Genomic DNA, 50,921 nt, shown 5'->3' with positions numbered 1-50,921 from the left:
ACGCTGTGGCGCGACCACATCGACTACCACATGCGGGTCCTAACCGACCCCCAAGGACCGTTCGAGCGGTGCAGCCAGACCCACCACGAAGCGTTGCCGATGTGGGCCAGCGCCACGCCGCCGGAGGAGATGTTCCGTTACGACGCTGCGTGCGAGTTCGAGGACGTCGTGCGGCAGCGCCGCGAAATCGAGCAAGAGGCCGCAGCCGCGCGGGTGGCCGGCGCAGTCGACCAGGCAGATCAGGGTGAGGGAGTCATGGCATGAGCGAGCACATCGAGTTGGAAGCTGGCCACGAGCTGGACCGGGCGTTGCGGACGGCTCTCATGGCGTTGGGCCAGGTGATGGAGCGCCTGGGGCGGTCCGCGCAAGACGCTCAGCGCGGCCAGGCCGCCAGTGAGCAGGCACGGGCCCGGGAGCTGGAGCAGGTGCGCCGGCAGCTGCAGCAGTCCGCGCGCGAACCCGGCAGCGGGCAGCGCGAGTCGCACAGCGATGCCCAGCACGCGGCGCGGCAGGAGTGGTTGGACGAGCGGTCCGCGGCGCGTGCCGCCTACGGGGGATGGACACGGGAGGGCGCTGTCGAGGGCGGCGACCGTGTCGCAGCCAGCAAAGCGTGGTCCCGGGCGCAGGAATGGTCCGGGCAGGACCCGGTTGCCCGGGATGCCGCCGCGCAGCTTGAGGAACGAATCACCGACCGTTTCGGTGCAGACCCTGCCGCGATCCTTCAATCGGTAGAGCCGGGCATGGAGCTGGGCGCCGGGGCGCCAGCAGCCGGGATGAGCGTCAGCGAGGCCGCGGACCTGGCCGCCGCGCACGCGCCGTTCTACTACGACCGGGGCGAAGGGTTGGGTCACGTCGCGGCCGACGGCATGCCTAGCAGCGACCAGCAACGGGCGCTGGTCGATGACATGCAGGGGTGGTTCGCGCAGGGACAGATTCCGCTGGACTCTCGGATGCAGGCATGGGCTCGGCACGTCGGGGAAGGCGACATGCCACGTGAGCAGCTCGTGCAGCTGTGGTCCGAGACCGCCGGGCAACGCTCTTATGAGGAGCTGGGCGCGCACGTTCGGTCGATGAACGAGCAGAACATGTCGACCGAACAGGTCGCCCAGGTAATCGCCGGGGTGCTGCCCCGAGCAGGTGAGTACGGTCCCCTGCTGGAGCGCGCGGCGATGAGCGCCGCCTCCGACGAGCAGGTCACGCAGGCCTACCGCGCAGCGCGATTGGATGTGGCCGATCAGAAGCCCGGGACGGCCGTGGGTCACACAACGGCTGCTGATGCCGTCGGTCAGCTCGACGGCGAGCTGCGCCGGCGGTGGGGCAACTCACCAGACGCGTACTTGCTCGATGTGGTGAGCGATCTACGGGTCGCGCACACCGACGCCCGCCGGCGCGGCGAGAACCAGGCAAACGCCGAACGAGAACGACCCAACCTCCGGCAGGGCAACGTGCCGCACGCCGATTCACCGGCGCCCGTCGCATCCAACGAGATCCAGCCCGAGCGGGGGGTGGCCCCCTCCAAGGCGACGACGGAGGGGGAACGCGCGCACCGGGAACGTTCGTGGGCGATGGCTCGACGTGAATTCGCGTCGAGCATGCCCGAGGGCACCACTGCCGCCCAGACCGACCAGGCATGGCGTGGGTTGAACCAACGTGAGCAGTTCGGGCGGTACTGGGCCGCGTACGACACGCAGGAGGCGCGCGGCGACGGGGTCGACGTCGCTGCACTACGCGAGGCGTCGCCGGCAGAAGTTCCTGCACTGGGCCAGACGCCTGCACCAATAGTGCAGGCGTCTCCCGAGCGCAGCGGTGCGACGCAGAGCGCCACGGCAGCTGAGATCACCCGTGGGCGAACGCTGGAGCTGAACGAGCAAGCAGCATCGTGGTTCCAGGCGCGGATGACCCCCGGGAGCGCTGGCCACGAGTACGTGACCGGCAGAGTTGGACAAGAGGTCGTCGATGCAGGCACCTACCAGTTCGGGTACGCCCCGCCCGGATGGCGACACCTGACACAGCACCTGCGCGCGAACGGTGCCAGCGACCAGGAGATCGTGGCCGCCGGACTGGGGCGCGTCTCCAGCCGCGGATCGGTGATCGACGTATTTCGTGACCGCGCAACGGTGGCCATCCGAGACGTGCAGGGCGATGTCGTCGGATTCGTAGGCCGCGACCTGTCGCACGATCCCGGTGCGCCCAAGTACCTCAACACCGGTGCCACACCGGCCTACCGCAAAGGCGACCACGTCTTCGGCCTGCACGAAGCCGTCACGAACACCACCGCGGACAAGGCCCGCATGGTTCGGGTGGAGGGCCCCTTCGACGCGATCGCCGTCACCGCGGCCGGACAGGGCCGCATCCACGGGGTCGCACCACTGGGTACGTCGCTGACGGACAGTCAGGTGGAGCAGCTCGCCGAGCACGCCCGGGGCGGTGCGATTTGGTTGGGCAACGACGCGGACGCCGCCGGAACCGCGGCCACCGTGCAGGATTACTGGAGGCTGGCCGAGCACGACCTTGACGCACGGCTCGTGTCGTGGCCGGCGGGTACCGATCCGGCGGATCTGTGGTCGGCCGACCCGGAGTTCATGCGTACGACCCTGGCCAGCCCCGACGCCGCCCCGTCGGCGGGGATGGTCGTGGTCGACGCGGCGATCGACGCCGACCGGGACGGTCTGCTCGATGGCGACGTCGACGCATTCGAGCGGGTGGAGTACGCCCGTATGGATGTGGCCCAGGCGATGGGTAACGACCTGGACCGCGATTTCCTGACGATGCACATCGACACCCGGCTGGCCGCGCTACGGGAGGACGAAGGCGAGGCCGCAGCACAGGCCACGGAGGCCCAGGACACCCTGGGGGCTCCCGGCCTCGCGCCGGGCAGCGCACAGGACGAGCTGCGGTCCGGGGGCGTGGAGCAGCCGACCGAACAAGAGCAGACAGCGCGAGCACGCCAGCAGCAGGATGAGGGGGAGGAGCACGAGCTGACCCTGAACGAGCAGCAGCTCCGCGTCCCTGTCTACGACCGTGCGAGCGAAGCGGGGCTGCACACCTTGTCTGAGGAGGACTGGGAAGCTCGCACCGCATCAGCGCCCGGGTTCAGCCGCTCCACCGACGCCATGCTCAACGACCCCAACCGCAGTCAGGGCCGAGCCGCCAAGCCGGCCAGCCCCGGCGACAACGTCGGCCGCGACCGGGCCAAGAACTTCCGTAAATAGGGATGCCGTCAGCGGGGCTGTCCGTAGCCAGAACCGACCGTGGTGGGGACGAGCGTGCGGGCATAAATCGGGCCAAATGATCGGTCCTACGGTGGCCGCTCCTGGCATCATCTGAAGAGTGTCAACCTCGGAGGAAGCAGCAGCCGAGGTCCTGTCCAAGACTGCACTGCGCGACTTCGGGCCGCCGATCCCTCACGATGAGCGCGACTACAGCCTGCCGTCCTATCGTGCGACCCTGCCCCCGCAGGAGGCACCCATCCCGGTATTGCTTTGCCACGCGCTGACCCTCATCGGCATAACTCATAGCGGTCCTGGCGAGAAGGTGGCGTGGTGGACGGACTTCACTTACAAGGGGTACCCCTGCGAGCTTGCTCACGAGAAATTTGGTCTACGGCTGCGCGTGGGTGGCGACCTCACCGAGGAGCAAGCGGATCGCCTCCTCGCAGAGATGCGGAAGAAGCTGATCTCGGCGGTCAACACCGTTGAAGGGTTACTGGCTGAACGCGCCAACGGCATCCTGAACGCCGGCAACGTGACGGTGGTGAATCAGCATCGCCAGCTTCGCGGCACGTACACCTACTTCCGGGAGCGGGCAACCCACCCTGACGTCGTTGAAGACGTGGTCGAGAGCGTTGAGCACGAGGGCTTGACTGGGCAGCTATTCACTTCTGGTCGCAACGTGATGGCGATGAATTCGTTCCGCGACCTCGTGGCCGCCATATCTGCTTACGTGAGCTGGGTCGAACACGTGCTGGTCCTGGCGCTGCCCTTCGCCGGCTTCGACCCGGCGACAGACAATCTGGTCAAGATCATCGGAGACCGATGGGGCGACAAGTGGCGCCGCGTCGTTGGGCACAGTGATGCAGAGGCGGTTCGCCTGCGGGAGCGGCTCGCCGAGGTTGTAGAGCGGTGGCGGAACACCTACTCGCACGGCGGGTTTGAGAAAGGCAATGGGGCCACTATCTACCTACACACACCCGGTCTTGGTGCGCTCCCGGTAGGCCTCTCCAACATCCGCGAGAGCCCGCTGATGGCCTTTCACGCTGCTTCAGAGCGTGATATCGAAGGCGTCTTCGCTCTGCTCGATGAGATCGACGCCTGGCTCACAAACAACGCCCCCAACGCGATGGAGTGGATCGAGTCCGGACTAGCAGTGCGGTTCGATGCGAAGTTCATGGCGCAGGTGGCGGAGTGCACCAAGTCAGAAGATGGCTTGGCGTCCATGATCAACGCGTTCGCGTACGAGCAGGACATGATTACGAATATGGACTACTAGGCCGGCTGGGCTTGACGCCCGACCGGGACCAGCATCATTGGCCGTGCCCGCGTCGTTGGCCCCGCTCCGGGGGCTCAGTGCCCCGGGGCGACCAATCCTGAGTGGTGTCTCGCGCGGGACCGGTGAATGCGCCGGGAGTGTGCCCTGGCGCGGACGCCTGCAGCGCTTCGCGGTCCTCCGCTGAGAGGTGGGTGAGGTCTCGTTCGGCTGTGACCGTCTGTGTCGCGCCGCCGGCCTGGGTGATCGTTTCCTGGAGCTGGGCGGTGACGTGTGCGGTGCACGCACGAGCTGCGACCAGCTCCGAGCGGGCGGTCTGCGCATCACGGATGGCGCGCGTGGCGCGGTTCATCTGCTCCAGTACGGCGTACCACCCTCGAGCGGAGCTGCCGTCGGTTGCGCGGACGGCGAGCATGATCTGCCGGGCCGCGAGTTCGCCTGGACCGACGGTGAGCACCGGCGCCGCAGGAGGTGGAGTCGCTGCGTCCATAGGCGCAGCGGGTTCGGGCTGGGGGCCGCCGGTTTTGGTGGGAAGGCCCCAGCGGGTCAGCTGATCGGCGGCGGGACCGAGCTGAGTGGTGAATGGTGCGTCGGGTATCGACAGTGCCGACATCACCACCCCGGCGTGCGCAGTGTGCCGTTTCCATGCGGCTTTGTCTGTGGGGTCCAGTTGCGCCAGGTCCCGGTTCCACGCTGCGAGGTGTTCGTGTGCCCGCGTCAGTTCTGCCTCGGCCGATGCCGACGCGCCGGGCGTGGGAACGGGGGTGTCTCCTCGCCATACCGCCGCCGCGTCTTCGCGCTCACCAGGTCCGTCGCTCCAGCCCGCTCGAAGCTTCTGCAAGGTCAGGTCAGGAGCGAGTTGGGTCGCGGTGAACCAGCGACCTTGGTCGTCCAGACGCACCCGATATCCGGTGACCACCGCGCGGTCACCGGTGGACCACCGCGCCGGGTCCAGGTCAGCATGCTGGACCACGTTCGCAATGAACTCGACCTCACTGGAGGCCGTGGCGGCAGCGGCACGCACGATGCGCTGCAGCGATACCCGGTCGGGAATCCCTGACTGTCCCGCGACGGCGTAGTCACGAGCGACCGCAGCTTCCTTCTGCGAGTACGCCGGCAAGGACAGACCAACATCCACCCCATGCCCGCGATCGTGCAGTGGGGTGACGAAATCATGCTGCTGCTCGATGCTTTGGCGCACCTGGTTGGCCAGGCGGTAGTCGTTGAACGGCAGCTGCACACGGCGCCCGTCCTGACGCACCAGGTTGACCATCACGTGAATGTGGTCGTTGCCCTTCTCGGTCAATCCGTGCCGCACCGCCGCCCACGTTGCACCGCGAGTGTCTTCTGGGCCGGAGGTAAAACCCATGCCCTGCACGAAATCTGCAGCCACAGCAGACCACTGCTCGTCGGTGAATGATTCACCCGGCGCCAGCGATAGTGCGGCGTGATACACGTGCTCACGATCTGCGTCACGATGCGTACCGTCCGCGGTGAGCGACGCGCCAGAAACACCACCTCGCGCGGTCGCCCCGACGAGCGCGCGTCCTTCGGCGTGCTGATCACGCCAGGCAGCCTCCATGATGCGCCCCAGCTGACCCGCCTCTGCTGGGGACAGCTGACCCGCCCACTCCGTCGCCAAGACACCGGAGGATGCGACCAGGTGCTGGTGGGTGTGTTCGTTCGCCTTGCCCGGACCGAACGCATAGCGCATCAGACCGGGCATCGACTTCCCCCGCGCGCACACATGAACGATCACAGGTCCGGCCCGCCCGGTACCTGCTCCAGCAGACCATTCAAGCGGTCGACCTGCTGGTGCAACGTGTGCAATGCGGCCTCCAGCTGCTGCGCGGTCGCCACCTCGCCACTGACGTTCGCGACCCGTGCCATCTGGTTCAAGTTGTTGGCCACGTTGGCCAGCAAACGGCGCGGACCGTGCATCTCCTCGCGCAATGACGTCAGCTTCGATGCCACCACCACATCGCCAGCCAGCAACGCCCGCTCATACAAACGGGGTACAGAGACACCTTGGACCTGCGCCATCGCCTGCACCCGAGCCCATTCCTCATCGGTGTGCCGGATCACCGTCCGATGCGGGCGCCGGCCCTCAGTGCGGCGCCGACGAAACACACCCTCCCGCTCGCTCACCGACACACCTCCACGTCGTTGTCTCGCACCGCGATGTCCTGCCACCGCCATCGGCGGATACCCGTCGCGCGCCGCTCAGCGCGACGGATTCTGGTGCCCAGCTTGGCCCGCGGGAGAGCGAAGCGCAACCCCCCGCGTGCCAATGGGGGCACCCTATCTATTAGCTTGCTCCCGCCGCTTACCTCAACGCGTGTTTGCTCCCGCCGCTTACCTCAACGCGTGTTTGAACCGTTGATCGGTGCATCCGGAAAATACAGGCCACGGAGGAGAGGGTCCATGTGGTGCGGCTGCCGGTTCTATCGTGAACCCATGACTGAGATCACCGACAGAGCACAGGAACTACTCGCTGGACGTATCGACGCCGTCCGCAAACTCAGCGAACGGCAACGCACAGCAACTCAGGCGCGCGAGGCCGCCGATGCAGCCGATCGCGACGCAGCCGCGGCGTGGAGTGATGCAACCCAAGCGGGTTGGACGTCCACCGAGCTACGCAAGCTCGGCCTGGCGCAACCCACCAATCGCCGCGGTGGCCGACCCAAGGGCAGCCGCACCACCCGGCGACCTGAGGCACCCTCCGGCAGCACCCCGGATGCCTGACAAAACAGTCACTCTCTTCTGGGGAGTTGGCCTCGATGCCAACATCACCGCGGCACTGAACACAGCCCTCAACCACGTCGATGCTGCCGCCGCTGCGCAAGGGCGGCTGGTTACCCAGGTGTCCCACACCGTGACCATCCTGCGCGGTGACCAACCAGCCGTGAAAGCCGCAGCCACCGCGATCGGCGTGCACTCCAGACCGCAGAAGAACCAGGAGTACGCCGTGGTGACCGTGACTGCCACCACCATCTCCACCCCCTGACAAAACGCACCCATCGCGTTACCGTCAGCGGCAGACTCGCTTCACCGCGAGCTCGACGGCCGTACGGCTAGCCCAGGCCACCCAGGGACCCTCATAGGGCTAAGCACAGAGGGACCCGGACAACCCCCACGCTGGCCCAGACAGCGGCGTGGGGGTTGTTCTGCGTCGAGGGGCGCGGGGCTGTGGACGTTTTCCCGCGGCCGGTTGACTGCGGAGAAGCACTCAGATGTAGATAGCAACCGGTATGACACGAACAGATGCACCTGCCACCCGAGCATCCAGGGTGAAGTTAAAGACGTCCGCCGGTGCAGCCTCACTGCCCTGGTCCTCGTCTGCGTCGAGCTGTACGTCGGCGTCGTCCGCGTCGTCCGCGTCGACCTGCACATCGGCATCGTCTGCGTCGCGGTCGTCGTCATCAGGTTGGGTGAGAGCGTCGACCCGGTCCGTTTGCTGTCGCACGGACTCGTTGATCGCCTCTACCAACCGATCGACCGCCTCGGGCTTAAGTCTCTCCAGCACTTTGTTGCGAGCCAGGATCGGTTCGTCTTCAGTCACTGGGTTAACGACCTTCCCGAGCACGGTGAACCGGCCGTCCAAGATGCGGTCTTCGTCTTCCACCACGAAGTGCTTCGCGTCGCACATGGTGATGAAGGTCAGCGCGTCGGGGCCTTCGCCGACGCGTCCATAGAACTCGCGTGTTTTGGTGCTGCGGAAGTCAGCCCGAACTGCCTCCACTGCAGTGCGTCCAATCGCTCCCCACGTGTCCATGTCGCCTTCGAGACGAAGCTTGAACTCCTGCACCTTTTCTAGGGCTCCGCCTTCGAAGGAGGCCATCCCGGCCGTGAACTGTCGTCTGCGCACCACTTGCTCGACCAGGTCCGGCGTCACGATGTCGAGCAGAGCGGTGATCTGGCTAGGCTCAAACGCCGTCGAGAACTCTACGAAGTCTCCCGGCTCCAAAGAGGCCGCCGCCGTCCTGCCGGCAACGTCTTGGATCAGCCCGGCCTGCCGAAGAGCGGAGCGGACAACGTGGAGGTAGTACGGCTGGGTGTAGTGAGCGCGCGACGTAGCGGTGGTGCCGGTTGTGTGCCGTTGGCCCAACCGATTCTCGTAGTCGGCCTCGGCTGTTGCTTCGCCCCCAAACAAGCCAGGGAATCTCGCGGTCACCCCGGTCTTCGCTTTCCCGCCCTTGGTCGTGTCCTTCGACTCGTCGCCCTCATCGCGCATCTCATTGCCGAATTCGGTCAGCAGGGGCTGCCCGTACGTTTGTTGGAGGATGCCCTCGACGTAGTCGGGGTTCTGGTAGATCGACACGGTGGGCGCCAGTGCTTTCGGCGTACGCGGCGCAGAGGCCCGCCGGTCGCGTGGTGGGGTCATCAGTACAAGCTCCTCTGTTGGATTTAGAGCAGGTTCAGTTGCCGGTCAGCTGAGGGTGGCGTCATCACCCAGAGGTAGCTTCACTTCTTTCGCACCCCCGGCCATGGGCGGGCGGTGCGCGGGTTTCACCGCGTACGCGCCTTGCTGCCCGAGGGCGTCGTACAACGCGCTTCGTGAGACTCCAAGATCCCGGGCGATCTGGGCCTTGGAGATCTTCTGCGTGAGCTGATACCGGGCCGTGGCCACCTGCTCAGGGGTCAGCACTGCGGTACGACCCCGGTACGTGCGCTTGGTCCTGGCCAGCGCGATGCCCTGACGTTGCCGCTCACGGATCAGCGACCGCTCCAGCTGAGCGACAGACCCGAGCATGTGCAGCGCGAACTCCGCGTAGGGGTTCTCCTTGCCCTGGGCGAACGTCAGGCCCTCGGCCACGAACTCCACACTGACGCCCTTGGCAGTGCACTGCTGCACGATCTGCGACAGGTCGATGACCGACCGCGCGAGGCGGTCCATCGCCGCCACGCGGATGGTGTCGCCCTCGCGCACGTAGTCGATCATCTCCGCCAGCGCGGTCCGCTCCTCGCGGCTGCTGCCACTGATCCGGTCGGTGAAGGTCTTGTCGACCTGGCCGACGGCCTCGACCTGGCGGTCGACGTTCTGGTCGACCGACGACACCCGCAGGTAGGCAACTGTCTGAAACCTCACGGGAGGGACATTACCGACACATCTGTCGGAATAACCGAAACGCTCAACCAGAACGACAGGTTTCGGGTCACCTCGATGTGTCGTTCTGGGGTGTACCCCAGAACGACAGTTGTCCAACTCGTTAGGTGCTAGGTGCTGCGGTTCGGACAAGTTCCTGGAGGACTGGGCGGAGGCTCTTCAACTCCGGCTAGCGGTACCCGTGTAATCGTCGTCGAAGGACACCCAACGCATCAGCGCGCGGAGCTCGCGGCCGGTGGCCTCAATGGGGTGTCCTTCAGCGGCAGCGCGCCTGGCCTTGAAGTCAGGTGCCCCAGCATCTTGGTCTGCAATGAACGTTGCGGCCCACGAACCGTCCTGGATCGCAGTGAGTACGGCGCCCATCGAGGCGCGAACGTGATCGTCAACAATCTTCTGGCCGCTGGTGTAGTCGCCGTATTCGGCGGTGTCGGAGACTGACCAGCGCTGCTTGGCAATGCCACCCTCATACATAAGATCAACGATGAGCTTCACCTCGTGGAGGCACTCGAAGTACGCGATCTCCGGCTGATATCCCGCCCCGGTCAGCGTCTCAAACCCCATCGTCACGAGGGCTGAGATGCCACCACACAGGATGGCCTGCTCACCGAACAGGTCGGTCTCGGTCTCCTCAGCGAAAGTCGTCTTTATGACGCCTGCCCGCGTGCCGCCTATGGCTTTGGCATAGGACAACGCCAGCGCCTGCGCGCCCCCACTATGGTCCTGGTTTACCGCAACGAGGCAGGGCACGCCCCTGCCCTTACTGAACTCGCGACGCACGAGGTGGCCCGGGCCCTTGGGGGCAACCATTGCTACGTCCACACCAGCCGGAGGTTCGATGTAGCCAAACCGAATGTTGAAGCCGTGACTGAAAAGCAGTGCGTTGCCGTCCTGCAGATTTGGCTCGATCGACTCCGCGTACACCGACCGTTGCACATGGTCCGGAACCAGGACCATGATCAGATCTGCCTCCGCAGCTGCCTGGAAGGGCGTCACCACCCGCAGCCCTTCCGCCTCAGCTTTGGCACGGCTCGCCGACCCTTCGGGTAGTCCAACCCGAACGTTGACGCCTGAGTCGCGTAGCGACAGCGCATGCGCGTGCCCCTGGCTTCCGTAGCCCAGGACGGCGACGGTGCGCCCCTGAACGATGGAGAGGTCGGCGTCATCGTCGTAGTAGATCTCGGCGGCCATGGGTGGGTTCCCTTTCAGTTGCGAGTCTGATCATCAACACGGGTCCTGCCGCCGCGCCCGGTTGCGACAACACCCGTTGCGCCTTGCGGATGGCGCAGTGGACACCCACGGCGCCGATCGCGTCGTCGAACGTCGCGAGGGTTGACAACGGAGTGAGCTGCGCCACTATCGTGCAACGCATACGTTACGCATACGTACACCGAGGAGCAACCCGATGTTCATTCAAAAGCCGATGCCAGAGCCACTCGATCCGCGGATCGCCGCCGCCCTCGAGCCCTTGTGCACTTCCACACTGGGGCACATGCGGGACTACGGGTTCCCGAAGGGGCTCCAACCCCTGACGAGGCCAGTTGGTTTCGTGGGCTGCGCGGTCACCGTTCGGATTCCGCACATGGACTCCACGGCAGTGCATGTTGCGGTGGACAATCTGCGCCCCGGTGATGTCTTCATCGTCGAACATTCCGGTGACAGCTCTCGGTCCTGTTTCGGTGGCGTGGTCTCCTACACCGCTAAGCAGCGTGGAGCGGTCGGGGCGGTGTTCGCTGGCCCGGTCAACGACCGGGACGAGATCATCAGTTATGAGTTCCCCGTGTACTGCAACGGGGTCACCTCCCATACGACCCGGCTGCTTGGGCTAGAAGGTGCAATCAACGTGCCGGTGGCCATCGGTGGCGCGGTGATCCGTCCGGGGGACGTGGTGTGGGCTGACGGCGACGGGGTCGTCGTGCTTGACCGCGATGAAGCGCTCGATCTCGCACAGCAGATCCGGGCCAAGGAGGAATCTGAGCCTGCGATGCGGGAAGCGATCGCCAACGGCATGCGCCTCTCAGAGCTCTCGGGAGCTAGTGATTTGTTCTCAGGAACACGCTGATGGTCGCCGTCACGCGAGCATCGGAGGCGGCCGGTCCGACCTCGGTCCGTTGGTGGATCGCCGGAGGGCTGATCCTGCCAATCACGTTCGTACTGTCACTCGATCGCACCGCGATGACAGTGTCCGCCCCGATAATCCAGCGAGATTACGGGTTCAGCCTGAACCAGATGTCGATTGTCCTGACGGCGTTCACCGCTGCATACGCCCTATTCCAGGTTCCTGGCGGGATCCTGGTGCGCCGATACGGCGCTCGCGTTGTGCTGGCTATCGCCGGTCTGTGGTGGTCGCTATTTACTTTCCTCACCCCCTACGGGGGGGTCTTCCTCGGCTTCGTCCTAGTCCGGATCCTGCTCGGCATCGGCCAGGCCGCTGACTGGCCGGCATCTGTGTGGACGCTGCAGCGATGGTTTCCTCACCGGGAAAGATCACGCGCGAATTCACTGCTCCTCGCAGGGCTCTACCTTGGCTCGTTCATCGGGAGCCCGATCGTTGTATGGGTAGCTGACCAGTGGGGTTGGCAGGCGTCGTTCCACACCTTTGCACTCCTCGGTGCGGTGCTCTCGCTGCTGTGGTTTGCAGTTGTGCGAGACGACCCCCGGCAGGTTAGAGCGGTCAACATGGCCGAGGCGGCGCTGGCCGCCGAAGTCGACGGCGATACCGATGGCGTTGCCCACATCTCACTCGGCACACGCGCGTTCTTGACCTCCGGACAGTTCTGGGCGATCGGTCTGCAGTATGGCCTCCTACTGCTCATCCAATCCTTCTTCACGACGTGGCTGCCGACCTACCTGGTGCAGGCCCGCGGGCTGTCGTTCAAAAGCATGGGATTTGTTGGCGCACTCCCATGGGGCGCGATGATCCTCGCGGTGTTCGGCACCGGGCTGCTCAACGATCGCGTCTTTCGCAGCTGGCAACAGCGCAAGTGGCTGGCTATTGCAGGTTTCCTCGTGGCCGCCGGCGCGCTTGCTGTCGGCGCACTCACTCCAAACAACACCATCATGATCTGTTGGATGTGCGTCAGCCTTGGAGGGGTGGGCGTAGTGCAGGTCCAAGTGTGGTCTGGCTGCCAAGACCTCGGCGGCCGCCATGCGGCGACCGTCACTGGGTTCACCAACTTCTGCGGTAACGCGACCCTGGCCTTTGGTCCCATCTTCACCTCGGCACTAGTGAGCATCGGCGGCAATTGGGGCCTCGCCTTAGTCGTCATGGCGTCTGCTGGTGTGTTCGGCACGCTGTGTTGGCTGTTCGTTCACCCAGAACGTTCCCTGGACGCCAGGACAACCTGAGCACCGGCTCCCACCCGCTCAGACATCCACCGCCTCTGGCGGTCCAACCCGAAGGATCAACCATGTCTCTCCCCGTCGCCGTGTGCCAGTTCTCCGCCACCACCGACATCGACGCCAATACCCGCACCTGTGCCGACCTGATTGCTTCAGCAGCCGCGACTGGCGCGCGGCTGGCCGTGCTACCTGAAGCTGCGATGTACTTCGACCCAGCTCACACCACCCCACAGTTAGTCGGGCAGAGCATCGACGGGCCCTTCATCTCTGCGGTCGCTGAGGCCGCCAAGAGTCACGGCATCACCGTCGTCGTCGGCATGTTCGAGGTCCTCAAGGGTGATCATCGGTGCAGCAACACCCTTGTCGCGGTCTCCGATATCGGTGAAATCGTGGGCACATACCGCAAGATCCATTTGTACGACGCTTTCGGCTATCGAGAATCGGACACCGTGCAGCCCGCAGATATCACCCACCCGCTGGTGTTCGAGGTTAACGGGCTGTCCGTCGGTGCGCTGACTTGTTACGACCTGCGGTTCCCCGAGGTGTTCCGATGGGTCGTTGACGGCGGCGCCCAACTCGTGGTCCTGCCTGCCGCATGGGCAGTAGGTCCTGCCAAGGAGGCGCACTGGACAACGCTGCTCGCAGCGCGGGCGATCGAAAACACGATTTACCTCGCGGCCGCCGGACAAACCGGTCCAGTCTCATGTGGACAAAGCCAAATCGTCGACCCCATGGGGATCACCGTCGCGTGCGCCGGCGAGCAGCCCGGGGTGGCGACCGGCCCCGTCGACCCGGCAAGGGTGACCGCAGTCCGGCGGATCAACCCCAGCTTGGGCCATCGGCGCTTCGCCGTGGTCTCCAACTGACCGCCTAGACTTCGACTTTGGATACCAGCGGTGCAGGGTGCACCGGCGGGACTCGAGGGACGTATGAGACTGGCGCAGCAGGTCCGATTGGACGACGGCGGCCTGCCACGCGTTCGTCGACCGGACGGCGTCAATGCGACTACCTTCGTCCACAGCTACTTGAAGCAACTCATCCTGGATCTCAAGGTGTCGCCCGACACCCTGCTCACCGAGATGGACGTCGCGAACGCGACGGGGTTGTCACGGACACCAGTCCACGAGGCATTCCTGCGCCTTCACGAGGAACGCCTTGTGGATCTGCTGCCTCGTCGCGGTGCACTTATTACCCAGATCACCGCCCGCCAAGTCCGCGAACTCTACGACGTGCGACTGCTGCTGGAGACCCACGCGGCCCGTTTGATCTGCCAGGAGCGCATCGACCAGGGAGACAAGCTCGTTTCTCTAGTCAACGAGCAGAACGAGCTCTACCAACGCGGCGCCGACGCCCCCGCACTAATCGCGGTAGACCGACAGTTCCACTCAACAATCCTCGCCCTCGCCGGCAACACGGTCATGGCCACGGTCAACGATTCTCTTGGGAACCACCACCAGCGCACTGGTGTTCTTTCGTTCACCCTGGACCGCGACCGCTGCCGAACCGCGGTCGAGCAGCACCGCCACATCACGACAGCGCTGGCCGACTTCGATCTAGCCACCGCGGAGCGCTCTTTGCGCGAGCACCTGGTCCTCGGCGAACGAGAGCTCGAACGCCTGCTCGCCTACTGACAATCCAGCCCCGCTCGCGGCGCAACCGAAAGCGGGCTTCCCAGCCGCCGATCCACATCGGGGATGAGCGACGGCAGGTCAGCGCCGCGTGGACCAGCGAGACGCGGAGGCAGCAGTGATCTACCAACAACAGATAGCCGGCCGGAACCATCGATTCGACGGTCTGGTCGACCTCATGGCCAAAGCAACTCCCCGCAGGTCCGGGGACGAACTTGCCGGCTGCTCTGCTGAATCCGATACCGAGCGTGCCGCAGCGGCTTGGACGCTGGCCGACCTGCCGCTCACCACATTTCTGAACGAACAGGTCGTTCCGTACGAGACCGACGCCGTCACCCGTCTGATCGTCGACAGCCAGGACGCCGCGGCGTTCGCACCCGTTGCCCACCTCACCGTGGGTGGATTCCGCGACTGGCTGCTGGAGCAGGCCGACCGTGTCAACTGCGGCAACTCGATCTCCGCGACTGTCGCGAGGTCCACGCTCAGCTCTCTTGCTTCAGGTCTGATGCCGGAAATGGTCGCCGCCGTCTCAAAGATCATGCGCAATCAGGATCTGATCGCAGTTGCCCGAGCGGTGACGGTCACATCAGCTTTTCGTACGACTATCGGCCTACCCGGTCGCGTGGCGACCCGGTTGCAACCCAACCACCCGACCGATGATCCTCAGGGGGTTGCGGCCAGCACTCTTGACGGTCTGCTGATGGGATGCGGGGACGCAGTGATCGGCGTCAACCCGGCGACTGAATCCGCTCGTGCCGTTGCCGAGCTGCTCCTGCTGCTGGACGACGTACGGCAGCGGTATGACATACCCATGCAATCGTGCGTGCTGTCGCATGTCACAACCACCATGGACCTGATCGACGCCGGCGCTCCGGTCGACTTGGTCTTCCAGTCAATTGCGGGAACCGAGCCTGCTAACCGCAGTTTCGGCGTGAATATCCCACTCCTGGTGGAGGCCAATCAGGCGGCACGTTCACTGGCCCGGGGGACGGTCGGTTCAAACGTTATGTATCTGGAGACAGGGCAAGGATCGGCGCTGTCCGCCGGTGCCCATCTCGGAACCGACAGCCGACCAGTCGATCAGCAGACCCTTGAGACCCGCGCCTACGCCGTGGCACGAATGCTTGACCCGCTGCTGGTCAACACGGTGGTCGGCTTCATCGGTCCGGAATACCTCTATGACGGGAAACAGATCATTCGGGCGGGGCTCGAGGACCATTTCTGCGGCAAGCTCCTGGGGCTGCCAATGGGCGTTGATGTCTGCTACACCAACCACGCCGAGGCCGACCAGGACGACATGGACACACTGCTGACACTGCTCGGCGTCGCGGGGGTGGCCTTCGTCATCACCGTGCCTGGCGCGGACGACGTCATGCTGGGCTACCAGAGCCTGTCATTTCACGACGCGATGTACGCCCGTCAAGTGCTAGGGCTGCGGCCGGCGCCAGAGTTCGAGGCCTGGCTGCAACGGCTAGGCATGATGGATGGCAACGGCAGCATGCTGCCCGTTGAGGCGTCCTCCTCTCCGCTTCGGACCTTGGTGCAGGCGCCATGAATGAGCCAGTCATCGACGACATCTGGGCGTCGCTGCGGCGGACAACCCAGGCGCGTATCGGCCTGGGTCGGACAGGAAATGCCCTTCCCACCGCCCACGTACTAGCATTCCGGGCCGCGCATGCCGCCGCCCGAGGAGCCGTCCACCTACCTTTGGACCTACAAGACCTGGTCCGACGTGCGACCGACGTGGGCATCGGCACCCCCGCCGTTGTCGCCAGCCGCGCGACCAGCCGCAGCGAGTATCTCCGCCGACCTGATCTCGGCCGATCTGCGACTGACCTATCCGCAGTCCCAAACACCGGCGCGGACATCGGACTCGTCCTCGCTGACGGCCTATCGCCACAGGCCCTGGATGCTCACGGTGTCGGCCTCTTGACAGCCTTGGTCGCCCGTCTGAGCCCGAGCTACTCGATCGCACCCCCGGTCATCGCCACTCAGGCACGAGTCGCACTGGGGGACGCAATCGGCGCGGCCATGGGCGTAAAGACGCTGCTGGTGCTGATCGGGGAGCGACCAGGCCTGTCCGTGCCAGCAAGCCTAGGTATCTACTTAACGCACCTACCCCAGCCGGGCCTAACCGACGAACGACGAAACTGCATTTCCAACATCCATCCCCCAGAAGGCCTTGACTACAGCGGGGCAGCTCGCATCACCGCACTACTACTGACCGAGGCCCAACGCCTCGGCGAGTCCGGCGTGCGGCTAACGGCTGAGGCACATAAGAACCGACTCCTAGATTGAGAATGGCTGCTTCTCGGCAATCGGGAGGCCCTTGGCTACTGGCGACAGGCTGGACGTCTCGCCGGCGTCTAGCGCGAATCTAGGCGCATCTACCAGATAACCGATAATAATAATTATGACAAGCCGCGGTTTCGCACCCGCTCCTCCCCATCAAATCTGGCACACACCCCGGGATCGGACCCTAGATGCGCCCGGCGTGAACCTGCCCAGGGTGGACATCTAGGGCATGCGCGGATGCACAGTTGAGTCACGAGCCGACCGAGCTGGCGTTGCATAGCCAGATTACGGGCGGCTGGGGTGAGAGCATCCCTACATGACGCTCACCCGACCCAAAATTGCTGGCATCGCGGCTGCGTTGACGGGTATTTCATTCGCAGCCGGCTGGGGCGTTCGTTCGCTAGTGGGGGGCTTTGACCTGCGCACCGTGGCCGTTGTCATCTCGGCCTTTGCCTCGTTAATGAGCGTCATCGTGGCCGTTAGCATCACTGTTCATAACGACCGGCGCCGGGAAGCCGAAGTTAAGACTGCCGACCAGGTGCGAGCTCGTGAACTAGAACAGCAGGCGACCACCCGCGAAAGAGAAGCAGACCGCGAAGCTGCGAGACGAAGCGAAGAAGCATCTATAGCCGAACACCGCGCAGCAGTTCTTCGAGCACGTCGTGTCACGATGATCAGACCTCATACTGGACTTTTCAGCAACGCTGATGACCAACGCCTTCGCGTGGTCGTCGCAAACTTTCGTGAAGACATCATCATCAACATTGTGCTGAACCTGGCAGTTCGAGGTTATTTCGGCGGCGGCGAACCATTTGACGGTCAGGTCCCCGGCATGTTCCATCTCAAATCATCGATCGCTCACGCCCTTTCAGCTGAGGCCAAGCTGGAGGGCGTGACGCTGGTAAATGCCCCGCCGTCGGTCGGAGACGCGGTGCAGGCGGGGGCCCTCGCACCTGGTTCAGTTGCCATGTTTGAGTTTGAGTTTGAGAGCGACCGGATTCGGTTGGACGCCCAGCCCGTGCCGGTACTTACGTACACCGACCTCGAGGACACAACGTGGGAATGCGTATACGGTCTTGCGCCCCGGGTTTACTCCGAGTTCTACCCGGAGGATCCTCCAAACACGTACCCATGGTGGCGCAGTGGCCCGCGGCGGGGGACTTTCGAGCAGATTTAGGCCACTCGGGAGCTGACCTGGCCTACGTGTCCTCTTACGAGACCCGGTCGGCGCAAGCAATCTTCTCTCCCCCCCCCGGCAGCTCGTCATGCGGGAAGTTCAGGGAAGTTTGTGCAATAAGCGCTGAAATGGCCATCATGACCGAAGGTGCGGGGCCGCGGCCTACCGGAAGACTTGTGCTCCTGCTTTGACCGCCGCCCAACTGGTCGATGCTTCGCAGACGGCTTCGGAGGCCAGCAAGTAGGCCCAGGTCTCGTGGACCTCGTCCGAGAGGTTGACGGTTTTGACCCAGGCTGCTGCGGCGTCGCGTTTGGCGATGACGATCGGGTCAGTCATGTCAGAATCGCGTTTTCCTTCGACAATCCAGTGCGTGCCCTCATCATCGATGACGATGAAGTCCGGTTCGTATTGCCGTTGGATTGCACCACTGAGGTAAGTGATTCGCAGCGGAACGGTCTCATCAATGCGCACCCACGCCTTAACCGGTCCCGGCCGTTCGAAGATCGCTGCGAGACGAAACTCGGTGGAGTACGCATCGAAGCTGTTGATCTCGTAGACCGAATTGTCGTACCCATAATAGGGGTAACCACGCACGAAGTCTCTGGAGCTGGTCACAACCTGCCGGTCGGCAGGTACTCGGGTTTCACGCCGCTCGGAGGGGTCAGGCCAGCGCACGGGCCGCACATCACGAACCTCTCTGGCGGGTGAGGACGTTTGCTTCACTGAGATCCACTCCACCAAGCGGGCAGTAGCTAACCGGCCGTGCTCGGCCCGCCATGGGGTGTCTTCGGTGACGCTGGCGCCGACCAGGAACGCTTTGGCCACCGCGACGGCGGCATTGATCTCACTAGCCGTGGCCTCGACGGCGTTGCTGCGGATCAACCGTCCAACGAGGTCAGTCTCGATGGTGGCGAACGGCATGACCGTCTGCGTCGCGACAACCTGCTCGACCTGGTCACGAATCACCACATGCGCGGCGCCCGAGTCGTCGCGCTCGGCATCGATCGCTTTACGAGTGAGGGTGGGCGCGTTGTCCTGGGCGAATGTCTGCCCCAACGCTTCAACCGAGTCCAGGTTGATCGAAGCCAACGTGAACGGATCCCGCTCCCAGCGGGTGACCACCGATGGCAAGAACAGCGGGAGCTTGACCCCACCCGGGCTGCGAGGCCGTAGGACGCGCTCTAGAGCTGCCGCCGCGGTTGCTCCCTCAGCGACACGGGAATCAAACGTCGACACCATCAGCCCCGTGTGCCGGGCGGTGACCTGCCCATCCTCATCGTCGAGGTCGAACAAGGCGCCCTGGTGTGGGTCGAGCGCGGCGCGCCCAGGCAGCTGGACGTCGACCGTGCCGGAGTCGGGGATGGTGAAGTCTGCAGGTAATTCACCCTGTCCGGTCAGCGGCTGGCCGGCTGTCCTGCGGCCGGGCACAGGGTTGGCCACCACGACCGCGTCGCTCACCCGGTCACCGAGCGTTTCCTCCAGTAGCGCTTTCGCCTGCTTCAGCAGGGTGGCGAACGACCGGTGGGACAGCACCTCCACGGTGTCAAGCATCGGGCTGCCGGTGCGCTGCCCGAACGGCAGACGCAAACCGCGACCGAGGATCTGCTCGGTGAGCAGGCTGGATTCCATCGACCGCACTGAGGCAATGACGTAGATGTTCTTGACGTCCCAGCCCTCTTTGAGCATCGAGACTGATACCACCGCGCGGATGTTTGAGTCTGGGTCCTCCAACCGGTCTAGTTGGGCCAACGTCGCGTCCGGTTCCTCAGAGGTGACGAGCAAGACCTGGTCAGGTGAGCCGAGCATGTCTGGCCCAATCAGCAGATCGCGGTACTCCGTTGCTTCCTCGATGGTGGAGGCGACCAAGAACATGACCGGCTCGATGTACGTCCGGCCTTTTGCTTGCGCGCAGTACGCGCGCAGCCCCTCTCGTTTCGCCTCTAGCAATGTCAGCCCGTCGGCGAGCTGGGTGCGTACGTCGTGAATGCCGTCCTGTCGGGTCACCAGCACCGGGATCTTCACCCAACCGTCCGCGATCGCTTCGGACAGCGGGTACCGATACACCACCATCGACCGGGACGCCTCGTGCGGAGTTGCCGTCAGCCCGATAGTCGCCAGTGGTGCCAGCTCGCTGATCGCAGCCTCGAACTTTTTGGCCGATCCGGAGTAGTAGACGTGATGCTCATCAGCGATCACGACCAGGTCGTCAGCACTTTCGAGGTAGGTGCGGATAGCGGTGCCGAGCGTCTCGTGCGGCTGGAATGCGCGGCGTCGGTCCTCCTTGTTCGGGCGCAGCAACGACTGGACTGTGAACACGAACACTTTGAACCGGTCCGCTTCTGCCAATGCGGCACCGACCTCACCCCGTTCGACACTGTCGAGTGTGATGACCATTGGTCGGGACTGCATCCCCCTCAGGTACTTGCGGTGACCTGGGGTCAGGTTGTCGATCGTCTTGCGTTGGATCGTCGATCCTGGGGTCACGATCAGCACGTTGCGCACACCCGACTCGTACAAGTAATCCAGTAACCCGCCGGCAATGTAGGTCTTTCCTACGCCCGTGGCCAGGTCTGCGACGAACTCTGCGCCTGGCTCTGCCCTATCAAGGACCTTCGCCAGGGCATCCAGGGCGTCACGGTTAGGTTCGCGCAAGTCCAGGTTGTACGAGACCTGTTCGACCAGCGCCGCGTCGTAATCGATGCTCACGACCCAGCCCCTTCCACCGCGTCGGTGGGTGCTGCATCAGTTCGGCGGCGCATCCGCCGCGCACCGGCGGTTAACAAGTCCCGTGGTGCCTTCCGAATCCGCGAACCCGCGCTCAGCCGGGCCAGTTCCGCTTCGGCAACAGGCAGCACAGCCTTCGCCACGATCGTTACCCGTTCACGTTCCCCCAACGACCCCACGATCTGCCGTACTTCCTCAACCCCGACAGCGCCATCGACCACCGCCAGACGCATCCGGCCACGGATACCGCACAGCGGTGGAGCTGCCGCTTGCCACTGAAACCCCAACTGCCCCGCGACCGCCCGTGCAAACCGACCATTCGTGGCCCACTCCGCCAGCACCACCCCGTAAGGGGTCTCGTCGTACATCGAGGGCCCCACCGTGACATGACGGAAGCCGCCCCCGCCCTGCCATCCCGTAGAGGCCGTAACACCACCTTCGTCGTGACCCTCGATCACCTTGATCAGGCGGGGCAGTGTGAACTCCTCGACAGTCGACGGTGAGATCTCGGCTGACACCCACCGTCGGCCCATCTTCTGAGCCACCGCGGCCGTCGTGCCCGACCCAGCGAAGCAATCAACCACGACATCACCCGGCACAGTTGCAATACCAACGATCCGGGCCATGAGGCTCTCAGGTTTAGGTGTATCGAAGACTGAACCCGGCAGAATTTTCTTGATCTCTGCCTTGCCCCGATCAGAGGAGCCAACCTCAGAGCTGGCCCAAAAATCCCGGTACTTCTTCGTCCTGCCGCTCTCGTTGTAGTCCTTTTGAAAGACATCAAGTCGGCGCCCAGACCTACCGTTAACCCACCGCCCAATCAGTTCCTGATGCTGGTTGGTCGTTTTCGGCTTGCCCCACCGCCATACGGCTCGGGTGAGGTCTCCGAATACCGGCAAGACTGCGACCGACCCTTCGAACTGTTCCGTCCGCACCTCAAGTGTTTGCGGATGCACCTGCAACGGGTAGGCCAAGTTCGGGCGCGTTACGGGATTGAACTTCTTGTTGGTGTTGCGGAGAGGCAGCAGCCGGTAGGCACCGCGATCATCAGACAACGGAAAATCTGAGTCGCTGACCTCCTCCGTGCTCGCTGCGACCAAAGATGCTACTCGTGCATCCTTGGCATAGACCAGGATCCGATCCAAGCTGCCAGCGAACCAACGACCGAGCTGTCGCCCCTTCGGGTTCAGCTCCACCGCGAGATCCTCAATGAAATTTCCGGCTCCAAAAACTTCATCGAGGACACACCGCATGCGGTGCACCTCGACATCGTCAAGATGTACCCACACGGACCCCTCTGAACTGAGCAGTTCGCGGATCAATAGAAGACGCTCACGCATGAATGACAGCCAGGTGGAATGCTCCATCCAGTCGTCGTAGTGTTCGAACGTCTGCCCTGTGTTGAATGGTGGGTCTATGTAGATGAGTTTGACCTTGCCGCGGTACAGCGCCCGATACTCCGGGACCTCACACAGAATGCGCAGCACGTCCAGGGAGTCGCCGGTGAAAAGGAGGTTGTCAGCATGCGGATCGTCGCCGACCTGCCCGACTACCTCGGAGAAGCTCACGAGTCGAACCTCAGACGCAGCTGGATGGTCACGACCAACCCACACCGGCTTCCCGGTCTCGTCACGGGGGGCGAGGAGAAACTTGTCTTTACCAGGCCAGGTCAGTTCGAGCCGGTCCAGCAAAGAATTCTCCCTAGAACAGACAGCGGATGAGCACCGCTGAGTCTAGCCACGCGTGTCCGTTAGGGACCCGAGACGACCTCGCCATCCAGCACCGATGTCGTGGAGTACCGCGATGGGGTGAGGGCCGAATAGCAGCCTTCTGGGGTGCCGAGGACCTTGCAACATGCTTTTAGGTTGGATCACCGTGCCGAGCTGGGCAGCTCTGCGGCCAGGTTCGCGGGGATCAAACCTTCGCTCACCGGGACTGTGGCCTGGCACGCTCAAGCCCCTGGCGGCTACTCAAGTTACGTCTAGTAAACAACCAATAACTGACAGTCGATGCTTGGCCACCCCTGCTGCCGTCCGGTACCGGTGTCGAAGAAGTGGTCCAGGTAGTCCTCGATGTCCAGCCGACTGGACCGCATGAACGAGAAGACCTCGGCGCCAGGCTCCGTCTGATCCCAGAGCTGGTTCGCCTGGGCAAACCCGGTGTACTCACCGTCAAGGTCGGCGGCGTACTCGAGCGCTTCGGTTTCGGCCAGCTCGATCGCTGCATCCATGTCCGTGGCCCGCCACAACGTGATGCGCTCTTTGTAGACCTGGTCATCACCGAACTGCAGTCGGAACACGCACCGCACCGACCGCTGACGCGCTGAACTCCACCCGAACAGTCTCCCCGGCTGCCCTGTCACCCCTCCCCTCCCCCATCTGGATGTCACGGGGTAGGCGTGGGTGTGAGAAAACCATCGCCGTGAGCACGCGCCCAGGCCTGTCTCGCCGTCCGCGCCGGCGAGTTGTGGTTGGCCCCGGCCCAGCTCGTCCTCGTTGAACGCCCGGACCGCCTGTAGGTGGCAGCTACTGCCGCGCACCGCTGATCTGCGCGGAAGGAGGGAGCCCCCAGTAACGACTGAGGGCCGCCCGACCGAGAGGCACCGCGGTGTCCGTACTACTGCCCTTGCTGCACATCCTCGACCTGGCGCACGAAACGGGTATCGAGCCAAGCGACGAAGTCCTGGCCGCCATCAAGTGGGCGTGGGAGACCCTTCGCCATCGCTGGCGACGCTGAGATTGCGCCGTACGTCGGCAGCGTTGACCCACACCCCTTGGACGGGCGCGACACGGCGGTGCCAGAGCGCTACATAGACGCGCCGTTCGCGCTGAGTCCACCGCTCGGCGCGGCCGGCGACCCACTCGGAGCCGTCGTCCCAGGCGAGGCGGACTTGCACGCGGATCGGGTGGGGCGCGGGGCGAATGGTCCGCGGTCGTGTGGGCCAGGCCTCGTTGAGGAGCACCTGCGGTCCGTGAGGCACGCCGCCAGTGCCGGACCCGATGAGCCCGGCGGTGGCCGGGACCGTCACGCCGACCAGGCCGCGTGCATCACCATCGACCTCCGCGCGCCTCCGCGGCGAGCGTGAGCGCGGCCACGATGCACAAGAGGCCGGGCACGATGCCGCCCAGGACGAAGCCCACGCCGAGCCACGTCGGCGCGGCGGGTATCAGCGTGCAGACCAAACCGGCCAGGACGCCGGTGATCATCAACGCGCCGCCGGTGATGATGAGCCGGCGCCCAGGCACGCGGGTGCGGGTGCGGCTGTCGTTCTGCAGGAGATCTCGGGCCCGTTGTATGGCGGCTTCTTCGTCGGGTGCCTTGGCGGTCATCGCGGCTTCCCGACGTCGCTGCCCTCGCCGGCCTGCGGACCGGCGTGCTGGATGGGTCGGTGCTGGCACGGGCAGGACCGGTATGTCAGCTGTGTGCGGTGCGCGTCGTCACAGTCCTCGGCGGTGTGGCCGGGGACCTGGCACGGTTCGCAGATCACGGCCGCTCCCCCGGGTCGCGCTGCCGGCGAACCATGAGGGCTACGGCCAGTGCCGCAGCGACCACGCCGACGCTGACCGCGACGGCGACAGCAAGATCTGACCCGGGCTGGAACAGCAGCACGATGGTGCACACCGCGGCGATGATGGCCAGAACGCTGAGCCTGATCTGGTCAGCGTCGCCTCGCCCGAACCTCGTATCGTCACGCATTGCTGGGGGTTCCTTCCCCGGTAGGACCTGGCGGGTGTTCACGCACCCGTCAGGCCATCTTGCTGGCAAGGTCGGACATTTGTGGTCCAGTGCTTGTCGTCTCGGCGGGACTGTCAACCACGGCGGTCGCCGCCGAGACGTGTCTTTGGATCGTGCTGGTTAGAGTCTAGCTGTTTTTGGAGCGGGATTAGGTACGTGTCTCGCGGTTTAAATCCGGCGACCCCCGGTCCGTCCCCACCGAGCCCGGTCCAGGTGTGACGTGCGGACCTACCGGTCTTAGGTGATGTCCTGAGGCACGAGTGGGTGCCGGGGCCCGTATAGCCAGCCATCTGTGGAAGCGGACTCCCCGCCGGGTGTGTCAGCGGCGGGAGGGTGCGCCCCGACCTGCGGGACGCGCTAGCGGACCGTCAGGTCGGGGCGCACCTGGACGGTGCTGGCGCACCCGGCGACGTTGTGCCGGCCCGTAGGGCTGTCCGTCCCGCTCGTGCGCGGTGGCCGGGGCAGGGCCTGCCGTTGGGCGGCAGGCCCCGCACTGCCTGTCAGAGGTGGTTGCGCAGCCGGGCGGGGTTGGCCCCGTGGGCGATCGCGGTCAACACCAACGACGCGAGTCGGTGAGTCCGCGCTGCATCGAGGGCGATGAGCCGGTCGGCCAGGTAGATGTGACCGACGCTGCCGCGCGTCCAGACCGCGATGAGCACCACGGTCAGCATGGGGACGGCGTCGGGGCCGTCATCGAGGTAGGAGACGGCGGCCCGCAGTGCTTCCACGATGTCGGGGGTGCTGCGGGCGGTGTCGAGGATGCGCTGCGCTGGGTGGTCGTCCGTGCGTCGGGCGGCCTCGGGTGTCAGCGCGAAGATGATTGCGTCGCGCAGCGTGACGTCGGTGGCGGCGTGCGCGGCCTGCTCGATCTGCTCCGGTGTGGCCTCTTGGTTCAAGATCGCACACCACGCGGCGATCGGGTCCAGTCCGTGATCGGCGGCGGCTAGTCCGCCAATGCTGAGCCAGCTCAGCCGCGTTGCTTCGCGGTCGCCGGTGGGCTGGGCTCCCATCGAGGTCAACGCTTCGGGCAGCTCGGGGATGTTTTCGGTAGAGCCGTCTTGGTGGTGGATCACTCCCCCGGCCACCCGCAGCGCTGCCACCACGGTGGTCTGATCGGTGCTCAGGTCAGCGGCCACGGTCGCCAGCTCGTGGCGTAGAGAGGCGGCGTCCTCGAACGCTACGACGATGTAGCTGGCCGCGCCCTGGGCGACCAGCGGCGCGTGCGCCTGGGCTGCGAACAGGTGGGCCGCGTCCTCTCCGGTGGCGTCTGCGGAGCAGGTCGCCAGGAGTTGGGACTGCGCGTCGAGTGCGACGACCGCGATGCGGTCGGTCGGCAGATAACCGAGCTGACGGGGAATCACGGCGATGAGCTGGGCTAGTGATGTGCGAAGCGGTTCCATGAGTAGTCCTCCTGCGGTGTGGTTGATAGTTAGAGTCTAGCTGTTTAACCCTTATCAGTAGGTGTCTAGCTGTTTTATCTTGCCTGGTGAGACGGTTCTAATGCATAACGCCCCGGCCCGTTGTGCGGGGTCGGGGCGTCCGATTGCGGTGGGGCTAGAGGATCGCGCGCTCGACCGCGCTGGCCTCGTATCCAGTCCCGATCAGGGCTCGCATCATGGCTTTGTCGGTGTCTCCGGGCCGCTCCATCGTGTGCAGGCCGGTGCTGGACTCCCATTGCATGAGGGCCATCACCGTGGCGACCGCCAGCCTCCGGGCTGCCGTGGTCCGACGACCTGCCCCCTCCTGGCCGAGCTTGTACCCGTCGACGCCGGGGAATTTGCTGGCCACCTCTCCTAGGTGCCGCCAGTGCAGGCGGGTGGTCGCGGTGGCGAGGATTGCCTCGTGGCCTTTCGGGGCCATCTTGGCGGCGGCTAGCTGACCGATATAGGTACGGCGGGCGTTCTCGGCCTCGGCCCATGCGGTGCGCTGCTCTCGCAGCTCGCGGCGTTTGGCCTTGGCCTGCTCGGCATCGAGCAGGGTGCCCTCCTCGGTGGTGACGCGCCGCATGTAGCCGTTCTTAGCGGCGTCACTGACCACGGGCAGCACCCGCACGTACTTCTGGGTGCTGTAGGTGCCGTCCTCGCCCTTGACTCTGCGGGCATCGACCCGCAGGTCGAATTCGACGCCGGGCATCGTGACCAGCTGCTCGGGGTTGCTGGGCAGCGGGTTGCCGTTGCGGTAGGTCAACTCCCCCGGCTGGGGTCGCCGGTCGCCGTAGTCGGCGCGGGTGAAGGTTGCGCCCTTGGCCTCCCACTCGCCGCGCGCCTGGTCCAGCAGCGCGTCATCGGCCTGCTTCTCCTGCCATGCCTCCACGCGCCGCGCCAGGCCCGCCCCGGTGGTGCGGTACTGCGTCAGGAACGCGGTCGCCTCCGGGTCGTCCTGGAACTGCACGAGGATCGCCAGGTCGGCCAGGTCGTAGGCGTCCTGCTCGTTGACGCTCTCGCGGGTCACCCCGACCTTGGCGGCCTTCTTGACCTGTGCGACGTGCTCCTTGGTTACGCCCATGCGTCGGGAGATTTCGGTGGCCGGGACGCCGAGCAGGCTCATCTGCTGCACGGCCTCGAACCGGTCCCCCTCACTCATCGCCACCCGGGTCTCATTGGCGACCCACTGCTCGATGATGCGCCCGGTCTCGTCTCGGGAACCACCGATCAGGGCGGGCATGTCGGCCAGCTCGGCCGCGATCGCGGCCAGGGTGCGCATCTGACCGTCTACGACGATGACGGTGCCCTCGCTGTCGCGGTAAGCCGATACCGGGATCAGGACGCCGTTAGCGCGCACGGATTCGATGAACGGCTCCGAGGGGTGCGCGTCGGTGCGGATGTTGTCCCCAATCACGACCTCGCGCGGGTTCACTCGCTCTACGACGGGCGTACTCACAGCGATGATGTTCTGGTTGTTCGTCATGCTTCCTCCTGCGGTGTGGTTGATAGTTAGAGTCTAGCGGTTTTGGGCTCGTCGCAGTAGGTGTCTAGCGGTTTATCTTGCTTGATGAGACGCCAATTTGAGCCGAGCGGAGTAGCCGATTCGAGGCCGCCCCTCCCCTCCTCCTGGCTGTTTGTCCCCCGCCGCATTCGCCACTGTTGGCCGCCAGCCTCAGCGCGCCCGCCTACGGGCGCCACCTGCGCGGCGGGGACGGAGCCGGCGGGAAGGACGCACCCGTCGTGGGACGCCCTGGCGGACCGAGGGCGGGTGCGTCCTGGACGACGTCGCCGACCCCGACGGTTATGACGCCAGCCCGTAGGGCTGTCCGTTCTGCGCGTCAGCGCAGGTGCTGCCGGGCATCCGGTGGTGGACTGGCGGTTAGCGGCCGCGAGCAGCTGGCGGTTTCGCGGGCCGCGCCGTCTTGGCCACGGCCCGCATGTGCGGATGGTGCTAGTCCTCGGTCGGAAGCATCACCGTGATGAGGGGCCTGCCCAGATCATCGCCACCGAGCACGGCGTGCAGGCACACCATGCGCGGGTGCACTCCGGCCCCAGTCGGCGGCACAACGAGCACCGAGAAGGGCACCCGGGCGGCCCTGTCGCCGGCCAGAGCGCGGCGATGGAGAGCGGGTGCGGCCAGGCGCAGCATGGTCAACACGTCCCACGCCCGCCCGGTCTCGTCTTGTCCGGTCCCTTCGGACTTGGCCTCTTCCTGCGTTTCGCCCCAGGCCACCACCGCAGCGTGGGCCGCCGTCGTGAGGTCGACCGGGGCAGCGATGCCTGCTTCCCGGGTCAACTCAGGGTCTAGTTCGATGAGGACGCCGTCGGCCAAGGCCTGCTCGCGGGTGTAGGCGTGGATGATGCCGCCGGTCCCGAACGGGGACGGTTCGTGGTGCGTCATGGGTTCCTCCTGCGGTGTGGTTGGTAGTTAGAGTCTAGCGGTTTGAAGCTTAAACCGCTAGACCTTGCATCGCCATTTGCGTGTGCCGCTAGCGGAATTTTCGTCTTGCCGCGAAAAGAGAGGCGCCCTCTGGGGCGGGCAAGTGTGAAGACCGGCCTGCCCCAGAGGGGCTCGGCGCGCTCACCCTTCAGCAACCACACCTCAGGAGAGTTGCGCCGACCCCCGAGCGTAGCGAAGAGGGCCGGTGCTTGTTTAAACGCTAGCGGCTCGCTACATTGTGGGTGAGTCGCTAGCGTTTTAGTAGGGAGGGTGTCATGGGCAGGGTGATCGCGATCTGCCAGGAGAAAGGCGGGGTCGGCAAAACGACCTCGACGTACCACCTTGCCGCCGCCGCGGTACGCACCGGAGCCAAGGTGCTGTGCATCGACCTGGATCCGCAAGCCAACCTGACAAAGTGGGTGGCGGGGGAGTCCCCGGCCCCCGACCAGCTGTCGGTGGCCGACGCACTCAGTGAGCAGGCCGGCGACGTGACCCTGGACGACGTCTTGATCGAGGGCCGCTGGAACGGCCTGACACTGGCGCCGGCGGTGAAGACACCACTCAGCCGCGCCCGCAACGAGCTGGTGATGGCCACCACGGGACGTGAGGCCCGGCTACGGCGCCTGCTAGAGCCGATCCGCGACGACTACGACCTGACCCTCATCGACGGCCCACCAGACGTCAGCCTGCTAACCATCAACGCGCTAGTCGCCGCGGATGCCGTGGTCCCGCCTTGTGCACCGGCGGAGCTGAGCTTGGACGGGCTCGCGGAGCTGATGGTCACCGTGGAGTCAGTCCGAGAGCACTACAACCAGGACCTGCAGCTCGGTGGAGTCATCATCAACCAGGTGCGTCGCACGCGCACCAGCCGCGACCGAGAAGCAGAGGTCCGCGGATCGGGGCTACGGGTGCTCAGCCCTTCGGTCCCGTTCCGCGTAGAGATCCAGGACTGTGCCGAGAGCGGCGCCCGCCTCGAGGAATGGCCTGGCGGCTACGCCCTGGCCGACATCTACCTGAACTTGCTGCAGCAGCTGATCAAGGAGAACTGACCATGCCGACCAAACGCGAGCCCCGCCGCTCCGTGCTGGCCCAGGGCCACTACGCCGACCCCACGCCCGCTGCCGCCGTGGCAGCACCCGAACAGTTGCCCTCGCCACGTGAGACGCAGCCGGCCCCCACGTCAGCGAAGAAGGAACCTGCAGCTGCGCCAGTGGGGGAGCAGCCCGCACGACCCGCCGCCGCCAGGACGCGCCGCAAAAACGAACCGCCACCGGGTTTCGTGGAGTTCAACATGTGGTGGAAGCCGGGCACCTTGGAACTGGCCCGCGGCGCGTTCACCGCCGAGCAAGAGATCGACCCGGCCACTCCGGCGACGTTCCGAGAGTGGATCGCAGCCGCGATCAGCACGGTGGCCCGCATGAGTGTGCAAGACCGTGTCCGAGCCATTCAAGGGGCCGTAGCTGCTGAACCCGGTCGAGGACTCTCCAGGCAGTACTTCATCCCCCAGGCCTCCGTGGACGACCTGGACGCGGCCATAGCGGCCGACTTCGCCGAGCTAACGGTGCAGCGGTCCAATAGCGACTTTGCGGTCACTGCCGTCCGGGTCGCGATCGCCCGCGCCCAGGGCAGCTACCAGGACCGCACCGGACGGACCGAGCTTCCCGTCGTCGCAGCTTTACGCCCCGGCCGACGCGCTCGTGCCTAACCGCTAGACACTCACACTGGGTAACAGTGAGCCGCTCACCATGAACCGGAAGGACTACGCATGACAACCACCACGGACCGCTACTTCCATCTCGGCACCGACGGCCTCCTGCACGGTGTGCTCACCATCAACGGGCACGCACAATCGTTCTGCGACACCCCACTTGCGCCGGATGCCGGGACTGCACCGGTCCACACCGACTGCATGATGGTCGAACTGAGCCGACTCCACCACCGTTCGACCAGCGGAGAAGGCGAGAAACCCTTCATCTAACAGCCGGCAGCTCACTGTTTGTACCAGTTAGCTGCTAGCGTTTACGGCAGCACCGGGAGAAAGGGGGGCCTGCTCGACCGGTGCTGCCTTTGGACCACGCTAGCGATGTAGGCCGGTGCTGGTGAGGGTGCTGACCTGTTAAAGCGGTAGCGAGGGTGGCTGAACCATCGCTAGCCGTGACGAGCCTCCGCGCGCATCAGTCGCCCCGAGCGATGATCACGGTGCCAAAATGCTGGGATGAGCACAGCAAGCGGCGAGGTCGTCGGGTGCACTGTGATGATGGTTGCGCTGCTGGCGTTGATCGCTTGGGGCCGGGGCGCAGGTGTTTTCGTATGTCGAGTAGTGGGCCACCGAGCGCGACCGGTGTCAGTGCAGTTTGGCCAATGTCACCTCATCGGGTATCGGGTTCATAGGTCGCGCGGAGGTGGTGGGGAGACGGAGATCCCGGCCTACGAGTTTGTGCCGCTGGACGAGCCCATGATGCCAGCGGTCGCCTGCTGGGTATGTCGTGATCTGCCCGGGGTGACGGACAAGCGGCCACGACAGATCACGAAGGTGCCCACCGCCTGGTGACCACACAGAACGGCCGCGCCAGCGGCACGTGCCGGCGCGGCCGTTCTGAGTTGATGAAGGGGGTCAGTCGCTGTTGCGGCCTCCGCCGATGCGGGTTGAGTCGATGCCGCTGCCCCCGCGGCTGAAGCCGCCGGTGCCTCGGGTGTCGTCGGTGATGCGTCCGGTTCCGGTGTGTCGCTGCATTGGGGTCCTCCCTGACCTAGGTGCTCGTAGACCGGCTGGTCAATTGATCTGCACGGTAACCACGGTGATCGGGTGCTGGCTAGAGCCCAGGATGGACGGTTCAGAACGGGGGTTCCTCGACGTCGATACCAAATGAGACCGCGTTCCAGGCGCCGTCTCGTCGTTCTTGCTGTTGGCGGTGCCACCGCAGGTGGGGGCAGGGACGCGCGGCGACCAGGTCGTCATGCTCGCCGACGACGTGGATCCACCCGTCTTGGCAATCTGGGTTGGTGCACGTCGGCTCCTCGCTAGCAGCCCAGCACCGGTCACAGACGACTGGCGTGATCGGCAGATCACGGGCGCGCCCGGATCGGGTGTGGCAAACGTGGCATAGCTGGTCAGTCAGGACTTGGTCGCCGTCGAACGCGAGACCGGGGTAGTCCTGCACGGGGTCGAGGTGTCGAAGCAGGCCGGCCAGCAGGATCGCCGGCCGTGTGCGGATCATGGCGGTGTCCAGCTGGGCCAGTTCCCGTCCGTTCCGGGTTGCTGCGTCGCGTAGTGCGCCGAGCACGTCTGCGGCGCTCCACGCCGGTGAGGCAGTGGCGAACCTGTTCAAGCATGGCCAGAGGCGTCCGGGGCTCTCACGTGCCAGCCAGGGCACGATGCGGGCCAACTCAGCCGCCAACGAGCGGGTCCGCGGGTCGGCTCGGACCCGTTTTCGTTGAGGCAGGGGCCGCGAAGCGGTCTCCGTTGTGCCCGTCAGGGTGCATAGGTGATGTGTTCCGATGTGAGATGTAGGGGAAAAGCCCCCCCAAGGGGGAAGGTGGTCGAAGCGTGACCACATAGTGAAGCGACCGGAGCGAGGTGTGGAAAACCTCGCGGCGGTCGCGGGGGGAATTGCAGCCAGCTGCCACCCTGAGGTCAGTCCTCGTTGGGAGTGCCCTGCGCCACCAGAGTCACGGTGCAGCTGGAGGCGCTCTTCGCGTCCGAGTTGACGTGCGCGGTAGACCTCTAGCGCCAGTCCGAGGTCTCGGGCGACGTTCATGGCCCGCTGGACGGCCTTGTTCTCGCGATTAACCATGGCCCCGACGGCCTCATACGGGGCCCAGCACATCCCGGTGCTGGTGTCGGCCTTGATTGCGGCGGCGGTCATCGTGGCGATCCAGGTCGCGACGGCGATGTCGCGCCGCTTACAGACCGCGACACATTCGGGGGAGCGGGCCACGCTGCGAATCAATGTGACGTACGTGCGCCGGCATGACCACCGTGGAAGCGCACGCCGCACCCTCCGCGGGGGTTGTCCCGGGCCGACCCCCGTTCCCCACGGCGCCCGACGTCGACTAGCGCGCTGTGCAAGGCGCAGCTGAGTGGACCGGCGGGCCGCGGGCAGGCTTGGGACCTCCACTTGCGCGCCAGCGGAGACACGTTGGTTGAAAGACTTTTCGGCAGCATGAAGCTGAGGTATTGTGGGCAGCACGAAGCCACCTCTCCTGATGGTGCGGATTCGTAGCCGGCTGGTAACCGGCGCAGAACTTAAGTGCTAGACGACAGGCCGCCGCTGTAACGGCGGCCTTTGTCGTGTCAGGGCACTGCCCTGATCAGGATCCGGTCAGTGGCAACTCCTGTGCCTGTCGAGTAGTGCCAGCGCGACGGCGCGGCGGGTATGGACGGCCGAGGGCTTTGGCCCAGACGTAGTCCTGCACAGTGACGCCAGCTGCGCGAGCGGAGGCTTCAATTTCAGCCTTCTCGTCCGGGGTCATCCGAGTGCGGATCTCTGCCGATCGCTCATGGCTGCGCCATGTCCGGTGGTCCATTGTCGAACTATGGCACGCAGTGGTCGCTGGCGGTGGGGAACCAGTGCCCTCGGCGTGTCGTCCGGGGCTAGTCGTGGCGAGAGCAGGGCACCATCTGGTGGCCCTGCTCCCGCTGATGTCTGGTGTGGGGGCTGTTTCAGCCGCCGTTACCGACTCGCCCGCTGCAATGCATGACGTTCCTCCTTGGAAATCCGACATTCGCAGACTACTCGCGTCAGGGCGCTGGTTAGAGGGGTTCTGCGCCGGTTTTCCGCCCATCCGCCCCAGTAGGGTTGCGCCGTGATCGAGTGGGATGAGGGGGATCTCGCGCGGCGTACGCCGGACCCGACCCCCGAGGTGCTGGCAGTAGTGACCAACCCGTTCTGTTGGCGGGTGTGGGTTTTCCTGCTGGGAGCTGGTCCTGCTCACGCGAGGGATGTCATGGGCCCAGCAGGGTTGTCCGAGGCCAGTGTTCTGAAGCATCTGCAGAACCTGCGCAAGGCTGGCTTCGCGATGTCGTCAGTAGGGGAGAAGCAGGATCGCTGGCGGTGGTGGCAGGTCGTCCCGGGCGGCTTGAGGTTGACTGATGTGCTGCACACCGGCGATCAGCAGCGGGCTCTTCAGCAGTGGTTAGAAGCGTTCGTCATCAACCAGCAAACCATCCTGCGGGAGTGGTTGCGCCGACGTGATCGCGACCCGGAGGAGTGGACGCAGGCCGCCCTGTCGTTTGAGATCGTGGCGCGACTGACGGCCGGCGAACTGGACGCGATGTCGGAAGAGATCTACCAGGTCATGATGAAGTGGCTCGCTCGAGCCAAGGAACACCCTGCCGACATGGAGGGGGTGCGGTCGGTTTACGCAGCCGCGAACGCAGTGCTGTTGACGGGGGAGAAGTGAGCACGTTCGTCTCAAGGGGGTCCCAGCTGCGCCAGGTGATCCCCGCGCCGGTCAGAAGGGTTTTCGCAAACCAGGGGTATCGCCGGTTCGGCGCCGCTGTGGGTGTAGACCGTTTCGCCGGCACGCTGTGGTTGGCCGTGGTGGCCTGGGTCGCCAGCAGCGCCAACCACTGGGTGTACGCCGCAATCATGACGCTGGGCACCCTCCCCGCCATCCTGCTGCTGGTCTTTGGCGGTGCGGCCAGCGACGCATTCGGCGCTGGCCGCGTACTGCTGGTCACTAGCGCTTTGAGGATCGCTGTCGCCGTCGTCTGGGCGGTGGCAACCCCGTTCAGTGGACGCACCACGCTGTTATGGGTGCTCACCGCGGTTGCTGTCGTCTGGGACGGCATGGAGGGCTACCACGAGCCAGCGGTGGAGGCCTATCCGAACTACTTTCTGCCTACCACGGAGCTGTCCAGCGACGCGGTCGATGCCGATCGCCTCATTGGTCGGATCGCACAGACGTTGGGGGCGGTGACTGGTGGCGTCGTGCTGGGTACCGCCGGCGGCCTCACGACATCGGCTGTGGTGTTCGTCCTCCTGCTTATCGCCGCGGCGGTCCTTTACGGCCGCACGTCCAGGTTGGTCGGATTTCCCCAGGAGAGGGTTGATACCGAGGGAATCCTGGGTGATGTGCGCGCCGGAATGCGTCTCGTGCGAGCACAGCCGGTCCTGATACGCACGTACCCGGTTCAGGCCGTGACCTCAATGACCGGCGGTGGAGCGGTGACAGTGGGGGCAGCGCTGCTGGCAAGGCACTATCACTGGGCCGCGGCTTGGTACGGGGTGTCGTTCGGCGGCTTCATCGCCGGCATCTTGATCGGGACACTGTGGGCCATCCATCGTAAGGACCAAGCCCGGCATCACGTGCGAACGGCACTCATCGGCGCCAGCATCGCCGCGATCGCCGCGCTGGTCGCAGGACTGACCAGCTCGGCGCCGGTCTACGCCATAGCGGTGACACTGATCGGCATCACCACAGGACCCATGGGCCCGTACCTGACCGGGTATGCCCGGGTACGCGCAAAAGACCTCAGCAACGACGGAGAGGTCACCGGCAGGATGCTGGCGCCGTTGCTACTCGGACTGCAGCTTGAACCGCTGGGGTACCTGATCGTGGCCGGCGCGGCGGCCGCCGGCTCGATCTCCGCAGGGATCGTGGTGCTGGGGTTGCTGTCGCTGGCGACGTGCGCCGTCGCTCTTAGCTCCGACCAGGTGCGGCAGGCCGGAGTCGCCACTACGACCGCCTAGAAGGCGCTCAGCGACGGGGCGGCCCTTCCAGCTCACTTGCCAGGGTGCCCCAGAGCACGTCTGCGGGAGAGAATCCGGGGTCGAGGGTCTCAACGAAGAACCATCGGGGGTCGGCGTTGGTCGCGTGGATGCATGCGGCGATCGTTTCAAACGTGGGGTTTGATCGTGCTCCGGTGCACAAGTTGTAGAGATATCCCGGGGTTCGCTCGACGCCCAGCAGACGCATCTGCCGCTGCAGATCGGGGATCGACATCCCCGCCGCCTCCAGGGCCATGACCAAACGTTCCGCGAACGAGGGGATCTGTACCGGTTCAGCCATGGACAATTCTCTCAGAATACACGTCTTTACTCAAAACTTACTGCTGCGGCATTTCGTGAGGCCCTGTCCCGTGGTCATATGGAACCTAAGGAAACTCCGGGGAGGAGCACAAGATGTCGCAGCACACCCAGCCGGCCCAGTCCTCAGTGGTGGCCGAAGTGTCGCAGATGGTGCATGAGGCGGCAGAGCGCATCCCGTGCGCGGTGTTGAGTGGTCGTCAGGCCGAAGGTGTCTTGCAGCGTGGTCTTCGAGACCTGGTCGAGTCAATGGTCGTCCAGATGAGCGCGTAGCTCAGCGAGCTGTTCGGGAGTCATGGAGAAGACCTTGGTGGCGAGCTCCGATCGAAGAGCCACGGCTTCAGTTTGCAGGCGGGCAATGTCGGTGCGGATGGCTAACTCGACGTCGTTGTCACTGAAAAATTCGATAGGGATGGCGAAGTAGCGGGCTAACCAGCTGAGCAGCTCGAACGAGGGCGCTCCCGACCGGTGTCCGCTGCGAACGTTTCGAAGATGGCCTGAGCTGTAGGTGGGGCCGTCTTGTTCGGCGATCCAAGCGACGGCCGCAGCCGGAGAAGCGGGGTCGCCGGTGACTGCGGGAACGTTTTTGAAGAGAAAGTCCACCTTCTCGCTCACCGAGGTCTGGGCCACCGCCCTACCCAACCATCTTGCTGTCCGTAGGCGTAGACAGGTTCGGCCTATCTCATCCATAGATGCAGAACTCATCTTTAGATGCTAGCGTGCTGACTAGCAGCCGTGCAGCTTCTTGCCGGTTGCCCGCCGAGCACTGGAGGCACCGAAGTGACGTTCAACGTTCGAATGCCACTGCCGGAGGGATCACACCCTTCGGTGATGGGCGACGTGATCGCCAAGGCGGTGCCGGGCTTGGTGCAGATGCGTGCGTCGCGCACCTCGGTGACGTTGCGCGGGCCAGGTCATCTCGCGGATTTGATGTCGGCGTTGAAAGCTTTCAGAGACAAGGCAGCCCATTGCGCCGTAGCGGCTGAGCAGGACGCGAGCTGCCTGCAGAAGCCCGAGCTGCATGCTGCGTCTCTAGAGAAGTGGTCTGCGCACATCCTGCGGATTGAGCACGCGGATGCGCTGTTGAACGCCCTGGCGGGCTCGATTGGACCGGCGGTTTCCTCCCCGTCATCGGCCGGTCTGATCGCCCGTCAGGGTCGGGGGGCTGTTGCTTATGGCTGACGACCCATTCGACCCAGCCGCGGTGCAGGTGTTCCCCGAGGTGCGAATGGCTCTTATTCGCGGCCACGTGACGGTAGACGGAGAACCGGTGGCCGTGCCGCCAGGAATGACGCCGCAAGAGGCAGGGGTGCAGGTGGTCGCTGCTCGCGCGGCTGCCCGGGAGGGTTCCATCCAGGCAATCCGCGCAATCGCAGAAGACGAGGCAGGCAATACCTGGCCAATGGTCGTCGATGCCGACGGGCGGGTGTGGCCAATGACGGATTCGTGGGACTCAGCCGAGGCGGCGGGCAGCACCCAGCGCAGCGGTCAGAAACGAACTGGGGCACGCGTGGCGGTGCTGGGCACTGCGGTTCTGCTGGTTGGAGGCGGGATCGGCGGCATCGCGGTCGCGCACCACGGTTCCGGACCGGCTCCGCATCCTGCGGTTACCCGAACAGTCACGCCGTCAGCGACGCCGACGGAACTGCCAGTGGCCGCCCCGGTGGGCTGGTCACCGCAGGCCTTCTGGTCATCCGCGGCCGTGGCTGCGGTCGATGCCACTCAGCAGACAGCCTCACCGGTCGCGGTCAACGGCTCGTCGATCTACGCCGTCACGACTCACGGCAGCGGCGAGATGGCGTTGAGCGCGTTGAGCGCACGCACCGGCGCCCCTGTGTGGAGTAAGGACCTTGCGGGATCCTCGATCACGACCGGCCCGACTCTGGGCCGCGTCGCGGGTGTTCCGGTGGTGATGGTGGCCACCGACACAGAAGTGAGCGCCTGGTCGATGACCGGGCAGCGGCTGGGGGAGTGGCCGGTGCCCACGGCAGGCATCGATACCGCGGTGGTGTTGACGCCGGCGGGGCCGATCATTCCCCGGTCACAGACCACGGTCTCGATCGTGGGTTTGGGCGGCAAGCTAGTGACGCGTGCGCTGCCCCCTGGCGGGCGCGCGGTGGCGATCCTGCCCAAGGACACGTTGCTGGCCACCGACAGCGGGGGGCATGCGTGGAAGGTCAGCTCGCCCACCGTGGCGGGCAACCCGACCGCGCTGTCGGCCCCGAAGGGATGGACCGGCGGCACGACCGTTGCGGTCACCGACACCACGCTGGTTCAGCAGTGGACCCCGGCCAAGGCCACCACGACCGGGGCGGTGCTCCTGCGCGCGACCGCGCTGGACGGGTTGCGTGCCAGGTGGACCACGGGGTCGATCAACACCCAGAACGCGGCCTCACCGCTACTGGTCTCACCCTCGGGCACACTTGGGGTGCTTGGTTCCTCGGTGGTTGATCTGCGCACCGGGGGTCTGCACCAGCTGCCAGCGGGGTGGACCGCCCGGCAGGCGGGGGATCAGGTCATCTGGTGCACCAACGCTGACCAGCAGACCGTCGCCGCCTCGGTGACGGGCACCCCGCTGGGCGGGGCCAGCACCGGCACCACGTCGACGCTGAACAACACCAATGGGGCCACCGGCGCGAGTGACCCGGTCATCCCGGCTGGGACCGTGGGCACCTCGGCGTTGGTCATCGGTTCGGCCGACGACACGGCCCGCCTGTACCTACTGCCCAGCACCGCGGCATCGACACCCTCGGCAACGAGCACCCCCTCCAGCGTGCCTGCCACGACGGCACCGCCCACGCCGGCCAAGAAGCCATCGCCCACCTCGAAGCCGAAGGCAACGAAGAAGCCTGCCGCAAAGGGCTCTAGCAGTGCGGGTGGGAAGTAACCGTGGGCGGTAAGGGCATCGGCGGCGCGGTGCTGGGGGTGGCCGCGATCCCGGTGATGGTCGTGGTCGCCGTGTCCGGTGCCTCACCGACGCCGAGTGGAGGCAGCGGCGGCGGCGGGTTAAACCCGGCTGGGATCCCCGCGGATCTGGTCCCGCTGATTCAGGCCGCCGGGACGGTGTGCCCGGGCATCACCGCACCCGACATTGCCGCCCAGCTGAAAGCGGAGTCCAACTTCAACGTCAACGCGACCAGCGCGGTGGGGGCGCAGGGGATCGCGCAGTTCATGCCCGGTACGTGGAAGACGTGGGGTCAGGACTACAACCACAACGGCACCAACTCACCCCTGGACCCCGGGGACGCGATCCCGGCGCAGGCGCACTTCATGTGCGCCCTGTACGGCCAGGTCAGCTCGCTGCTCAAAGCGGGCGCGGTCAAGGGTGATCCGAACGATTTGGCGTGGGCGGCGTACAACGCCGGCCTCGGCGCGGTCCAAGGCGCCGGGGGTGTCCCACAGAACGGGCAGACCCCGGCCTACGTCGCGAACATTCGCAAGTTCCTGGCCCAGTTCACCCTGCCCGGTGGGGGACTGGCCGCTGGGGCGTCACTGGCGCAGACGGTGCTGGCGTACGCATGGCACACCAACCAGGGCCAAGACCACCTCGCCCAGATGCCGCAGTACACCACCGCGGTCAACGCCGCACGCACGTCCGGGCACTTCTACGCCCACCAACCCGGCGAGGTCCCGGTCGGGCGCCCGGAGGGTGACCACTGCTCGGCGACGGTGTCCCTCATCGCGACGACCGCGGTCGACCCCACCTACAACAACAACGGCGTACTCGCCCAGGGCGCGGGGTTCGTCCCGGTCCAGGAGGCGTGGATGGCCGCGCACTGGCAGCCCCTCGGCTCCGCCTCATCCCTGAGCCTGTCGCAACTGCGCCCCGGGGACATCGGGATCAGCAACGGCGGGGGCCTGACGCACGTGTGGATGTACGTCGGGTCGGTCCCGGGGTTCTCCGGCAACTTCGTGGAGGGCTCCTACGGCTACCCCGGCCACGTCGGATTCGCGCCCCAAGCCCGTCAATCCTCCACGGTGCTCTACGCCGGTCACCCCAACGCCGTCTACTACCGGAAGAAGTGACCATGCGCGCTGCACGCACGTCTGTCGCGATCACCGTGGTGATCGGCTCCATGGCGCTGACCGGGTGCGCCGACAAACGCACCAAGGCTGCGGTGACGGTGACCGTCACGCCGTCACACACCGTCACATCGCCGGCAACCAGCTCGGCGACACCGACCATTCCGACCACGACCCTCCCGGCCGGACGGGCAGGCACCCCGCGCGGCGGGGCACCAGACCTCGGTGGGGTGAACCAGAAAGACGCGTCCGCGGTCGCGGCGTCGGTGATGCGGGTGTTCGCCACCCAGGACACCGCCTTGGACACCACCACCCTGGACGCCGAACGACGCGCGGAGCCGCTGCTCGGTGCGCCCCTGGCGGCCGCGGTGAAGCTACCGCTGACGGGCAATGGCGGTGGGGGAGCGGCCTGGACCGTGCTGACGGCGCATCACGGGTGGACCACCGCCGTCGCGAAGACGGTCCCGATGACCGACGTCCCGGACCAAACCGGCGACAGCCCCACCCTCGCCGTCCGCCAGGTCGACGTCACCAGCACCGGGCACGGCACCGGGAACTGGACCAGCAAACCGGCCACGGCGGTGTGGATCGTCACCTGCCGCCGGACGGCCGCCACCGCGCCGTGGCGGGTCACGCAGGTCTACGACCAGACCCCTTAACCATCACCAGCTCACTCACAGACCAGCAGGACCACGACGGGAGAGGCACATGACACAGAACACCCAGCACACCTCGAGCGAAGCCACCAGCTCGGTGCGGATGCTGATCGTCGGGGAGGGCCAATTCATCCTCGACGGACAGGTCATCCCCGTCGCCGCCGGCAGTAGCGTCCACCAGGCCGCGATCGCGCACATCGCCTCCCAGGCCAGCGGTGTGGTGCAGGTGACCGCCGTCGATGACGGAGGCACCCAGCAGCTGCAGGTCGGTCCCGACGGCACCGTCACGTCCGTCGGGACCGCACCTGTGCCGCCTGCCGCGGAGAGCCGCGCCACTGCGCCTGCGACAACCCCTACCGCGCAGGACACCCCGCAGGATCACCCAGCGCGTACACCGTATACAGATCGCAAAACGGACACCCCGGTCCAGCAGTCGATCGCAGCGGTGGCCCCGGAAGAGGTGCCGCAGTCGCGGGCGGAGCGACGTGCGTCGGTGACGTTCCTGCCGGGTGCGGACGAGGCGTTCTCTGGGATGACGACGCCGACCAAGGTCGGCGGGTGGCACGGGTTCCTGCAGAGCATCGGCCTGGAGAAGCGGGCCGAGGGCCCGACCCCGGAGCAGATCACCGAACGAGCGGAACTGCGGGCAATCTCCCAGCACTGGGCCGGACCCCGGACCATCACCATGGTCAACCCCAAAGGCGGGGCATCGAAAACGCCGACCGCGGTGCTCCTGGCGGCAATGTTCGCCCGCTGGGGTGGCGCGGGGTGCTTGGCGTGGGACAACAACGAGACCCGCGGAACGATGGGCTGGCGCACCGAGGAAGGGCCCCACGAGGCCCACGTGCGGGACCTGCTCGCGTCTGCTGATGAGCTGATGCGCCCCGAGGCGCGGGCGGCGGACCTGGCCGCGTTCGTGCACCACCAGACCGAGGACAAGTTCGACGTCCTGCGGTCCAACCCGCACTCCATCGCCCCCGAAGAGCGGCTGACCACATCCGACTTCGACGCGTTGCACCGCGTCGCGAGCAGGTACTACCGGTTGATCTTCATCGACTCCGGCAACGACGAGAGTGCGGCGAACTGGTTGCGGATGATTGAGCACACCGACCAGCTGGTGGTGGCCACCACCACCCGCCCGGATCACGCCGAAGCAGCCCGGTTGGTGCTGGATGACCTGCGCAAACAAGGCGACGCCGCCGCGCAGCTGGCCGATGACGCGGTCGTGGTCGTCGCCCATGCCGATCAGGACGAAGCGCCCAGCGCGGAGTACCTGGCCCGGTTCGAGGCGTTGGCCCGCGCCGCGGCGCCGATCCCGTACGACCCGGGGATGCGCGCCGCGCATCTGCGCCTGGACGGGCTGCGCCCGGACACCCAGGTCGCGTGGCGGCACGCCGCCGCGATGGTCGCCGACGGACTGGGCCAACAGAGGGCGCACACCGCATGAGCGCCCCGTCCCTGTCCCGGGGCCGGAGGGACCCGGCCCCGGTCAACCCGTTCCTCCCGGTTAAGGCGCCGGAGCCGCCAGAGCCGGAGCACCTGCCGGTCGACCCGCTGCTCGGCGACCAGCTCGCCGCGACCGGTCCCGTCCGGCCGTTGGGGATCCAGGCCCCGGTGGGGGCGTCCCTGCCGCGGACGTTCGCTAGGCCGGAGGCCCGCACCCATGTGGTGGGTCTGCACGGGGGAGCGGGCACCAGCACGCTTGCCGCGCTGCTGGGGGATCACGTCGCGGTCGACGCCGGCACGAAGGTCCCCCTCGGCGGGACCCCACGGGTTCTCCTCGTTGCGCGCACCCACGCCGCCGGCCTGGCCGCGGTGCAACGCGCCGGACAGGTCTGGGCCGCAGGGCAACTCGCGGACGTGCAGCTACTCGGCCTGGTCCTGGTCGACGACGGACCCCGCATGGGCAAAGCCCAGCTGTCTGCGTGCCGGCAGGTCATGCAGATCCTGCCGCGGACCTGGCGGATCGGGTGGGTCGAATCCTGGCGCACCCACACCGACCCGGAGATCTCGGCCGCACCGATCCGGGTGCGCCGCACCGTCAACCAACTTCGCGCGATCAGCGCACCACGAACCACCAACAGCACCACCAACGAAGGGAACCCGTCATGAGCACCACCACCGTCACCACCCGTACCGCCGCCAACATCACCAGCCGCCTGTCCGCGTCCGGGATCCAGAAGCCCCCCGGCGTCGACGGCCTGACCAAGGTCGTCGGCTGGTCCATGTGGGCCGTCGCGCTGCTATGCGTGCTGGGCTTCATCGGCGGCATCGCCTACCTGGTCATCGGAATGATCGAAGGACGAGAGATCCACGGCGTGAAAATCATCGGCATCTCCCTGGTCGGTGCCGTCGTCGTCGGCTCCGCGACCACCTTCATCGCCACCCTCACCGGCGTCAGCATCGTCTGACCCCACCCGCACCCTTCAACTCCCAAGGAGGCGGGCATGGCTCGCGAGGACAACAACGACAACGACGACACCGCCGGTGGCGGCATCGCCAGCTCCCCGGTGTGGTGGGCAGCCGGTGGCGTGATCGTGCTGGTCATCGCCGGCCTGCTATGGATCCTGCTCAGCGGCGGCGGGTCCGGGTCAACCGCGACCCCGACCCGGACCGTCACCGCCTCACCCACCGTGGGCACCACGGGCACCGGCACTCTGCCCGGAAGAAGCTCACCCACCAGCGCACCCGCAGCAGGAGGGTGCAACGTGCCCGGCGGGAACACGCTGGTACCGACCGCAGCGATCCCCGCGACATGGAAGCTCGTGGGCTCACTGGCGACCCCGGTGTCGCCCTCGGCGGGGCCGAAAAAGATCACCGGCCCCGGGGGCACCCTGCGGTCCTGTTTCCAGGACTCGCCGACCGGGGCGGTCATCGCAGCGTTCAACATTGCGGCGGCCGGTAGCACGTCTAACGCGCATGCAGCGCTCTTGCTGAACTACACACCCGGGCCCGGCCGAGATGCATCGGACGCCCTCCCGGCCGATGCATCCAATGCCGTGTTCTCAGGCTTCCTGACACAGGCCTGCACCCAGTCGGAATGCCTGGTCAAGATCGTCGTCACGGTGCAGGACGAGTACGTCGAGCAGACCATGCCGATGATCTGGTCCGGCGGTGATTGGAAGGTCAACGGGCAGGTCACTGGCGTGGCCAACGCGGTCCAGGTCCCCAGCCTCAGCCCGTACATCTCGATGAGCGCGTCCAACGTGGGGCCCACCTCATGATGCCGGGGCCGGCACCGGCGAAGTTCTGCATCAACCCGATCAACCCGCTGGAGTGCGTCACCAAGTCGCTGGCCAAAACCGGGTTCGAGGAGGTCGTCGCAGCGTTTGCAAACGGCGCCCAGCAGATGCTGAAAACGGTCGCGACGTTCTGGGTGAAGGTCCCCGACCCGCAGCTGGGCGCATCGACGTCGTCCGGGGGTCAGATTGCGTCGCTGGTGGGGGATGAGTCCTACATCATCGCGGTCCTGGCCACGTTCGGGTTCATCCTCGGGGTGGGCCGATTGGTATGGACCAACAAGGCCGGCCAGTCCGCCCGTGAGCTGATCCGCGGGCTGGTCGTGCTGACCGTCGCCTCCTCGCTGACAACAGCGGTCTTCTCGATCTTCCTAGAGGCCGGCAACGGGTACTCCGACTGGATCCTGGAACAAGCCACCGGCAAGAACACCCCCGGGGACGCGTTCACCGCGATCATCAAAGAGAGCATCGGCAGTGGTGGGGGAGCAGAGGTCAACAACGCCCTAGGCGCGTGGTTCCTGCTGTTCCTGCTGCTGATCCTGGCCTCCCTCATGCAGATCGTGTTCATGGTCGTACGCGGCGCGGTGATCTACGTCCTGGCAGTGTTCATCCCCGTCTTCGCCGCGGACTCCTACTCCGAAGAGGGCTGGGCACGGTTCAAGCGGGCCCTGATGCTGATGTTCGCGTTCACCATCTACAAGCCCGTTGCGGCCACGATCTACGCGACCGGATTCAAACTCCTGCACTCACCCGGGGATCCGAACAAGACCACCGCCGGGCTGATGAACGGCATCTACGGCATCACCATCCTGGTCCTGGCCGCTCTGGCGTTGCCGTCGCTGATCAAGTTCCTGGTCCCGATGGCCGCAATGGGCTCCTCCGGGGCGTTCTCCGGCGGAGCGGCACTCGGTGCTGTGGCCACCGGGGCTGTCGCCATCGGCACCATGGGCGCCTCCGCTGGTGCCTCCGGCGCGGGCGCAGCCGCCGGCGGTGGCGGTGCGTCGATGGCCAGCACCGGTGGCGGTGGAGGTGGCCTCACCGGTGGCGGCATGACCGGCGGTGGTGAAGGCGCCGGCCCGAAGGGCGGCGGTTCGTCCGGTGGGGACTCCTCCGGCGGTGGCATGCCCGGCGGTGGCGTTCTGCCCGGCGGAGCGGGCGGCGAGAGCGACTCCGGTGGCTCCGGCGACAGCGGCGGGATCATGCCGTCCGACGACGGTGGTAGCTCGCCGAGCGGGGGCAGCATCAGCTCCTCCGGCGGTGGTTCGCCCAGCGGTGGCGGCACCAGTTCCGGCTCCTCCAGCGGTTCTGGCTCCGAGTCGGGTTTGCCGGCTGGTTCCTCCGCTGGTGGCGGCGATGCGGCCCCCGGGGGTGTGAGCCCGTCCGGATCCGGCGCGGTGCCCTCAGGCGCCCCCACCGGTGGCGGCAGCGGTTCAGGCGGTGGGTCCTCCGCTGGTAGCACCGCGGCACAGCTGGGCGGGCAAGCCGTCCAGCAACTCAATGACATGGCGCAGGGCGCCGTTCCTGACGGAGCAGAAGAGGTGGGGCATGAGTGACATCACGGCAACTGAGGGTTTGGGCCCAAAGCGGGTCACGTACGGCAACCTGCGCCAACCGAAGGTCCCCGGCCTGTTCGGGTTGCCACCGGTGTTCCTGGCCGGTGTCGGCCTGGCCGCGCTGGTGCTGATTGGGGTCAGCATCAGCGGGCACCTCCTGCTGGGCCTGGGGTTGATCCTGGTCACCTTGGCGGTGTCCGCGGTGATGCTGATCCCGCACCCGTCGGGGTTGAACCCGTATGTGCGGACTGCTCGGTGGGCGCGGCACCGTCGCGCGGAGAAGGCCGGGCTGACGCTGCTGCGCCAGGGCCCGGTCGGGCACGCACCCGACGGGAAGGTCCGCCTCCCGGGCCTGGCCGCCGCGAGTGAACTCACGAAGTGGCATGACTCGTTGGGGCAACCGTTCGGGCTCATCACGATCCCCTCGACCCATCACCACACGGTGGTGATCGAGTGCCACGCCGCCGGGACCGGGGGAGTGGACCAGCACGTCATCGACTCCCAGGTCGCCCACTGGGGCGCCTGGCTCGCCGGGTTGGGTCAGACCGGGGACATCGTCGCCGCGGCCGCGGTCATCGAGACCGCACCCGACACCGGGCACCGTCTTCGGCGGGCCGCGTTCGCGGACCTGGATGTGTCGTCGCCGGCGTTCTCCCAGCAGGTCCTCACCGACTCCGTTGCAGGGGCAGCAGGGTCGGCGGTCATCACCACCCGGTTAACGGTCACGTTCACCGGCAAACCCTCCATCGAGGGCGCCCGCGGCAAGGCGATCACCACCGCGCAGATGGCCGAGGAGATCGGCACCCGCCTGCCGAGCTTGTTGGACGGGTTGAAGGCGACTGGTGCGGGCACCGGGTGCCGACCGTGCACCGCACAGGAACTGGTCGACACCGTCCGGGTGGCCTACGACCCCAGCGTTGCTGCGGACGTGGAAGAGGCTCGCACCAAGGACGGGACGGGACTGTCGTGGGACCAGGCAGGCCCGATGGCCGCGCACGCCGGGTACGACCACTACGAGCACGAGTCGGCGGTGTCGTGCTCTTGGCAGATGACCGCACCCCCACGGGGAGTGTTCTACGACTCCACGTTGGCGGGGCTGTTGGCGCCGCACCGGGATCTGACTCGCAAGCGGGTCGCGATCCTCTACCGGCCACAGACACCGGAGCAGTCCGCCGCGGCGGTGGACCGGGACGTGAAGAACACCACCTGGGCCGCCTCGGAGGGCCGGCGAGTCACCGCGCGCAAGGGCAGTGACGCCAAAGCCGCGTTGAAGACCGAGCAGGAAGAGGCCGCCGGTGCCTCCCTGGTGCGGTTCGGGATTGTCGTGACCGCAACCGTTTTGGACCCGGAGCTGCTGCCGCTGGCACGTAAGACCGTCGCGTCGTCCTTGGCGGCGCCGGCCCGGTTGCGGCTGCGGTCCGCCAAGGGATCCCAGGACGTCGCCTTCGCCGCATCCCTACCCATCGGACTGGTGCTGCCCGAACACATGACGTTGCCCACCAGCATCCGAGAGGCCATGTGATGACCACCAACACCGAGCCCACCCGCAGCACGGACACCGAGGCGCCTAACCCGTTCGTGGACAATCTGTCCAGCAGCGGCGAGCAGCAGGTGTCAGACCTCCGGGCGCAGGGCACCCGACGGGGTTGGCGCACCGCCGGAGCGACCCACGGCGCTCAGAAGGCCGCGCAGCGCAAGTCCGGGCTGTTCGCGGGTGTGCGGGCACGACGGGCGGCGAACATTGCCGCCCGTCCGGTGGCGCCGGGCAAACGCGGCTGGCCAGGGAAGGGTGGGGGAGCAGCGGTCATCGTCGATTCGCCGCCGGAGTGGCGCGGCTCGTCGGTGCAGGTGTGCGGGCTGTGGCCGTTCTCGGCCGGCTCCGGCACCCCCGTCGTCGGCGTCCCACTGGGGCGGCACCTGCTCACGCGGGGCACGGTGTGCGCGGACCCGGTGACCTGGTTCCTCAAACGACTCATCAACAACCCCAGCGGTTTCGTTCTCGGACGCCCCGGACTCGGGAAGTCCTCCCTGGTCCGCAAGATGGCCGCGGTCCTGCCCGCCTACGGCGTGCTGCCGATCGTGCTGTCGGATCTGCGCCCGGACTACTCCGACCTGATCACCGCTCTGGAGGGTCAGGTGATCAAGGTCGGCCGCGGGGAGGAGAACGTCAACCCGCTCGACGTGGGGCCGCTGGCCGCCCGCATCCCCGACCTTCCTGCGCAGCTGGCCAAGAAGGCCCGCGCCGACCTGGAAGGGCGGCGCCTGAATGTCGTCCGCGGCCTGTGCGAACTGTCCGGGTCCGAGCTGCAGCCGCACGAGGTCAACGTCCTGTCGACCGCGCTACGGCTGGTTGACCCCGATCTGACCGGTGATGCGGTCATCGCTGACCTACGGACCAAGATCGAGGAACGCCCACCGGCAATCCGGGCGATCGTGCAAGACCGCGAAGAGAACGACAGCAGGTACAACGTGCGCGTCGAACGACTCATCGACGCACTGCTGACCCTGGGCGCCGACGGACCCTACGGGGACACATTCGCCCGGCGGACCACCACCGCGATGCCGTTGGACTGCGCGGTCTCGTTCGACATGAGTGCGGTCGAGGACGACGACCAGGTCCTGCAGGCAGGGCTGCAGCTGGTCTGCTGGTCCTACGGCTCCGCGTGCGTCAACGCCGCCAAGTACCTGGCCGACGCCGGCCTGGCCGAACGGCGCGTGTACCTGCTGGTGATGGACGAACTATGGCTCGCCCTCAACGCGGCACCGTTCATGGTCGACCGGGTTAACGCCATCACCCGGCTGAACCGGGCACGGATGATCGGGCAGCTCCTGATCACTCACACGATGGACGACCTGACCCTGGCCACCGAGGACGCCACCAAGAAGGCCCGAGGCTTCGTCGAACGCTCCGAGATGGTGTTCCTTGGCGGCCTGGCCGAGGGCGAGATGGGCAACCTGTCCAAAGTGTTCGGGATGTCCCGCCGTGAGCGGGAGATGATCACCGACTGGTCGATGGAAGGCACCGTCAACCCCGAAACCGGCCAAGCCGAAGCCGCCCCCGGGCAAGGCAACTTTCTCCTGAAAACGGGCAAGAAGCCCGGTATCCCCTTCCACGTCGCACTGACGCCGGCGGAGCTGGCGATCGGCAACACCAACGCCGCCTGGCAGAACCTGCAGGAGACCTGGTCCTCCCGAGAAACCACCGACGTCGAGGACGACGCATGAGCATCCAGCCCGGCCACCGGTCGCTACCGATAGAGCACCACCGCATCACGGCCGTCGACCGTGTGCTCAACCGCCTCGGGGCCTGGGTGGTGGCCCTTCTGACACATCAACCCACCCGCCACGACAGGAGGCACCGCCAATGAGCAACCGACCCAACAAACGATCCGACCCCGGCCAGTCCGAACTGCCCTGGATCATCCTGATCTGCGTCATCGCAGGCGCCGCTGTCCTCGTGGGCCCCGCCTATGTCGGGTGGTGTCTGGGTGGTCGGTCCTGGTCCACCACGGCCATCGCGGCGGCGGTGGCGTTGTACGTGGTCCTGCTGGCCTTGGTGGCCATCGTCGTGGTGATGGTGGTGCGGTACCGGCGTTCCCGGGTGTGGACGGACGACCGGGCTCGTTCGATGTCTGGCCGAGCCGATCTGAAGGAAATGTCGGAGCCGCACGCAAGGGCAGACGCGAAACGTCTGGGGTCGCAGCAGGCCGGGATCGGTGTGCCGCTGGGTACCGCGGTGGCGGGTCGCCGCCCGCTGTATGGGCTGTATGAGTGGTCGCAGATTTGGATCATGGGAACCCGTGCAGGGAAGTCCCGGTCGGTGGCCATTCCGCAGCTGGTCACTCACGGTGGACCAGCGATCTCCACGAGCAACAAGTCGGATGTGTATGAGTCGACGTACGGGCCCCGCAGTCAGCGGGGCCGTTGTTGGTTGAACGACCCACAGCGCATTGCCCAGGGTGAGGCGAGCTGGTGGTGGGATCCCATCTCGTTTGTGACCAGCGTTGAGCGGGCCGCGAAGTTGGTGGGGGTGTGGGCCTCTTCCCGGGGTGCGAGTGACATGCAGGGTGCTGATCCCTACTTCGAGCCAGAGGGCCGGAAGTTGGCCACGAACATGCTGGTCGCAGCCCGCCTGGGCGGGGAGCCGATCACGCGGATCCCGCAGTGGCTCACTGGTCGCCGTCCTGCACCGGGTGTGCCCGACCCGCTGCTGGTACTGCGGGAGGGTGGCTTCGGTGCGATGGCTGAGGAGATCGAAGACTTTCTTGGTCTCGATCAGGGTCAGCGCGATGGGGTGTACGGCACCGCGCGGTCCTACTTCGGGTTCCTGCGCGACCCGCGGTTCGTGCAGTGGGTCGCACCACGTGGCGAGGACGACGGTCGGCGGCAGTTTGATCCGGCGGCGTTCGTACGATCCAAGGCCGAAACCTTGTACCTGCTGTCCAAGGAAGGTGAGGGGTCGGCGCGAGCAATCACGGGTGCGCTGACGATGGCCACCTACCAGGCGGGGGAGGACTACGCCGAGGAGTGCGGCGGTCGGGTGTCGACCCCGGTGCTGTTCTCCCTGGACGAGGCCGCCAATGTCTGCCGGTGGCCTGAGCTGCCGAACCTGTACTCCCACGCCGGTGGCCGCGGAATCATCCTGGTCACGATCCTGCAGTCGTACGTGCAGGGTGCGGAGGTGTGGGGCGAGGGCTTCAAGAAGATGTGGTCCTCGGCCAACGTGGCGGTCGTCGGGCGGGGCATCAACGATGCGGAGCACCTAAGGGCTCTGGTCACGTTGATTGGTACTCGCCAGGTGCGTCAGCAGTCGACCTCGCACGGCAGTCGCGGACATCGCTCGGTGAACGTGCAGAACGGTGAAGAGCAGATCTTCACCGAGGCCGATTTGCGTGCGATGCCTTCGGGCCGTGGCGTGCTGTTCACTACCGGTGCCCGGGCCATCCTGCTGGAACTGCGAGACCTGACCAGCTATGACTGGGCGCCGCTGATTGACGCGTCGATCCAGGCGTACGGGCCCGGCGGTACCGAGCGGGGCCCGATCCAGGACCCCTACGAGATTCGTCCTATCCAGGTGCCGTCAGCTCGTGTCGCGCCGGCAGAGCAGGACGACCCGCAAGACGAGGCCGGTTCCAAGCTGCGGGTTGGCCGCGCCGGCAGGGGGCGGTGAACTCGTGGCGTTGAGCAGCACCACCCGCACCGCCGGCGCGCGTCGAGCGGCGCCAGTCGAGGCGCAACCTCCACCGCACGCCGCGATCCCTCGACACGAGGGAGATGTCGCCGCGCAGGCTGCGGCCGACGCGCGGCGCGCGGCGAACGAACTGGCCGAGGCCGACGACGCGCTGACGTTGGCGCGGGCGCGGTTGCAGGAGGCGATCGACGAGGCACCCAGGGTGAGTCCGCGCGTGGCGACGGCGGCGGCGGACGTGTCGGCGGCCGAGGAGTTGCTGGACCACGCCGTAGAGGCCCAGCTGGAGGCCGATCGCAGGGCCGAGGACTGCCGTGGGGCGGTGCTCGTAGCCCAGGCCGCGGTAGAGGACTTGGCCGGATCGAGCACTGTCACCGGGGCGCAGCAGGTGCGTGCAGAGCAGGGCCTGGCCCAGGCACAGCGAGCAGTGGTCTCCGCGGAGCGCGCACTGACCCGTAGGACGGCGGCGCGTCAACATGCCGGTGACGTCTTGGCGGGAGCTGAGCAGGGCCTAGAAGAGGCCCGCAGCCGGCCGCAGAGCGATTCCTCGGCCGTGTTGAAAGCACGGATGGATCTAGGCCGTAGCGAACGCGCGCAGCGCGCGGCGCAGGAGCGAGCGGCAGCGACCAAGAAGTCCTACGAGCAGGTCGTACACAACGCCGACGGTGGCGCGGCGGCGCTGCCGGTGCGCAAGTACTACGGGTCGCTGGATGAGTTCGTGGTGGAGTACCTGCTGCGCAACTGGCGGCGCCGCGATGGTGACACCACGTCGCACTGGTGCGCACGGTGGTGGAAGCACGCCGAGGCAGGGACCCGACTGGGTCATCTGTGGGAGGCGTTCGAGGTCCTGCGCCACGAGCAGGCCCCCGGTATGTCC

General features: G+C 66.2%; 48 protein-coding genes. 31 read left to right on the top strand and 17 right to left on the bottom strand.

Going from position 1 to position 50,921, the window contains the following annotated elements:
- The 3 genes from HNR15_RS17400 to HNR15_RS17390 all read left to right on the top strand — a co-directional run.
- The coding region (locus HNR15_RS17400; protein ID WP_179483890.1) for a DUF4913 domain-containing protein at window positions 1–264 on the top strand (264 nt) is incomplete at its 5' end.
- Window positions 261–3,212, top strand: a complete 2,952-nt coding sequence (locus HNR15_RS17395; RefSeq protein ID WP_179483889.1) for a toprim domain-containing protein — start codon at window positions 261–263, stop codon at window positions 3,210–3,212. The genes HNR15_RS17400 and HNR15_RS17395, both read left to right, overlap by 4 nt.
- Before the next feature lie 118 nt (window positions 3,213–3,330).
- Window positions 3,331–4,488, top strand: coding sequence for a hypothetical protein (locus tag HNR15_RS17390; protein ID WP_179483888.1), 1,158 nt, complete (start codon window positions 3,331–3,333; stop codon window positions 4,486–4,488).
- A gap of 34 nt (window positions 4,489–4,522) precedes the next feature.
- Here HNR15_RS17390 and HNR15_RS17385 read toward each other — a convergent pair whose 3' ends face one another.
- Window positions 4,523–6,211: a relaxase/mobilization nuclease domain-containing protein gene (locus HNR15_RS17385; RefSeq protein ID WP_179483887.1), complete on the bottom strand. Its 1,689-nt coding sequence runs from the start codon at window positions 6,209–6,211 to the stop codon at window positions 4,523–4,525.
- 29 nt (window positions 6,212–6,240) lie between these two features.
- Window positions 6,241–6,633, bottom strand: a complete 393-nt coding sequence (gene mobC / locus HNR15_RS18955; protein WP_179483886.1) for a plasmid mobilization relaxosome protein MobC — start codon at window positions 6,631–6,633, stop codon at window positions 6,241–6,243.
- 309 nt (window positions 6,634–6,942) lie between these two features.
- On the opposite strand from mobC, the gene HNR15_RS17375 reads away from it, so the two are divergent.
- Entirely contained in the window at window positions 6,943–7,230 is a 288-nt protein-coding gene (locus HNR15_RS17375; protein WP_179483885.1) for a hypothetical protein, read from the top strand.
- Entirely contained in the window at window positions 7,223–7,492 is a 270-nt protein-coding gene (locus HNR15_RS17370) for a hypothetical protein (RefSeq protein ID WP_179483884.1), read from the top strand. Before HNR15_RS17375 ends, HNR15_RS17370 begins: the two co-directional genes overlap by 8 nt.
- A 222-nt stretch (window positions 7,493–7,714) precedes the next feature.
- Here HNR15_RS17370 and HNR15_RS17365 read toward each other — a convergent pair whose 3' ends face one another.
- From HNR15_RS17365 to ilvC, 3 genes are all read right to left on the bottom strand, one after another.
- Window positions 7,715–8,806 carry a DUF6414 family protein gene (locus HNR15_RS17365; protein WP_179483883.1) on the bottom strand — a complete coding sequence of 364 codons (1,092 nt, stop codon included), beginning with the start codon at window positions 8,804–8,806 and terminating at the stop codon, window positions 7,715–7,717.
- Between the two features lie 108 nt (window positions 8,807–8,914).
- The gene (locus HNR15_RS17360; RefSeq protein WP_179483882.1) at window positions 8,915–9,574 is read right to left on the bottom strand and encodes a recombinase family protein; all 660 of its coding nucleotides are present in this window, start codon (window positions 9,572–9,574) and stop codon (window positions 8,915–8,917) included.
- A 177-nt stretch (window positions 9,575–9,751) separates the two neighbouring features.
- Window positions 9,752–10,780, bottom strand: coding sequence for a ketol-acid reductoisomerase (gene ilvC / locus HNR15_RS17355; RefSeq protein WP_179483881.1), 1,029 nt, complete (start codon window positions 10,778–10,780; stop codon window positions 9,752–9,754).
- A gap of 214 nt (window positions 10,781–10,994) precedes the next feature.
- Between ilvC and HNR15_RS17350 the strand changes: the two genes are divergently transcribed.
- The 7 genes from HNR15_RS17350 to HNR15_RS17320 all read left to right on the top strand — a co-directional run bounded on the left by HNR15_RS17350 (window position 10,995) and on the right by HNR15_RS17320 (window position 18,031).
- Window positions 10,995–11,651, top strand: coding sequence for an RraA family protein (locus HNR15_RS17350; protein WP_179483880.1), 657 nt, complete (start codon window positions 10,995–10,997; stop codon window positions 11,649–11,651).
- Window positions 11,651–12,937 carry an MFS transporter gene (locus tag HNR15_RS17345; RefSeq protein ID WP_179483879.1) on the top strand — a complete coding sequence of 429 codons (1,287 nt, stop codon included), beginning with the start codon at window positions 11,651–11,653 and terminating at the stop codon, window positions 12,935–12,937. Before HNR15_RS17350 ends, HNR15_RS17345 begins: the two co-directional genes overlap by 1 nt.
- Window positions 12,938–12,999: 62 nt before the next feature.
- Window positions 13,000–13,797: a carbon-nitrogen hydrolase family protein gene (locus tag HNR15_RS17340; RefSeq protein WP_179483878.1), complete on the top strand. Its 798-nt coding sequence runs from the start codon at window positions 13,000–13,002 to the stop codon at window positions 13,795–13,797.
- Between the two features lie 63 nt (window positions 13,798–13,860).
- Window positions 13,861–14,562: a GntR family transcriptional regulator gene (locus HNR15_RS17335; protein ID WP_179483877.1), complete on the top strand. Its 702-nt coding sequence runs from the start codon at window positions 13,861–13,863 to the stop codon at window positions 14,560–14,562.
- Between the two features lie 88 nt (window positions 14,563–14,650).
- A complete protein-coding gene (locus HNR15_RS17330) occupies window positions 14,651–16,114 on the top strand; it encodes an ethanolamine ammonia-lyase subunit EutB (RefSeq protein ID WP_218884448.1) in 1,464 nt (487 codons plus the stop codon).
- Window positions 16,111–16,857, top strand: a complete 747-nt coding sequence (eutC, locus tag HNR15_RS17325; protein ID WP_179483876.1) for an ethanolamine ammonia-lyase subunit EutC — start codon at window positions 16,111–16,113, stop codon at window positions 16,855–16,857. The genes HNR15_RS17330 and eutC overlap by 4 nt, the downstream gene beginning before the upstream one ends.
- A 313-nt stretch (window positions 16,858–17,170) precedes the next feature.
- Window positions 17,171–18,031 carry a hypothetical protein gene (locus tag HNR15_RS17320; protein WP_179483875.1) on the top strand — a complete coding sequence of 287 codons (861 nt, stop codon included), beginning with the start codon at window positions 17,171–17,173 and terminating at the stop codon, window positions 18,029–18,031.
- A 162-nt stretch (window positions 18,032–18,193) separates the two neighbouring features.
- On the opposite strand, the gene HNR15_RS17315 is transcribed toward HNR15_RS17320, so the two are convergent.
- The 8 genes from HNR15_RS17315 to HNR15_RS17280 all read right to left on the bottom strand — a co-directional run bounded on the left by HNR15_RS17315 (window position 18,194) and on the right by HNR15_RS17280 (window position 28,315).
- Window positions 18,194–20,737, bottom strand: coding sequence for a DEAD/DEAH box helicase family protein (locus HNR15_RS17315; RefSeq protein ID WP_179483874.1), 2,544 nt, complete (start codon window positions 20,735–20,737; stop codon window positions 18,194–18,196).
- On the bottom strand, window positions 20,734–22,323 hold the full coding sequence (locus HNR15_RS17310) for a DNA methyltransferase (RefSeq protein ID WP_179483873.1): 1,590 nt from the start codon (window positions 22,321–22,323) through the stop codon (window positions 20,734–20,736). Before HNR15_RS17310 ends, HNR15_RS17315 begins: the two co-directional genes overlap by 4 nt.
- 413 nt (window positions 22,324–22,736) lie before the next feature.
- A complete protein-coding gene (locus HNR15_RS17305; protein WP_218884447.1) occupies window positions 22,737–23,054 on the bottom strand; it encodes a hypothetical protein in 318 nt (105 codons plus the stop codon).
- Window positions 23,055–23,802: 748 nt separating this feature from the next.
- Window positions 23,803–24,084 (bottom strand): hypothetical protein, encoded by a 282-nt coding sequence (locus HNR15_RS17300; protein ID WP_179483872.1) that lies wholly within the window; start codon window positions 24,082–24,084, stop codon window positions 23,803–23,805.
- Between the two features lie 154 nt (window positions 24,085–24,238).
- Window positions 24,239–24,451, bottom strand: coding sequence for a hypothetical protein (locus HNR15_RS17295; RefSeq protein WP_179483871.1), 213 nt, complete (start codon window positions 24,449–24,451; stop codon window positions 24,239–24,241).
- 539 nt (window positions 24,452–24,990) lie between these two features.
- Complete coding sequence (locus HNR15_RS17290; protein WP_179483870.1) at window positions 24,991–25,890, bottom strand: hypothetical protein; 900 nt, start codon at window positions 25,888–25,890, stop codon at window positions 24,991–24,993.
- Window positions 25,891–26,044: 154 nt separating this feature from the next.
- The gene (locus tag HNR15_RS17285) at window positions 26,045–27,397 is read right to left on the bottom strand and encodes a ParB/RepB/Spo0J family partition protein (RefSeq protein WP_179483869.1); all 1,353 of its coding nucleotides are present in this window, start codon (window positions 27,395–27,397) and stop codon (window positions 26,045–26,047) included.
- 468 nt (window positions 27,398–27,865) lie between these two features.
- Window positions 27,866–28,315, bottom strand: coding sequence for a DUF6573 family protein (locus HNR15_RS17280; RefSeq protein ID WP_179483868.1), 450 nt, complete (start codon window positions 28,313–28,315; stop codon window positions 27,866–27,868).
- Window positions 28,316–28,629: 314 nt separating this feature from the next.
- On the opposite strand from HNR15_RS17280, the gene HNR15_RS17275 reads away from it, so the two are divergent.
- From HNR15_RS17275 to HNR15_RS17265, 3 genes are read left to right on the top strand one after another with little or no spacing between them, the layout of a single operon-like run.
- Window positions 28,630–29,403 carry a ParA family protein gene (locus tag HNR15_RS17275; protein WP_179483867.1) on the top strand — a complete coding sequence of 258 codons (774 nt, stop codon included), beginning with the start codon at window positions 28,630–28,632 and terminating at the stop codon, window positions 29,401–29,403.
- A gap of 2 nt (window positions 29,404–29,405) precedes the next feature.
- Window positions 29,406–30,059, top strand: coding sequence for a hypothetical protein (locus tag HNR15_RS17270; protein ID WP_179483866.1), 654 nt, complete (start codon window positions 29,406–29,408; stop codon window positions 30,057–30,059).
- A 60-nt stretch (window positions 30,060–30,119) separates the two neighbouring features.
- Window positions 30,120–30,332: a hypothetical protein gene (locus HNR15_RS17265; protein WP_179483865.1), complete on the top strand. Its 213-nt coding sequence runs from the start codon at window positions 30,120–30,122 to the stop codon at window positions 30,330–30,332.
- An 856-nt stretch (window positions 30,333–31,188) separates the two neighbouring features.
- On the opposite strand, the gene HNR15_RS17260 is transcribed toward HNR15_RS17265, so the two are convergent.
- Both HNR15_RS17260 and HNR15_RS19000 read right to left on the bottom strand, forming a co-directional pair.
- Window positions 31,189–31,638, bottom strand: a complete 450-nt coding sequence (locus HNR15_RS17260) for a hypothetical protein (RefSeq protein ID WP_179483864.1) — start codon at window positions 31,636–31,638, stop codon at window positions 31,189–31,191.
- Window positions 31,639–32,665: 1,027 nt separating this feature from the next.
- A complete protein-coding gene (locus HNR15_RS19000) occupies window positions 32,666–32,881 on the bottom strand; it encodes a plasmid mobilization protein (protein WP_425484567.1) in 216 nt (71 codons plus the stop codon).
- Window positions 32,882–33,160: 279 nt separating this feature from the next.
- On the opposite strand from HNR15_RS19000, the gene HNR15_RS17255 reads away from it, so the two are divergent.
- Both HNR15_RS17255 and HNR15_RS17250 read left to right on the top strand, forming a co-directional pair.
- Window positions 33,161–33,757: a helix-turn-helix domain-containing protein gene (locus HNR15_RS17255; protein WP_179483863.1), complete on the top strand. Its 597-nt coding sequence runs from the start codon at window positions 33,161–33,163 to the stop codon at window positions 33,755–33,757.
- Window positions 33,754–35,049, top strand: coding sequence for an MFS transporter (locus HNR15_RS17250; protein WP_179483862.1), 1,296 nt, complete (start codon window positions 33,754–33,756; stop codon window positions 35,047–35,049). Before HNR15_RS17255 ends, HNR15_RS17250 begins: the two co-directional genes overlap by 4 nt.
- Before the next feature lie 7 nt (window positions 35,050–35,056).
- On the opposite strand, the gene HNR15_RS17245 is transcribed toward HNR15_RS17250, so the two are convergent.
- Window positions 35,057–35,368: a helix-turn-helix transcriptional regulator gene (locus tag HNR15_RS17245; protein WP_179483861.1), complete on the bottom strand. Its 312-nt coding sequence runs from the start codon at window positions 35,366–35,368 to the stop codon at window positions 35,057–35,059.
- Window positions 35,369–35,481: 113 nt separating this feature from the next.
- Between HNR15_RS17245 and HNR15_RS17240 the strand changes: the two genes are divergently transcribed.
- Complete coding sequence (locus tag HNR15_RS17240; RefSeq protein ID WP_179483860.1) at window positions 35,482–35,658, top strand: hypothetical protein; 177 nt, start codon at window positions 35,482–35,484, stop codon at window positions 35,656–35,658.
- On the opposite strand, the gene HNR15_RS17235 is transcribed toward HNR15_RS17240, so the two are convergent.
- Window positions 35,632–36,015, bottom strand: a complete 384-nt coding sequence (locus HNR15_RS17235; protein WP_179483859.1) for a hypothetical protein — start codon at window positions 36,013–36,015, stop codon at window positions 35,632–35,634. The genes HNR15_RS17240 and HNR15_RS17235 overlap by 27 nt on opposite strands.
- A gap of 201 nt (window positions 36,016–36,216) precedes the next feature.
- Between HNR15_RS17235 and HNR15_RS17230 the strand changes: the two genes are divergently transcribed.
- The 13 genes from HNR15_RS17230 to HNR15_RS17170 form a co-directional block, all read left to right on the top strand.
- Window positions 36,217–36,567: a hypothetical protein gene (locus HNR15_RS17230; protein ID WP_179483858.1), complete on the top strand. Its 351-nt coding sequence runs from the start codon at window positions 36,217–36,219 to the stop codon at window positions 36,565–36,567.
- Window positions 36,568–37,036: 469 nt separating this feature from the next.
- A complete protein-coding gene (locus tag HNR15_RS17225; RefSeq protein ID WP_179483857.1) occupies window positions 37,037–38,272 on the top strand; it encodes a hypothetical protein in 1,236 nt (411 codons plus the stop codon).
- 2 nt (window positions 38,273–38,274) lie between these two features.
- Window positions 38,275–39,411, top strand: coding sequence for a transglycosylase SLT domain-containing protein (locus tag HNR15_RS17220; RefSeq protein ID WP_179483856.1), 1,137 nt, complete (start codon window positions 38,275–38,277; stop codon window positions 39,409–39,411).
- Between the two features lie 2 nt (window positions 39,412–39,413).
- On the top strand, window positions 39,414–40,067 hold the full coding sequence (locus tag HNR15_RS17215; RefSeq protein ID WP_179483855.1) for a hypothetical protein: 654 nt from the start codon (window positions 39,414–39,416) through the stop codon (window positions 40,065–40,067).
- Window positions 40,068–40,116: 49 nt separating this feature from the next.
- Window positions 40,117–41,511, top strand: coding sequence for an ATPase (locus tag HNR15_RS17210; protein ID WP_179483854.1), 1,395 nt, complete (start codon window positions 40,117–40,119; stop codon window positions 41,509–41,511).
- Window positions 41,508–42,176: a DUF6668 family protein gene (locus tag HNR15_RS17205; RefSeq protein ID WP_179483853.1), complete on the top strand. Its 669-nt coding sequence runs from the start codon at window positions 41,508–41,510 to the stop codon at window positions 42,174–42,176. The genes HNR15_RS17210 and HNR15_RS17205 overlap by 4 nt, the downstream gene beginning before the upstream one ends.
- A complete protein-coding gene (locus tag HNR15_RS17200) occupies window positions 42,173–42,475 on the top strand; it encodes a hypothetical protein (protein WP_179483852.1) in 303 nt (100 codons plus the stop codon). The genes HNR15_RS17205 and HNR15_RS17200 overlap by 4 nt, the downstream gene beginning before the upstream one ends.
- A 36-nt stretch (window positions 42,476–42,511) precedes the next feature.
- Entirely contained in the window at window positions 42,512–43,288 is a 777-nt protein-coding gene (locus tag HNR15_RS17195; protein ID WP_179483851.1) for a DUF8175 domain-containg protein, read from the top strand.
- The gene (locus HNR15_RS17190; protein WP_179483850.1) at window positions 43,285–44,856 is read left to right on the top strand and encodes a hypothetical protein; all 1,572 of its coding nucleotides are present in this window, start codon (window positions 43,285–43,287) and stop codon (window positions 44,854–44,856) included. Before HNR15_RS17195 ends, HNR15_RS17190 begins: the two co-directional genes overlap by 4 nt.
- Complete coding sequence (locus tag HNR15_RS17185; RefSeq protein WP_179483849.1) at window positions 44,849–46,378, top strand: SCO6880 family protein; 1,530 nt, start codon at window positions 44,849–44,851, stop codon at window positions 46,376–46,378. Before HNR15_RS17190 ends, HNR15_RS17185 begins: the two co-directional genes overlap by 8 nt.
- Window positions 46,378–48,081, top strand: coding sequence for a hypothetical protein (locus tag HNR15_RS17180; protein WP_179483848.1), 1,704 nt, complete (start codon window positions 46,378–46,380; stop codon window positions 48,079–48,081). Before HNR15_RS17185 ends, HNR15_RS17180 begins: the two co-directional genes overlap by 1 nt.
- Window positions 48,082–48,220: 139 nt before the next feature.
- Window positions 48,221–50,026 (top strand): type IV secretory system conjugative DNA transfer family protein, encoded by a 1,806-nt coding sequence (locus HNR15_RS17175; protein WP_179483847.1) that lies wholly within the window; start codon window positions 48,221–48,223, stop codon window positions 50,024–50,026.
- A gap of 10 nt (window positions 50,027–50,036) precedes the next feature.
- On the top strand, window positions 50,037–50,921 hold an 885-nt coding region (locus tag HNR15_RS17170; protein ID WP_179483846.1), incomplete at its 3' end, for a DUF4913 domain-containing protein.

Origin of the sequence: Allobranchiibius huperziae (genome assembly GCF_013410455.1) — a bacterium.
In the GTDB taxonomy this organism is placed as follows: domain Bacteria; phylum Actinomycetota; class Actinomycetes; order Actinomycetales; family Dermatophilaceae; genus Allobranchiibius; species Allobranchiibius huperziae.
Note: the sequence above shows the minus strand (reverse complement) of the source record. Positions and strands in the feature narration are given on the sequence as shown.

Bases quoted from the DNA above. Each gene is read 5' to 3' on its own strand.
- HNR15_RS17280 (WP_179483868.1), bottom strand. From the start codon at position 28,315: ATGACGCACCACGAACCGTCCCCGTTCGGGACCGGCGGCATCATCCAC.
- HNR15_RS17275 (WP_179483867.1), top strand. From the start codon at position 28,630: ATGGGCAGGGTGATCGCGATCTGCCAGGAGAAAGGCGGGGTCGGCAAA.
- HNR15_RS17265 (WP_179483865.1), top strand. From the start codon at position 30,120: ATGACAACCACCACGGACCGCTACTTCCATCTCGGCACCGACGGCCTC.
- HNR15_RS17215 (WP_179483855.1), top strand. From the start codon at position 39,414: ATGCGCGCTGCACGCACGTCTGTCGCGATCACCGTGGTGATCGGCTCC.
- HNR15_RS17270 (WP_179483866.1), top strand. From the start codon at position 29,406: ATGCCGACCAAACGCGAGCCCCGCCGCTCCGTGCTGGCCCAGGGCCAC.
- ilvC (WP_179483881.1), bottom strand. From the start codon at position 10,780: ATGGCCGCCGAGATCTACTACGACGATGACGCCGACCTCTCCATCGTT.
- HNR15_RS17320 (WP_179483875.1), top strand. From the start codon at position 17,171: ATGACGCTCACCCGACCCAAAATTGCTGGCATCGCGGCTGCGTTGACG.
- HNR15_RS17185 (WP_179483849.1), top strand. From the start codon at position 44,849: ATGAGTGACATCACGGCAACTGAGGGTTTGGGCCCAAAGCGGGTCACG.
- eutC (WP_179483876.1), top strand. From the start codon at position 16,111: ATGAATGAGCCAGTCATCGACGACATCTGGGCGTCGCTGCGGCGGACA.
- HNR15_RS17340 (WP_179483878.1), top strand. From the start codon at position 13,000: ATGTCTCTCCCCGTCGCCGTGTGCCAGTTCTCCGCCACCACCGACATC.
- HNR15_RS17205 (WP_179483853.1), top strand. From the start codon at position 41,508: ATGAGCGCCCCGTCCCTGTCCCGGGGCCGGAGGGACCCGGCCCCGGTC.
- HNR15_RS17395 (WP_179483889.1), top strand. From the start codon at position 261: ATGAGCGAGCACATCGAGTTGGAAGCTGGCCACGAGCTGGACCGGGCG.
- HNR15_RS17195 (WP_179483851.1), top strand. From the start codon at position 42,512: ATGGCTCGCGAGGACAACAACGACAACGACGACACCGCCGGTGGCGGC.
- HNR15_RS17375 (WP_179483885.1), top strand. From the start codon at position 6,943: ATGACTGAGATCACCGACAGAGCACAGGAACTACTCGCTGGACGTATC.
- HNR15_RS17180 (WP_179483848.1), top strand. From the start codon at position 46,378: ATGACCACCAACACCGAGCCCACCCGCAGCACGGACACCGAGGCGCCT.
- HNR15_RS17300 (WP_179483872.1), bottom strand. From the start codon at position 24,084: ATGACCGCCAAGGCACCCGACGAAGAAGCCGCCATACAACGGGCCCGA.
- HNR15_RS19000 (WP_425484567.1), bottom strand. From the start codon at position 32,881: ATGGACCACCGGACATGGCGCAGCCATGAGCGATCGGCAGAGATCCGC.
- HNR15_RS17370 (WP_179483884.1), top strand. From the start codon at position 7,223: ATGCCTGACAAAACAGTCACTCTCTTCTGGGGAGTTGGCCTCGATGCC.
- HNR15_RS17230 (WP_179483858.1), top strand. From the start codon at position 36,217: ATGGGCGACGTGATCGCCAAGGCGGTGCCGGGCTTGGTGCAGATGCGT.
- HNR15_RS17385 (WP_179483887.1), bottom strand. From the start codon at position 6,211: ATGCCCGGTCTGATGCGCTATGCGTTCGGTCCGGGCAAGGCGAACGAA.
- HNR15_RS17190 (WP_179483850.1), top strand. From the start codon at position 43,285: ATGATGCCGGGGCCGGCACCGGCGAAGTTCTGCATCAACCCGATCAAC.
- HNR15_RS17175 (WP_179483847.1), top strand. From the start codon at position 48,221: ATGAGCAACCGACCCAACAAACGATCCGACCCCGGCCAGTCCGAACTG.
- HNR15_RS17290 (WP_179483870.1), bottom strand. From the start codon at position 25,890: ATGGAACCGCTTCGCACATCACTAGCCCAGCTCATCGCCGTGATTCCC.
- HNR15_RS17240 (WP_179483860.1), top strand. From the start codon at position 35,482: ATGTCGCAGCACACCCAGCCGGCCCAGTCCTCAGTGGTGGCCGAAGTG.
- HNR15_RS17285 (WP_179483869.1), bottom strand. From the start codon at position 27,397: ATGACGAACAACCAGAACATCATCGCTGTGAGTACGCCCGTCGTAGAG.
- HNR15_RS17245 (WP_179483861.1), bottom strand. From the start codon at position 35,368: ATGGCTGAACCGGTACAGATCCCCTCGTTCGCGGAACGTTTGGTCATG.
- HNR15_RS17345 (WP_179483879.1), top strand. From the start codon at position 11,651: ATGGTCGCCGTCACGCGAGCATCGGAGGCGGCCGGTCCGACCTCGGTC.
- HNR15_RS17335 (WP_179483877.1), top strand. From the start codon at position 13,861: ATGAGACTGGCGCAGCAGGTCCGATTGGACGACGGCGGCCTGCCACGC.
- HNR15_RS17200 (WP_179483852.1), top strand. From the start codon at position 42,173: ATGAGCACCACCACCGTCACCACCCGTACCGCCGCCAACATCACCAGC.
- HNR15_RS17350 (WP_179483880.1), top strand. From the start codon at position 10,995: ATGTTCATTCAAAAGCCGATGCCAGAGCCACTCGATCCGCGGATCGCC.
- HNR15_RS17210 (WP_179483854.1), top strand. From the start codon at position 40,117: ATGACACAGAACACCCAGCACACCTCGAGCGAAGCCACCAGCTCGGTG.
- HNR15_RS17295 (WP_179483871.1), bottom strand. From the start codon at position 24,451: ATGCGTGACGATACGAGGTTCGGGCGAGGCGACGCTGACCAGATCAGG.